Below are 48,668 nucleotides of genomic sequence, written 5' to 3' on the forward strand. Positions count from 1 at the left end.
GCTGCCTTGGTGTTGGGGATCGCTTCCAGTCGATCTGTTTCTGCGTGATAAATCACCAACTCATCTTTGGCGACATCAACACCCACGATCGGCTTTGCGACAGAAACCGGCATTGCCATTGAAAATCCTCCGGGCTAAGGTTTGAACACTTGAAGGGTTCACCCAGAGGCGCAGGCTTGTTCCTATCGTCGGTCTAGGCCAGATGCATTCTTTATCGGCGCTTGGGTGAAAGGAGGAGGGGTGAAATCTCCCACGGTCTGTACTGCGGCTAACAGTCAGAATCGAGCTTTGTCCCTCCTCCTCCCTTCAAGTCCTACCATACAAGCGAGCTTGCTCGCGATAGCGATACACCAGTCAACCTCAGAACCGCTGACTCCCCGCCTTGTGTTGAGCTTTGCACAGAACCCGCAGACTCAGTTGACCATCTCTCTATGCACTGCTTCCGCCCGTTGACCAGTTACGCGCGCTTTCCAAGAGTAGCGGCTCACAGTACCGAGTGTGCAGCCAACGTCGTCGATCTCTCCCCCCAATTAACTTCTGCAAACGTTCAAAGCTGAAACGTATCAGCTCCAAGAAAAAACTAAAATATGCACAAATGCATTTTTTCCTTGACCCGCACGGGTGCGTCTCTATAAGGTGATTTAACTGTATGCGCATCCAGTATTTCTCAAGCGTCATTTATTTGAATCCATTCATGGACGAGGTATTACCTTATGAAAACCACCACTGAAAAATTCGGTGCAACCCCCCATCAACCCAGCCTGTGGACCCGCGCTGATGCGTTGAAAGTCCGGGCGGACGATCCCACCACCACTCAGCCGCTGGTCCGCGCGGATTTCCCGGTATTGAGCAACGACGTGTTCATCTGGGACACCATGCCCCTGCGCGACTTGGACGGTAACGTGACGTCCGTCGATGGCTGGTCGGTGATCTTCACCCTGACGGCCGATCGTCATCCAAACGACCCGCAGTACCTCGACGAGGACGGTAACTACGACATCCTCCGCGATTGGAACGATCGTCACGGTCGGGCAAAGATGTACTACTGGTTTTCTCGTACCGGCAAGAACTGGGAGCTCGGTGGCCGCGTGATGGCCGAAGGGGTTTCGCCGACCGCTCGCGAATGGGCCGGTACGCCAATTCTGTTGAACGACCGAGGTGAAGTGGACCTGTATTACACCGCCGTCACCCCAGGCGCGACCATCGTCAAGGTGCGCGGTCGGGTCGTGACCACTGAACACGGTGTCAGCATGGTCGGCTTCGAGAAGGTCAAGCCGCTGTTCGAGGCCGACGGCAAGATGTACCAGACCGAAGCCCAAAACGCCTTCTGGGGTTTCCGCGACCCATGGCCATTCCGCGACCCGAACGACGGCAAGCTGTACATGCTGTTCGAGGGCAACGTGGCCGGTGAGCGCGGCTCGCACAAAGTGGGCGAGGCCGAAATCGGCGACGTGCCACCGGGTTATGAAGATGTCGGCAACTCGCGCTTCCAGACCGCCTGTGTCGGCATCGCCGTCGCCCGCGACGCCGACGGTGACGACTGGGAAATGTTGCCACCCCTGCTGACGGCCGTGGGCGTCAACGACCAGACCGAACGCCCGCACTTCGTGTTCCAGGATGGCAAGTACTACCTGTTCACGATCAGCCACACCTTCACCTATGGCGACGGCGTGACCGGGCCGGACGGCGTGTACGGTTTCGTCGCGGACTCGCTGTTCGGCCCCTACGTGCCGCTCAACGGTTCCGGCCTGGTACTGGGCAACCCATCCTCCCAGCCATTCCAGACCTACTCGCACTACGTGATGCCAAACGGCCTGGTGACCTCCTTTATCGACAGCGTACCGACCGACGCAACCGGCACGCAGATTCGTGTGGGTGGCACTGAGGCACCCACGGTGGGCATGAAAATAAAAGGGCAGCAGACGTTTGTGGTGGCCGAGTACGACTACGGTTACATCCCGCCGATGCTCGACGTCACACTCAAGTAATAGCAACGTAGGGGTTTTAGGCAGCGGGTTTGCAGTCGATGACAAAACTGTTGTGGATATGATCGAGATATCCCGCCTGATTCATTGCGACGTTGCTCGCAAGCTCCATTGAACAACGAGTCGTAACTCTCCTCACGACTGGCCGCAAGGACGCAGCCAGTCGCGCTCCCGCCAATCCCATTTTTGAAACGCCTGACGTGTCGCCATTTTTCGATTTTGGCGACACGTTCCATCGTCATGTCGCCAGCAGCGACATATGCACACATGTTCCTCTGTGGGAGCGAGCCTGCTCGCGATAGCCGTGTGTCAGCAACTTTCCAGCCAGCTGTTTATCGTGACTCCACGAGACTAGCCAAGACCGACATCGCCTTGCGCCATTGCCTACAACTACGCCAGAATCCGCCGGCTTGTGCGTCTTGGGTCACGTCGGTAGTTTGGGTCCTGTCACTGCTCATCAGTGATCGGGTTTAGTCGCCCGTCTCAACCTAAGGCGTATCAAGTCCCCGTCGGACAGGCTTTGCTGTTCCTGTATTGATGGTGGCTGTGCGCAGGGCGCCCCCGGGCGCGCCGGGATTCTTAGGTTCACCGGTCGACTAACCTGCGCACAGCTGCCGCCCCTTCGTTTAGTCGCGAGGTGGTTGCAGCATCACTTACAGGAACCTAAGTCGATGGCAAAAATTACACCGAACCCTCCGCCCGCAGATGAGCATGTATCTCGCGCTCAGTCTGCTCGTAACAATAAGCTTGATGACGCTGCCAACCGGGCGTTGGATTTCTATCTGAAGCCTACGCCGAAGAACGAAACGTCTGACAAACCCAACACCATCTTCCGTATTGCACCTGATGTTGATTCGGAATGTTTGCTTGCCAATCTCAGTGAAAACCTGGCTTCGGCTAATGCCATGATCAGTGATTTGGCGTTTGGTCTTGAGGGATCACGACGGCATTTTGCGTTGGGGATTTTGCAGGTGATTGAGGTGAGTGAGCTGTTGGCGAATCGGGCTTTGGATATTGTTGAGGTGAGGTAACAAGGGGCCGCGCTTACCCCGGGCATGAAAAAAAGGTCTTGCAGGGCAAGGCCTTTTTTATGTTCGAGAGCTCGCGGCAATGAATCATCAGGTTCGGAGGCGCCGAGGGTTCGTCGCTCCATTTTGGCCATGAATTTCATTTAATCGCTGATGTCGATCATGATCATGGCAGCGCCCTAGGCCGGTAACTGTGCGGACTGGTTTATTAAATTGCTATTGTCGGTAGCGCTTGCCGCAGTGCGCCTTGCTTTCATTTTGAATAACGAGCTCGTGTGCGTTAGTCAGCGCTCCGTGTCAGTTTTTCATTCACAGGGTGCTATCACCATTGGTACATTCATGCCCCGATCCCATGGACAGGAAGAGTACTAACATGCCAACGATGTGGATGATTCGAGGTGATGGCGGTCGTCTCTATGACGACTTCAGGGATCGCAATCTGGCAGCCATTGGGTGGGCTCAGTTAGCGCTCGCCGCAAAGCCTGGCGTTTCCCGAAAGGCCTTGATCCAGGCTTATAAGGATCTCCAACCAGGTATCAAGGACGCGAGCGCCGTATCGGGTGCATCTCAAGTGTTCCGTTTCGTTAACGAAATCAAAGAAGGCGATACGGTCGTCACTTACTCCCCTGCGAACCGGACCTACTTGGTAGGTCGTTTCACTGGCGCATGTCAGCTTCGTCTCGATCTGGCAGACGATGGGATGTCGTTGACCAGGCCTGTTGAGTGGTACCCGCAAGAGGTCGATCGCGACAAGCTAAACAGCGTCAGTAGAAACAGCCTGGGATCCACGTTAACCGTATTTAATGTCGCGGAGGTCGCTCAGAAGGAATTACTTGCCCTTGCTACCGGTAAAGACGTATCGGCGCCGCCAAAGGACTTCATCGACGATCCCGAAGCGCTTGAAGATCCGCTGAAAGGTGTTCAGGAAATTGCTTTCGAGCGCATCAAGGACCAAATCAATAGTCTGGACTGGTCTGAAATGCAGGAGCTAGTCGCCGGTATCTTGCGAGCGATGGGCTACAAAACGCTCGTCTCTCCAGCCGGGGCTGATCGCGGCAAAGACATTATTGCTTCGCCCGACGGCTTTGGATTTGAGCCACCGCGCATCGTTGTCGAGGTTAAGCATCGAAATGTACGGATGGGGAGTAATGAGATCCGCAGCTTCCTTGGTGGAAGACACAAGGATGATCGAGGGCTGTATGTGAGTACTGGTGGGTTCACAAAGGAGGCGCTTTATGAAGGTGAGCGGGCGAGCGTGCATCTGACAATGTGGACGCTGGATGAACTGGCTCGTACGTTGATGGCGCATTATCCAGCTACCGATCCGGAGACTAAACGATTGGTGCCGTTGAGCTACTTTTACGTGCCTGCGTAGAGGTGGGGCGCTCTCCTGTCATGTCGCTAAAAAGCTATTTTGATAACACGTTTCGTCCTTATGTCGTCGCCAGCGACATGAGAACGAAAGGGCCATATGGCGGCTCCATGATGGGGTGTGGCGATAGCCTACTCTATTGTTCTCAATATTTTGCCCGGCAGGTCGTTAGCTTTATCAGTTCACCCTGATCAAGGAACTTGCCGTGTCCGAAAATGTTTACGCACCACCTTCAGCTCCGCTGGAGGCCGTGGTTCAGCCATCCGAATTCTATGTGGTGTCGCCAACAAAGCTTCTGACGCTGGCGATTCTGACGTTTGGCTTGTATTTCTATTACTGGTCATACAAAAACTGGAGCCTGTACAAGCAATCCACCCAGGCAGATATCTGGCCGTGGGCTCGCGGTCTGTTGTGCATATTTTTTATTCACCAATTGTATCGTCGAGCGAATGAGAGAATTCGCGGCAGTGGTCGTACGTATGAGTGGGACTATGAGCAGTGGGCAACCGTATTCGTTGTGCTGACGGTCGGTGCCAATCTGTTGGATGCAGTGGTGAAGCGCGTTGATGGCTTCGAGTTTCTGATCGGATGGTTATTGTTGGCGATTCCACTGCGAGCCTATGTGGTGAGCCGGGGCCAACCGATGATCAACTTCGCAGCCAATGACTCTCAAGCGCTGAGCAATTCGCGTTTCACCGCATGGAATTACCTGTTCATGGTGGCGGGAGTTTTGCTCTGGGCGCTGACATTGCTTGGTGCTTGGACCCTTTATCGTTGAACCGAATGGGGGTGGAGGCGACTCAGACGACGGTGGTTTGTTTGAATAGGTTCGGGTGAGGCGACGCGGTGTTTATTGAGGTGCGTGGGATTTGGGAGGGGCTGACGCCGTCTTGCGCCATTACCTACAACTACGCCAGAATCCGCCGGCTTGTGCGTCCTGGGTCCCCTCGGTAGTTTGAATCCGTCACTGCTCATCAGTGATCGGGTTTCGCAGCCCGGACTCTATAGGCGCACAACGTCACCTTCGAAAGCAGATCGCCCATGTCTGTGATTTCGTCAGAGGTGGCTGTGCGTGGGAGACCCTCGGGTCTGCCGGTCCCTAGAGTCCCGGTCTGCGAACCCGCGTACAGCTGCCACCCCAACTTCGTTTCGCAGCGAAGGGTGGTAGCTCCAATAGACTCTAGGAGCTTTACTATGGCTAAAATTACACCGAACCCGCCAGCTACCGACGAAACCGTGTCCCGTGTGCAGTCCGCTCGTAACAAGAAACTTGATGACGCTGCGAACCGAGCTTTAGATTTTTATCTGAAGCCTACGCCGAAGAAAGAAACGTCTGACAAACCCAACACCATCTTCCGTATCGCACCTGATGTTGATTCAGAATGTCTGCTTGCCAATCTTAGTGAGAACCTGGCTTCGGCGAATGCCATGATCAGCGATTTGGCGTTTGATCTTGAGGGATCGCGACGGCGTGTTGCGATGGGTATTTTGCAGGTGATTGAGGTGAGTGAGCTGTTGGCGAATCGGGCTTTGGATATTGTTGAGGTGAGGTAACAAGGCGCTGCGCTTACCCCGGATATGAAAAAAGGTCTTGCATGGCAAGGCCTTTTTTGTGGCTGAGCATTAGGGAATCAGGCCCATCAAAAACTGACCCACCGCCATAGCCAAGCATTTCGCAGCCCTCCTCTGTGGGAGGTGCGTAACGATACATCTGCGAAAAAGCAGCCAACCGACGCTGGCTGCCCGGTGTGATTGGCCTCGTGATTACCCAGCTTACAGTGACCACTCATTCGACAGAGACTCTGCCTGCTTCAGCACCAACTCCACTGCATCTAATTGTTGGTCTGGCGGGTACTTCCACCGCTGCAAACAGCGACGCACCAAAATGCGCAGCTTCGCCCGTACGCTATCACGAACCTGCCAATCGATAGTCGTACTGGCGCGCAGCTTCTCGGTAAGCTCCATGGCGATTTTCTTGAGTGTCTCATCACCCAGCTCGCGCACCGCGCTTTCGTTGTTAGCCAACGCATCGTAGAAGGCAATTTCATCGTGGCCCAGGCCCAGCGAAGCTTCCCGCTCCAGCGCAGCCTTGAATTCCTTGGCCATCTGGATCAGTTCTTCGATGACCTGCGCCGTCTCGATCGCTCGGTTGTGATACTTGCCTAATGTCTCCAGCAAGCGATCGCCGTACTTCTTCTCCTGCACTACGTTGTTGCGCGCGCGCGCCTTAACTTCGTCACGCAACAGTTTTTCCAGCAGCTCCACGGCAAGGTTGCGGCTTTTCATCTGCCGCACGTCGTCCAAGAACTCATCCGAGAGCAGGCCGATGTTGGGCTTATCCAACCCAGCCAGCGTAAAAATATCGTCCACCCCATCAGAGATGATGGCATTGTCCAGAATCTGTTTGAGCGCGCTGTTCTTCTCGGCATCGCTACGCTTCTTATCGACAGTGGTGAACTTGGTAATGGCCGCCTTGATGGCCGAGAAAAAGGCAATCTCCTTACGCAGTGGTGCGGCTTCATCCAACGTGCCACACAACGAAAAGGCCTTAGTCACCGCCAATATGGTGTCGAGGAAGCGTGTTTTCCCGTCCTTGAGTCCCAGAATATGGTTGGCAACGGGCACCAGTAGTTCGAGCGGATGGGTTTCAAATGCGCTGTAGTCGAAGCCGTGCATCATTCCTCGCACGATATCCATCTTCTCTAACAGCACAGCCAATGCTTCAGCAGAGTTGTGCGTGGGGTCACCCTTACCTTTGGCGTCGGTATAGGTCTTCAGTGCCGCTTTCAGCTCGTTGGCGATGCCGATATAATCCACCACCAGGCCGCCAGGCTTGTTCTTAAACACCCGGTTGACGCGGGCAATAGCCTGCATCAGGTTGTGGCCTTTCATGGGCTTATCGATGTACATGGTGTGGCAACACGGCGCGTCAAAGCCTGTCAGCCACATGTCGCGCACAATCACCAGCTTCAACGGGTCTTTCACGTCTTTAAAGCGAGTTTCCAGCCGTTTCTTCACCTGCTTGCTGTAAAGATGAGGTTGCAGCAAGGACTTGTCGGCAGCAGATCCTGTCATCACTATCTTGATAGCCCCTAGCTCGGGGTCATCGCTATGCCAGTCAGGGCGCAAACTTACGATGGCGTTGTAGAGATGGGCGCATATATCGCGACTCATGCACACTATCATAGCCTTACCATCAGCCACAGAGACGCGAGCTTCAAAGTGCTCGATCAGGTCACGCGCCACCTGCTGTAGGCGAGGCTCTGAACCCACAAGCTTTTCCAGCGCGGCCCACTCGCCTTTGGTTTTTTCTCGGCTAACGATGTCTTCTTCGTCTTCAACAACCTCTTCAACCTGCTCATTGAGCGTGTCGATTTCGGCTTGGTTCACATCCAGCTTGGCCAAACGGCTTTCGTAGAAAATCGGTACTGTTGCGCCATCATCCACGGCATCCTGGATGTCATAGATGCTGACGTAGTCACCAAACACTTCGCGGGTATCACGGTCTTCCAAGGAAATGGGCGTTCCCGTAAAGCCAAGGAAGGTCGCATTCTTCAGTGCGTCATGCAGATGTCTGGCATAGCCGAACACGTACTTACCTGTCTTGGTGTCCAACCGGCCTTTGGTGCCATACTGGCTGCGGTGGGCCTCATCGGATATCACCACGATATTAGTGCGAGCAGAGAGCGACGGATGCGTCTCTTCCTCTTCCAGCAGCGCGAATTTTTGTACCGTGGTGAAGATGATGCCTCCTGCCTCGCGTGAAGCCAGCATCTCGCGCAGTTCATCGCGGTCACCGGCTTGCAGTGGAGTGGTCTTGAGCAGGTCACTAGCGGCGCAGAAGGTGGCGAATAACTGGCCATCCAGGTCATTGCGGTCGGTCACGATGACTAACGTGGGGTTCTTCATCTCGGGTTGCTGCAAAAGCTTGCCCGCATAGCATGCCATGGTGATGCTTTTGCCAGATCCCTGCGTGTGCCACACCACGCCTGCTTTGCGTGAGCCAGGCTGCACCTCTTTGGCATAGGTCGCACGCTCTTCGTGGACCGCGAGCACACCTTTATCCGTATTTTGGGAGGCAATCACCGTGGCGCGCACGGCCTCGCGAACTGCATGGAACTGGTGATAGCCGGCAATCTTTTTGACGATGCTGTCGCCATCCTGCTCGAACAACACGAAGTGCCGCACGTAATCCAGAAACAACTCAGGCTTGAAGAAGCCACGCACCACCGTTTCCAGTTCCATCTGCAGGCGCGGCCGGTCGTCTTCGTTCAGGATGGTGCGCCAGGGCAACATACGTTCGGCGTTAGCCGTGAGCGAACCCACCCGCGCCGTCCAGCCATCACTCACCACCAAGGCGGCGTTGGTGTTGAACAGGTCGCTGATCTCGTCCTTGTATGTCTGCAGCTGGTTAAAGGCGTCCCAGACGTCTGTTTGTTCATTGGCGGGGTTCTTCAGCTCCACCACGGCCAACGGCAAGCCGTTTACGAAGGCGATCAAGTCGGGCCGGCGTGGCTGCCGAGTGCCGGTGATGGTGAATTGGTTCACCACCAGAAAGTCGTTGTTGCTGGGCTGGGCAAAGTCGATGAAGTACACCCAATCCTGCTTCTTCTGCTCGCCGATTTCAAACTCCACCGACACACCGCTGAGCAACAAACGGTGCACGCTACGGTTGCGCACTACCATCTGCGGCTCGCTCACCGTTTGCAGCGCATGTACGGCCTGCTCAAGGGCGGCAGCCGGAATCAGCGGGTTAATCCGTGCCAGTGCGGCCAGCAGGCGCTCTCGCAGAACCACCTGGCGGTAGTCAGTGCGCTCAGGGGCGTTGCTATCCGGGGCAATATCCGGACCGTGGGCAAATCGCCAGCCAACCTGCTGGAACCAGTTCAGGCACAGTTCTTCGAGTTGCTGTTCGTTCAACATGTGAAACCCTTACGCCTTCCTGGGCTAGCTGGCAGATGCCCTGGTTTGTGATGAAATAAGAAAACCAATATAAATCAATGTCTTAATGGTAATTTGATAACCAAAGCAGATTTGCGATGAAATGACGGCTATACCCATACCGGGCAGCGATACTGCGCCAGATATCGATCTGTTCGACAGGGATACTCATATCTTCTCCATCAGTGCCAACAGCAGAGCCTCTATAGACTCGTCGTGCGTTCCTGCCGGATACCAGATCGGGTAGACGTTGCATTCAATCAATGCATCTCGTCGCGCAATTCGCTCTGCACCATCAATTGGTGCAGGCAGAAAAGCGTAGTGCCGTGCGACGTTGTCATGTCCATTAGCTTGAACGAACGTCTTCATTGCGGTGAGAGTTCGGTCGACTGTCAGGCTACAGCCGACGAACAGCAACGTCTTAGAGCAGATAGCCTCTATCGCTCGTTGCAACTCTTCGCCATCGCCGTAATGCTTGCGGTATTCAGTTGCAGTAAGAATCCTGCCGCGAGGGCTGGTTGAGGTTCCATGCAGCTTAAGCAGTATTCTCTTGCCCTCGGCCAGCTTCCTTGGAAGTTCTCGGGAATGCTCACCGGACAGTTCTTCCGAAAATGGCTTGTCAGCGGCCTCATAACAACGCTTAGTCACATCATCAAAATTCGTTGTAATTACGCAGGAATCGAATACATGGGGTAAAAGTTGTACACAGCCCGAAATGTCACGCGAACGCCCGAAAGCGTTTTCTACCACTTCATTGAAGGCCGGGCCGAGAGCATCTGCCAGTCTTTGGGCCGCGTCCTCATACAGACCCGCACGCAGAATTTCGTCGAACTCGAAAGGGTCTATCGCCGTCTCGCGAATGTTTTGCTTGAGAAATGCAGTCCATCCAGGATAGCCACTTGAGACCGACAAGCCTGCGCCAACGAAGGGAACCACAACGCCTCTGGCATAGACCTCCCTAAGTTTGCTAAAGCGATCTTGCAAGTTGAACTCATCCAAAATGGCCTTTGCCGACTCGATTAGCTCTTCTTTTCGCTCCTGAACCCAATCCAGAAATAGATCGTTGTAGGCTTCGGGCTTGAGCAACCCTTCAAGAATTTCATCGGGTGCCCAATGCTTATCTCGGATATGCACCCTCCCTTTGTCGACAAAGAGGTTCTCCTCCTGCGACAAAGCATCGGCGAATATCGGTTTGAGATGTTTCATGCAGGCACCTCAATCTCGCCCGAGAGTAATTTGGGCAACAGGGCGTCACGTGTCGCGCCAAGAGAGGAAATCTCATTTTGCCGGTTTCGCATCTCCTCAAAGAGAGGGGTCACCGATTTTGTAAATTTATCAATGAGATCACGACTCGCCACGGTGATTGGCATTTCACGGATCGTCTTTGAATTAACCGCATCCGCAATGGATGAGGTGCTACCAAGTGTCGAAAAATCAAAACCCTTCAGATATAGATACAAGTACTCCGACGAAACCGCGGTTTCGCTAGGCAACTTAAAGTGAGCGATGGCTTCATTTGTCAACATTGGACCATCTGTTATTGCTACGCGGCCAATGGTTAACTTAAAGCTAAGAAGCACGGTTCGGTCTGGTACAACCCGCACATTGAAGCGCACAACCGCTTCTGAAGTCAGGTACTCTGAGGCTCGCTGCTGAAAAACACCACTGGCGCCCATGTCTCTGATGGATACCCACCGCCACTCCCCTTGACCTTCAGTAAACCACTGGGGCTCTTTTCTTGGCGGGGTCTTTCCAATACCAACCTCAGTCAACGAGTCGGCAGACTGGACGGTCCACCCCTTCGGAATATCCATCACTGCGGACTCATCAATCTCATCCGGGAACAGCAAGGCAGTGGTAGCAAGTTGTTCGTATTGCTCGGGCGGCAGCGCATCGAGTTCGTCGTAGGGTTTTCCGCTGATGGCCCTCATCGCGGCACGCAGCGGGTCTTGGCCTTCGGCCTTGGCAGCGATCTTGGCTTTAACCGGGTCAAAATCGACAAACCACGACTTAAAGATGGCTAGCGCCATGGCTTCGAGAGTTTGGTTGATGCGGCGATTAACGTCGATCTTGTCATCTACCGACTTCAATGTAGCAGCTATAGACTCTTCGGCTTGTCCCAGCCGAGGGATCTCAATTTTCTCAAGAACGGGGATTCGAATGTTGCTGACTGTCGAGCCGGTTCCTTCATTCCAGCGAATCTGATCTTGCACCGATGGCGACTGCAATGCATAAAGCAAGTAATCAGGATTCACCCCTGCCTTCGGACGCAGCAATACCTGACGCTGCCCAAGACAACAAATGAGCCCTTCAGGAATTTTGCAAACATCGCCCATTGGCGCTTCACGAGTGATGACAATGTCTCCCGCACGGGGAGCCATGCGACGTACGCGTTGCTTGAAATGTTCTTCGTCCGTATAACTTGGTGAAGATAGGTCAAGTCGTCCACCCTTGATATTCTGATTTCGTAGAACGACAAAACCGGAATTTGTCCATACCGGGGTGGAGTGAGGGCAGTCAACTATCGCCTCACACATGGATGCCAGCGGTTCAGCCTTCAAACGCATAACCCAACCCCGCCAAGTTTTTCTTGATCTTCCCCTCCAGTTTGGCGCTCTCCTCGAACTGCTCCGCCAACTGCGCCGTTAGCCGCGCCATCTTGTCGGCAAAGGCTTCACCGTCATCCTCCTGCACCTCTGCACCCACATAGCGCCCTGGCGTTAGCACATGCTCGTGCTTGCGGACATCGTCCAGCGAGGCCGAATAGCAGAAGCCAGCCAAGTTCTCGTAGCCCTCGCCGTGCTGCCAGGCATGGAAGGTATGGGCCACTTTCTGAATATCGTCCAGGGTGAAGTCGCGCAGCACGCGGTCTTTCATATAGCCAAGCTGGCGGGCGTCGATAAACAGGAACTGGCCGCGCCGGTCGCGCTTCTTTTTGTCCAGATTGAAGCCGTTGGCTTTGTCTTTGGTGAGGAACCAGATGCAGGCGGGAATTTGCGTGTTGGTGAACAACTGGCCGGGCAGTGCAACCATGCATTCCACATAGTCTTGCTCGATCAGTTGCTTGCGGATTTCGCCTTCGTTGTTGGTGTTGCTGCTCATCGAACCATTGGCCAGCAGCAGAGCCATGCTGCCGGTGGGGGCCAGGTGGTAGAGCATGTGCTGCAGCCAGGCGAAGTTAGCATTGCCTTGCGGGGGCGTGCTGACCAGCCAGCGTGGGTCTTGTTCCAGCTTGGCGCTCCACCACTCCTTCATATTGAAGGGCGGGTTGGCCATCACGTAATCAGCGCGTAGATCGGGATGCAGGTCGTTTTGCAGGGTGTCGCCAGGCTGGCCGCCAAAATTGAAGTCCAGGCCACGAATGGCCATGTTCATGGCCGCCAGTTTCCAGGTGGTGGGGTTGCTTTCCTGGCCATAAACACTGATCTGGCCGGTTTTACCATTGACCACCTTGCCGCCATGCTCGGCGATAAACTCCTCGCTCTGCACAAAGAAACCGCCCGAGCCCATGGCGGGGTCGTACACCCGTCCCTTGAAGGGCTGCAGCATCTCCACGATCAGTGTGACAATGCTTTTGGGGGTGTAGTACTGGCCGCCCTTTTTACCCTCCGCCAGAGCAAACTGCCCAAGGAAGTATTCATAGACGTGGCCGAGGATGTCTTTGCTCTTTAGATTCAGCGGCTGCCCGTTATAGCTGGGTTGGCTGAAGTTAGTGTCGGAGAAGTGCGCGATCAGGTCGGCCAACTTGTGGCTGTCGAGCTGGGTGCGGGAAAACTCCTTGTTGAGCACGTTCTTGAGTTTGACGTTCTCGCGCTCGATGGCGTCCATGGCGTTGTCGATCAGCCAGCCTACGGTGCGCATTTTTTCTGCCGTATCTTTACCTGCCGCGTTCCAGGGCAAAGGCTCGCCGGGCGGCAGTTGCGCTAACTCACGCAGGGTTTGCCAGCGCGCCTCCACCGGCACCCAGAAAACGTTTTTCTCGGTGTAGTAGTCGCGCACCTCCAGCTCGGCGGCGACATTCTCTTCGTACTCTTCGCTGCCAAGGTCGCCGTAATCCGCCGGGTCCATGAAGTAATCGTCGGCAGGGTTGGTGAGTTGCGCGCGCAGCTCGCGCTGGCGTTCCTCGAAGGCGTCGGATACGTATTTGAGAAAAATCAGGCCGAGCACTACGTGCTTGTAAACCGATGCATCCAAGGAAGAACGCAACTTATCAGCGGCCGTCCAGAGCTTCTTTTCGAGCTCAGTGAAAAATTGTTGTTCGATGGGGTTCATCTGGTCATTCCCTAATGGCTAGGCACGCCCTTTCAGCAGAGCATGTCCAGCGAAATTCGCGCTCAGCGCCTCGCTAAGTGCTGAGAGGCTACGGTGCGCGGAAAGATACACGCCGTGGCCCTGTAAACGCTACAGCAAATGGCATGTCACGCCTCTAACAACGGCATCTGACTGTTCACAGCCATTCACTTTCTCGGCGTATATTGGCCAAGGCAGATGCATGCGGTGGTCAGTGCGAATGCAATAGACTGGGTAGCGGCAATGGAATCGGGCGATTAAGCGCGATATCATTACGCAGCATGGCTTTGCAACCAGGTGATGCCACAAATTTGCCACACTCACACCCCGCTAACCGGGGCGAAAACGCGCCAACCATGGCTCCCATAATCCGATTATTTCCTAGCTAGACAGCGCCCGCCTATTGATTGCAAAAGACTTTTATGGTTTTTGAAGCATGCTTAGGCTAACAGGAGGTTCGCTCATGCTTCTTCCTCGTGGTTTATGGGGACGAACAAGCAGCGGGCGTAGAAGGCGTCATGTGGATGTGGATGCTCGGCTTCTAATCAAGGGCGAATTATTAGGTCTGATCATCGACTTGACGGTGACGGTCGAAGACCAAGCTGCGCATTTTTTAGGCGCAAGCGTGTTGGATCCTCTCGGAGAGTTCCTTCAGTAAAAAATGAAACTGCTTACTTTTGAAGGCTTATTATTCGCTGCTGAGAACAGTCTGGGCACCGTTGACGCCATTACATAACTTCCCACCAGACATTAAAAAGCCGGCTTATGGCCGGCTTCTCGTTGACTAACTCAGTTCGTTTTTGACAAACCTCACCAGCCTTCAAAACGTACATCCGGCTCTTGCGGCCGGCTGTGGGACTTGGTCAGAAAGTGATCTGCCTTGTCGGTGCGAGGCGTGGGCTCGCAAATGTGGGGCGGAGGATACGCGGGTTTTTGGCAGAATCCCAGTGGTAAGTGGTGTGGAATCATTGGGTTATCGCTGATCCAGGGGGAAAAGCGGGGGCTGCTTCGCAGCCCAGCGGGGATGAATCCCCTCGCCACAGATGTGCTCACCATTGAGGCTTCTAATCACTGAAGCCCCACCACTAGGGGCTTCGGTGGTTGTCTTTCCGTTCGGGTGGGTTAGTCGTACACCGGCGGTCTCTGTTTGTTGAGGGTGGACCACCAGAACACCCAGCCGATCACCCGTATGTTCTGCGCCTCGATCTGTTCGGCGCTAAAGACTTCGTCCGGGTAGGCCGCGCTGTTGTGGCTGCGCAGGCGCAGGCGGTTGCCGGGGATGCGGTGCAGGTATTTGATGCGCAGCATGCCGTCGTGTTCGAGGGCGTAGATTTGGCCGTCGACGATTTGGGTCAGGCCGCGGTCGATGGCGAGGGTGGAGCCGTCTTCGATGCGTTCGGCCATGCTGTCGCCGACCATGGTGAGGCAGATGGCGTCGCTGGGGTTTATTTCCAGGGTTTCGAGGTGGCTGCGGGGCAGGCGGATGGATTGGTCGGGGATTTCGACGATGTGGGTTTTGGTTTCGCCGGGGGCGATGGGGACTTCCTTATAGAAAGGCAGTTCGATGTCCGTGGGTTCCAGCACGCTGTAGACGCCATCGTTTTCGGCCGCCTCGTAGGTGGTGCCGGGGCCGAGGCCCAATGGGGTCTGCGGGCCTTCGCCGTGGGCGAGCCATTCCGGGCTGACGGTCAGCAGGCTGGCGATGGAGTGGATGCGCCCTGGTGGGATGCCACGGTTGAACCAGTTGTTCACGTGTTGGGATTTCACGCCGTATAACTTCGCGAAGTCGGCGGATCGGATGTTCGCTTCTTTTAGAAGGGCGCGGAAGCGGTCGCCACTGGAAAGTTTTTTCATAAACGGAAAGTTTAGGGACGACTGTGTTTTCGGCAATAAACATGTCGTTCAAATATATAAGACGATCTTTCCGTTTTTGGGATTTGAAAGGCGCGGGCTAAACGTGGGTAAACGATGTTAATACAGCTTCGTATTAGGGGCCATTAAGGCATAAAAAAACCCCGGGGCAAACCGGGGTTCTTTTCAAGTTTGTTTCAGCCTTTGTAGGCGGCAACCGACTTGGTGATCGCTTCGCGGGCGGCGTCTGCGCCGGCCCAGCCTTCGATCTTGACCCACTTGCCTTTTTCGAGGTCTTTGTAGTTCTCGAAGAAGTGTTCGATCTGCTGGATCAGCAGTGGTGGCAGGTCGGTGTATTCCTTCACGTCGACGTACAGTTGCGACAGTTTGTCGTGTGGCACTGCGATGACTTTGGCATCGCCGCCGCCGTCGTCGGTCATGTTCAGGATGCCGACTGGACGGGCGCGGATGACCGAGCCTGGGGCCACTGGGTAAGGGGTCACGACCAGCACGTCGAGGGGGTCGCCGTCGTCGGCCAGGGTGTTGGGGATGAAACCGTAGTTGGCCGGGTAGAACATGGGGGTGGCCATGAAACGGTCAACGAACAGGCAGTCGCTGTCTTTGTCGATTTCGTATTTGATCGGGGCGTGGTTGGCCGGGATTTCGATCGCGACGTAGATGTCGTTCGGCAGGTCTTTGCCAGCCGGAATCTTGCTGTAGCTCATTGGGCGGTGCCCCCGTTAGTTGACCAAATGACTTGGTCGGATTGACCAAAAAGTGGCGGCGATTATAGGCATATTCGGCCGCTGTTGCCACGTTACCAGGGTCTTAGAGACCTTAGTATGACGCCTGATAGACCGGATCTTCGGCTTGAAGTTGCCGCAGCCGGGCCAAAGGATCCTGGCGGTAGAAGGCCTTGAGCTGTTCATAGACCCGTGGATAGGCCTGGTGCAGCAGGTCCGGGGCGCTGAAGAAGTATTCGCTGGTGACGGCGAAGAACTCGGCGGGGTTTTCGGCGGCGTAGGGGTCGATGAGGGTTTCTGCGTCGGGGTTCTGGTCCAGTTGGCGGTCGAGGTCGTCGAAGGCCTGTTGCATGGCTTCGGCCCAGTCGCTGACGCGCATGCCGGGGTGCAGTGGCGGCAGGCCGTTGGCGTCGCCGTTGAGCATGTCGAGTTTGTGCGCCAGTTCGTGGATCACCAGGTTGTAGCCGTCCCAGCCGCCGCTGGCCATCACGCCGTCCCAGGCCAGGATGATCGGGCCTTGGGGCCAGGCTTCGCCGCTGTGTTCGCCGTCCCATTCGTGCTCGATGCCGCTGGCGTCGCGGTAGCGCTGGGGGCTGAGGAAGTCGTCGGGGTAGAGGACGATTTCGTGGAAGCCCTGGTACCAGTTCAGCTCGCCCAGGTGCATCAGCGGCAGTTGGGCCTGGGCGGCGAGCAGCAGGCGTTGTTCCTGGTGCAGTTCGACGCCGGGCAGGGCGGTGAGGTGTTTATCGTGCAGGAACAGTACGCAGGCTTCTCGCAGCCACTGGTCCTCGGCGGCGCTGATACCGTCGAGGAAGCTCAATTGTTGGCGCACCCGTTGCCAGGTGTCCTCGGCCACGGGGTGTTTGGCGAGGGTGCGTCGGCGGCGCCAGTTGCTCAGGGACCACATGGGCGATCAGGCTTTCGAAGCGCGCTGGTTCATTTTGCTGCGCACCAGGCTGATGATCATCGGCAACAGCGACACCAGGATGATGCCCACCACCAGCAGCGACAGGTTCTGCTTGATGAAGGGCACGTTGCCGAAGAAGTAACCGAGGGTCACCAGGCCGCCGACCCAGAGGACGGTGCCGAGGACGCTGAAGCCGAAGAAACGCAGGTAATTCATTTTGCCCACGCCGGCGACGAAGGGGGCGAAGGTGCGGATGATCGGCAGGAAGCGCGCCAGGGTCACGGTTTTGCCGCCGTGTTTGTCGTAGAAGTCGTGGGTTTGCTGCAGGTAGTCGCGGCGGAAGATTTTCGAGTTGGGGTTGCTGAACAGTTTCTCGCCGGCGGTGCGGCCGATGAGGTAGTTGGTGCTGTCGCCGAGGATGGCCGCGAGCATCAGCAGGCCGGCCAGTAGCACGGGGTCCATGGCGCCACCGGCGGCGACGGCGCCGGCGATGAACAGCAGGGAGTCGCCGGGCAGGAACGGCATGACCACCAGGCCGGTTTCACAGAAGATCACCAGGAACAGGATGGCGTAGACCCAGGTGCCGTAGTTGGTCACCAGCAGGTCGAGGTACACATCGAGGTGCAGGATGAGGTCGAGGGGGTTGAAATCCATGCATAACACCTGTGGTGGTGGCCTGGCTCGGCAGGCTTTGGGTCGGGCTTGGAGGATGGCTACAGAGTGTGTAGCTTTTTCTTACAAGCCGGGAAGAGCGGCATTATACGGGCTGGAGGGTGGGGAGCGGGGTGAGTTTGTAGCCAGGGATTTCGACGGTGTTGTGGTTGGGGGGACAGTTGGGGGTGGTGTGCAGATTTTCTGTGGCGAGGGGATTTATCCCCGTTGGACTGCGCAGCAGTCCCCAAAAGCGGGCAACTCGGTGAGTCTGATACACCGAGTGCTCAGGTTTGGGACTGCTGCGCAGTCCAGCGGGGATAAATCCCCTCGCCACAAGGGCTTGGTGTTGTGTCAGGGATTTTGGTGTGGTGAGGGGATAAATCTTCTCATCACAAAGGCATTGCTGTTAGGTCAGATGCCTTCGCTGATCGGCAACACGTAGTTCTTGAATTCGGTGTCTTCCTTGAAGCCGATCGATTCGTAGGTTTTTTGCGCCACTTCGTTGTTGCTGCTGGTGGAGACGCGCATGCGCACGGCGTTGGTTTCCTTGGCCATTTTTTTCGCGGTGCGGATCAGGTTGTCGGCCACCAGTTGGCGGCGGGCGTCTTCGGCGACGTAGATGTCGTTGAGGATCCACACGCGCTTGAGGGACAGGGATGAGTAGCTCGGGTAGAGCTGGCAGAAGCCCAGCAACCGGTTGTCATCGTCATCAGGCAGGGCCAGGTAGATCACCGATTCCTTGCGGCGCAGGCGTTTTTCGAGGAAGGCTCGGGACGAATCCGGGTAGGGCAGTGAGCCGTAGAATTCCCGGTACTTGACGAACAATGGGGTCAGCAGGTCCAGGTGTTCCAGCGTCGCTTGGATAATCCGCATGGTAGGTCTCGTCTGCAAAGGTCGACAGATACTCTGACAACAACGTCGCGCTGCCGTGTTTTTTGATGCTGCCTGAAAGCGGATCAAAAACGCAATCGGATAAACGGATCAGTTTCGGGGCGGCGCCAGTAGGAAATTACCTTTCATATCGGCTCCGTTTTCCGTCTCTAGAGTGTTCACCTGGGTTTCGTCCTTCAGATTGACGCCCGAAAGCTGACGGCGGCAGGCCTCGCGCATCAGGTAGATCAAGCGATGGGCCGCCATGCCGTAGCTCAGGCCTTCGAGGCGGACATTGGAGATGCAGTTGCGATAGGCGTCGGTCAGGCCGACCTTGGGGGCGTAGGTGAAATACAGCCCCAAGCTGTCGGGGGAGCTGAGGCCGGGGCGTTCGCCGATCAGGATCACCGACATTTTCGCGCCGAGCCGCTGCGCCACTTCATCGGCCACGGCGACGCGGCCCTGTTCCACCAGGATCACCGGCGATGTCGACCAGCCTTCAGCGGCGATCTGTTCTTCCAGTCGCGCCAGGAACGGCAAGGTATGGCGATGCACCGCCAGTGCCGACAGGCCGTCAGCCACGACGATGGCCAGGTCCACACCGCCGGGATGGGCCGCTGCGTAGTCCTCTAGGATTTTTGCAGAGGCCTCGTCGAGTCGTCGGCCCAGGTCCGGGCGCTGCAAGTAGCTATGTCGGTCAGCCGCCGCACTGTGGAGCAACAGGCTTTCGCGGCCGCGTTCAGTCAGTTGCGCGCGAATGCCCTCATGGTCGAACGCCAGGTGCACGGCATCGCGGGCCTGGGCGTGGGCGTATTGGAAGTCCAGTTGCGCCTGGGTCGGCAGGCTGGTGCCGGTGCGGCCCAGGGCGATGCGCGCCGGGGTGAGGTTGCGCAGGTTCAGCCAAGGGTTTTGTGGGTCGACAGGTTTTTTATCCATGGGCAGTTCACTCATCCCAGATGTGCGAGGGCGTGACGGAACGCCGGTGGCAGGTTGTCGCCAAACCGCACCCGGCCATCGGTCTGGGTGAAGATGCCCATGTTCGCCAGCCAGGTTTCGAATTCCGGCGCCGGCTTCAGGCCCAGGGTCTGGCGGGCGTAGAGGGCGTCGTGGAACGAGGTGGTCTGGTAGTTGAGCATGATGTCGTCGGAGCCGGGGATGCCCATGATGAAGTTGATCCCGGCCACGCCCAGCAGCGTCAGCAGGGTGTCCATGTCGTCCTGGTCGGCTTCGGCGTGGTTGGTGTAGCAGATGTCGCAACCCATCGGCACGCCCAGCAGCTTGCCGCAGAAGTGGTCTTCGAGGCCGGCGCGGATGATCTGTTTGCCGTTGTACAGGTATTCCGGGCCGATGAAGCCTACAACCGTGTTCACCAAAAACGGGTTGAAATGCCGTGCGACGGCGTAGGCCCGGGTCTCGCAGGTTTGTTGATCGACGCCGTGGTGGGCGTTGGCCGACAGCGCGCTGCCCTGGCCGGTTTCGAAATACATCAGGTTGTTGCCCAGGGTGCCGCGATTCAGGCTGAGCCCGGCGTCGTAGCCTTCCTTCAAGATGCTCAGGCTGATGCCGAAACTGGCGTTGGCCGCTTCGGTGCCGGCGATGGACTGGAACACCAGGTCCAGGGGCACGCCACGGTTCGCCGCTTCAATGGAGGTGGTGACGTGGGTCAGCACGCAGCCTTGGGTGGGGATGTCGTAGCGCTGGATGATGGCGTCGAGCATTTCCAGCATGGCGCAGATCGAGGCGGTGCTGTCGGTGGCCGGGTTGATGCCGATCATGGCGTCGCCGTTGCCGAAGAGCAGGCCGTCGAGGATGCTCGCGGCGATCCCGGCGGGTTCGTCGGTGGGGTGGTTGGGTTGCAGGCGGGTGGACAGGCGCCCGCGCAGGCCGAGGGTGCCGCGGAATTTGGTGACCACGCGGATTTTCTGCGCCACCAATACCAGGTCTTGCACGCGCATGATTTTCGACACGGCGGCGACCATTTCCGGGGTCAGGCCGGGGGCCAGTGCCCGCAGGCTGTCTTCATCGGCGGCGTCGCTGAGCAGCCAGTCGCGAAAACCGCCGACGGTGAGGTGGCTGACGGTGGCGAAGGCTTGTTTGTCGTGGGTGTCGACGATCAACCGGGTGACTTCGTCGACCTCGTAAGGAATCAGCATTTCCTGCAGGAAATGGCTGAGGGGCAGGTCGGCCAAGGCCATTTGCGCGGCTACCCGCTCGCCATCGTTGAGCGCGGCGATCTCGGCGAGGAAATCCCCCGAGCGCGCCGGGCTGGCCTTGGCCATCAGGTCCTTGAGGCTGTCGAAGCGGTAGGTCTGGGCGCCGACGGAATGGGCGAATGCGGCCATGGGCGGTGTCCTCTTGGTTCTAAATTACCTAAACACCGCAGATCCAACCTGTGGGAGCGGGCTTGCTCGCGAATGCGGTGTGTCATCTGATACATGTGCTGAATGACACACCGCATTCGCGAGCAAGCCCGCTCCCACAAGGGCAGAGCTGCGTGCACTCCTATATGGCAGGCACCGGACCCTCAGCCCGGCGCCGGTGCAACTTTCAGATACCTGTGAGCATAGCGTCCGCCGGCGCATCGGAGCGTTGCTTGGCGGTCAGTTGGAAATACAGGTAGCCGACAATCATGAAGCCGAGGAACACCAAGCCAATCACCATGTTGAACCAGGCCATCGCCACCAGGCACACCACCGCCAGGAACAGCGCAATGCCCGGTACGATCGGGTAGCCCGGGGCGCGGAAGGTGCGTTCCAGGTCCGGTTCGGTCTTACGCAATCTGAACAGGCTGAGCATGCTGATGATGTACATCACGATGGCGCCGAACACCGACATGGTGATCATCGCCGCCGTCAGGCTCATGCCTTGCAGGTTCACCAGGCCATCGCTGTAGATCGCCGCGATGCCGATCACGCCGCCGGCCAGGATCGCCCGGTGCGGGGTCTGGAAGCGCGACAGTTTCGCCAGGCCACGGGGCAGGTAGCCGGCCCGAGCCAGGGCGAAGAACTGCCGGGAGTAGCCGAGGATGATCCCGTGGAAACTCGCCACCAGGCCGAACAGGCCGATCCACACCAGCATGTGCATCCAGGTTGAATTGTTGCCGACCACCGCCTTCATGGCCTGGGGCAGCGGGTCGTTGATGTTCGACAGGGTGCGCCAGTCACCCACGCCGCCGGCCATGATCATCACGCCGATGGCGAGGAACACCAGGGTGAGGATGCCGCTGACATAGGCGCGGGGAATGGTGCGTTTCGGGTCCTTGGCTTCTTCGGCGGCCATGGCCGCGCCTTCGATGGCGAGGAAGAACCAGATGGCGAAGGGGATCGCCGCGAAAATGCCGGGGATCGAGGCGAGGCTGAATTCATTGGAGCCGGCCCAGCCGTTGAGCACGAAGTTACTGAAGCTGAAGCCCGGGGCGACCACGCCCATGAACACCAGCAACTCGGCGACCGCCAGCACGGTGACCACCAGCTCGAACGCGGCGGCGATGCTGACGCCGAGGATGTTCAGGGTCATGAACACGATGTACGCGCCAACCGCCGCGAGCTTGGGGTCCAGCTCCGGGAATTGCACGTTGAGGTAGGCGCCAATCGCCATGGCGATGGCCGGGGGCGCAAAGACGAATTCGATCAGGGTGGCGATCCCGGCGATCAACCCGCCTTTCTCGCCAAAGGCCCGTCGGCTGTAGGCAAAAGGCCCGCCGGCGTGAGGAATCGCGGTGGTCAGTTCGGTGAAACTGAAGATGAAGCAGGTGTACATCAGCGCCACCATGAGGGCGGTGACGAGAAAGCCCAGGGTCCCGGCGGTGCCCCAGCCGTAGCTCCAGCCGAAGTACTCGCCGGAAATCACCAGGCCGACGGCGATGCCCCATAAATGCAGGGTGCCGAGTGTGGGTTTGAGTTGGGTGGTAGAAGTCATAAGTCCTCTCTGTCTTTTTTATTGTTTGATCTGTTGGACTTTCGGGTTTGCTGTGGAGCGGGCACGCAAGGCTCGTGCCAGAGCGGTGGGGCATTGATTTTGTGAGTGAGAGCGCCCTCGCGAGCAAGGGGTTGTGTCAGTCGATCGTTCCCACGCTCGGCGTGGGAATGCCTCAACGGACGCTCCGCGTTCGGCTTTTTGGGACGCGGAGCGTCCCGGGCTGCGTTCCCACGTAGAGCGTGGGAACGATCTCCCGGTAGGTTAGAAGAACCCCAACGGATTGATGTCGTAGCTCACCAGCAGGTTCTTGGTCTGCTGATAGTGGTCGAGCATCATCTTGTGGGTTTCACGCCCCACGCCGGACTTCTTGTAGCCACCGAACGCGGCGTGCGCCGGGTACAGGTGGTAGCAGTTGGTCCAGACGCGACCAGCCTTGATCGCCCGGCCCATGCGGTAGGCGCGGTTGATGTCGCGGGTCCAGAGGCCGGCGCCGAGGCCGAACTCGGTGTCGTTGGCGATCGCCAGGGCTTCGGCTTCGTCCTTGAAGGTGGTGATGCTCACCACTGGGCCGAAGATTTCTTCCTGGAACACGCGCATCTTGTTGGTGCCCTTGAGCAGGGTCGGCTGGATGTAATACCCGGTCGCCAGGTTGCCCTCGAGTTTTTCCACCTTGCCACCGGTCAGCAGTTCGGCGCCTTCGCCCTTGGCGATTTCCAGGTACGAAAGAATCTTGTCGAATTGCTGTTCGGACGCCTGGGCGCCGACCATGGTGTCGGTGTCCAGCGGGTCGCCGCGTTTGATCTGCAGGACTTTCTTCATCACCACTTGCATGAATTCGTCGTAGATCGACTCCTGGACCAGGGCGCGGGATGGGCAGGTGCAGACTTCGCCCTGGTTGAAGAACGCCAGTACCAGGCCTTCAGCGGCTTTCTCGATGAAGCTCGGTTCGGCCTGCATAATGTCTTCGAAGAAGATGTTCGGCGACTTGCCGCCCAGCTCCACGGTGGACGGGATGATGTTTTCGGCGGCGCATTTCATGATGTGCGAGCCCACCGGCGTGGAGCCGGTGAAGGCGATTTTGGCGATGCGCTTGCTGGTGGCCAGGGCTTCGCCGGCTTCTTTGCCGAAGCCTTGCACCACGTTCAACACGCCGGGCGGCAGCAGGTCGCCGATCAACTCCATGAGCACGCAGATGCCCAGCGGCGTTTGCTCGGCCGGCTTGAGCACCACGCAGTTACCGGCGGCCAGGGCCGGGGCGAGTTTCCAGGCGGCCATCAGCAGCGGGAAGTTCCACGGGATGATCTGCCCGACCACGCCCAGGGGTTCATGGATGTGGTAGGCCACGGTGTTGCCATCGATCTCGGCGGCGCTGCCTTCCTGGGCCCGCAGGCAACCGGCGAAGTAGCGGAAGTGGTCGGCGGCCAGGGGGATGTCGGCGTTGAGGGTTTCGCGCACGGCCTTGCCGTTGTCCCAGGATTCGGTGATCGCCAGGGTTTCGAGGTTGGCCTCGATGCGGTCGGCGATTTTCAGCAGGATCAGCGAACGGGCCTGGGCCGAGGTGGCACCCCAGGCATCAGCGGCGGCGTGGGCGGCGTCCAAGGCCTTTTCGATGTCTTCGGCCGTGGAACGCGGGAATTCGGCAATGGGCTGGCCATTGACCGGGGAAGTATTGGTGAAGTACTGACCTTTGACCGGCGCGACGAACTCGCCGCCGATGTAGTTACCGTATTTGCTCTTGAACGAAACGATAGCGCCTTCAGTACCGGGGTGAGCGTAACGCATGATGAGTTCTCCTTGGCTTTTGTGCTTATACGGGAGGCCGCGCAAAATCGAGCGCTGGTACCTAAGCCTAGAGCAAAGGTTGGGCCATTGCCTTGCAGGGCCCGTAAATCAAGACTTTAGGAGGAGTTGGTCGGACAAACGGATGGGGTGTGTGGCGATAGCGATACGGCGGGTGTGACAGTTTGTGCCAGATGCGAGACAGTCTGTGACTGGCAGGTCGCGCCAGCATTGCATTGCCGGTTGGGCTGGAGGATGCTGGGGTATTCGCCAGTTGGCCTGCCGAACACCATTGTGGCGAGGGGATTTATCTGTGGTGAGGGGATAAAACCCCTCGCCACAGGTGAAGTGTCAAACACAGGGTTAGGGTTCGACCGTTACTCCAACAAGGCCGCAACCTTCGGGGAGAATAATAAGAAATGCACAGCAACCATTTGAGTCGCCATGCCCAGCAAGTCCTGACGGTCACCCAGGGCAAGGCCCATCTGCAGGGCCCTGGCAGCGATCCGTCGATTGCCCGTTCCTGGCTGCGCTGCCTCGAGGACTATCACCTCGACCCGGCCCAGAACCTGGCGCCGACGGTGCTCGAGCATGGCCGGGTGCTGGAGAGCCGCGAGCGCTTGCAACAGGTGCTGCACATCGCCGGCAATGAAATGACCAGCCTGCACCAGCAACTCTCCGGCGCCGGCCACGCGGTGTTGCTGACCGACGCCCGGGGCGTGATCCTCAACTGCGTCACCGCCCCCAGCGAACGGAAGATTTTCGAACGGGCCGGCCTCTGGCTCGGCGCCGACTGGAGCGAAGCCTGCGAAGGCACCAACGGCATCGGCACCTGCCTGGTGGAGCGCCAGGCCCTGACCATCCACCAGGAAGAACACTTTCGCGGCCGCCACACCGGCCTGACCTGCTCGGCCAGCCCGGTGTTCGATCCCCAGGGCGAGTTGCTGGCGGTGCTCGACGTCTCCTCGGCCCGGCCGGACGTGTCGCGCCAGAGCCAGTTCCACACCATGGCCCTGGTCAATCTCTCGGCGAAGATGATCGAGAGTTGCTATTTCCTCCGTTGCTTCGACAACCAATGGCTGCTGCGCTTTCATTTGCAGGCCGAATCCGTGGGGCTGTTCAGCGAGGGTTTGCTGGCGTTCGACGGCGAAGGGCGGATCTGCGCGGTCAACCAGAGCGCGCTCAATCTGTTGGGGCATATTCGCGGCGGCTTGCTGGGCCAGCGGGTGGAAGACTTTTTCGATTGTTCACTGGACGAGTTGCTGGGGCGGGCCAGTGCCCAGGCCAGCGCCAGTTGGCCGCTGCGCACCCGTGATGGCCGGCATTTGTTCGCCGTGTTGCGTGGCCAGCCGCGCAGTGTGCCGGTGCCGGTCGCGCCGGCACTGCTCAAGGCCATCGAGCCCGCGCGGCTGCCGGGTATCTGCCTGGGGGACGCGGCGTTGCAGGAGCATTTTCGCAAGGCACTGCGGGTGTTCGAGCGCGATGTGCCGTTGCTGATCCATGGCGAAACCGGCTCCGGCAAGGAGGCGTTCGCCAAGGCCGTGCACCACGCCAGCCAGCGCGCCGGCAAGCACTTCGTCGCCCTCAACTGCGCGGCCATCCCCGAAAGCCTGATCGAGAGCGAACTGTTCGGTTATCGCGGCGGCAGCTTCACCGGCGCGCGCAAGGAAGGCATGCGCGGCAAGCTGCAACAGGCCGACGGCGGCACGCTGTTCCTCGATGAAATCGGCGACATGCCCCTGGCCTTGCAGACCCGTTTGCTACGGGTGCTGGAAGATCGCCAGGTGGTGCCCATCGGCGGCGAACCCGAGGCGGTGAACGTGCGCATCATCAGCGCCACCCACCGGCAGTTGCTCGACCGGGTGCGGGACGGCAGTTTTCGCGAGGATTTGTATTACCGCCTCAATGGCCTGGAAATCCCCCTCCCGGCGTTGCGCGAGCGCAGTGACAAGTCGCAGTTGCTGGATTTTTTGTTGGCTGAAGAGAGCGGGGCCGAGACGGTGCTCATCGAGGAACCGGCGCGCCAGGCGTTGCTGGGATTCGACTGGCCGGGCAACGTGCGGCAACTGCGCAATGTGCTGCGCACCCTCGCTGCGCTGTGCGACGGTGGGCGGATTGGGCTGGAGGACTTGCCGGCGATGATCCGCCAGCGCCCGGTTGCCGTGGTCGAAACGGTGGCAGAACGGCCACTGGAAGATGCCGAGCGCCTGGCGTTGCTCGATGCACTGGAGCGCCAGCGTTGGCACATGACCCACACGGCGGAACAACTGGGGATCAGCCGCAATACCCTCTACCGGAAGCTGCGCAAACACGCTATCGCCCGCTGACCCTGTGATGATCGTTCCCACGCTCCGCGTGGGAATGCAGCCAGGGACGCTCTGCGTCCCAGAAAGCCGAACGCGGAGCGTCCGTTGAGGCATTCCCACGCGGAGCGTGGGAACGATCGGTTCAGTAAGCAAAGAGTGCGATTTCCCCCACCCTACGCTAACCTGCGGCCATGTTTTACGAGGTCGACTATGCACATCCATATTCTCGGTATTTGCGGCACTTTCATGGGTTCGATGGCGGTCCTGGCCAAGGAGCTGGGCCATCATGTGACCGGTTCCGACGCCAACGTCTATCCGCCGATGAGCACCCAGCTGGAAGCCCAGGGCATTGAACTGACCCAAGGCTACGACCCGGCACAACTGGACCCGGCGCCGGACCTGGTGGTCATCGGCAACGCCATGTCCCGGGGCAACCCGGCGGTGGAGTACGTGCTCAACAAAGGCCTGCCGTACGTGTCCGGGCCGCAATGGCTGGCCGATCACGTGTTGCAAGGCCGTTGGGTCCTGGCCGTGGCCGGTACCCACGGCAAGACCACCACCAGCAGCATGCTCGCCTGGGTCCTGGAACACGCGGGCATGAGCCCGGGTTTCCTGATCGGTGGCGTGCCGCAGAATTTCTCGGTGTCGGCGCGCCTGGGGGGCACGCCGTTCTTCGTGATCGAGGCGGACGAATACGACAGCGCGTTTTTCGATAAACGCTCGAAATTCGTCCACTACCGTCCACGCACGGCGATCCTCAACAACCTTGAGTTCGATCACGCCGACATCTTCCCCGACCTGGCGGCCATCGAACGGCAGTTCCACCATTTGGTGCGCATCATCCCGAGCGAAGGCCTGGTGATCCATCCGACCACCGAACCGGCCTTGCAGCGCGTCATTGAAATGGGCTGCTGGACCCCGGTGCAAACCACCGGTGCGGGCGGCCAATGGCAGGTGAAGTTGCTCAAGGATGACGGTTCGCAATTTGAAGTCATGTTCGAAGGCCAGTCCCAAGGCGTGGTCGAGTGGGGCATGACCGGCCAGCACAACGTCGCCAACGCCCTGGCGACGTTGGCGGCGGCCCGGCATGTCGGCGTGGTGCCGTCCATGGGCATTGCTGCGTTGAGCGCGTTCAAGAGTGTGAAGCGGCGGATGGAGAAAGTCGCCGAGGTCAACGGCATCACCATTTATGACGACTTCGCCCACCACCCGACAGCCATCGCCACCACCCTCGACGGTTTGCGCAAGCGCATCGGCGAGGCGCCGTTGATCGCGATCATCGAGCCGCGCTCCAACTCCATGAAGCTCGGCGCTCACCGCGATGGCCTGCCGGAAAGCGTGGTCGATGCCGACCAGGTGATCTGGTACGCACCGGCCAACCTGGGTTGGGACCTCGGCGCCACCGCCGCGCTGTGCACGGTGCCGTCGATTGTCAGCGATTCCTTGGAAGGCATCATCGAGCGCGTGAAAAGTCAGGCCCAGCCCGGTACCCACGTGGTGATCATGAGCAACGGCGGCTTCGGCGGCCTGCATGGCAAACTGGCCGAGGCACTGAAATGAACACGCGCTTGGAGAGCAATGGCCCCGAACGCATCACGTTGGCGATGACCGGCGCTTCCGGCGCCCAGTACGGTTTGCGCCTGCTCGATTGCCTGGTGCGCGAAGACCGCGAGGTACACTTCCTGATCTCCAAGGCCGCGCAATTGGTGATGGCCACCGAGACCGACGTGACCCTGCCGGCCAAGACCCAGATGATGCAGGCCTTCCTCACCGAATACACCGGGGCGGCGGCGGGGCAGATTCGCGTGTATGGCAAGGAAGACTGGATGTCACCGGTAGCGTCGGGCTCCGGCGCGCCGGCGGCCATGGTGGTGGTGCCGTGTTCCACCGGGACACTGTCGGCGATTGCCACCGGGGCCTGCAACAACCTGATCGAACGGGCGGCGGACGTCACGCTCAAGGAGCGCCGTCCGTTGATCCTGGTGCCGCGGGAAGCGCCATATTCGAGCATTCACCTGGAGAACATGCTCAAGCTGTCGAACATGGGCGTGACCATCCTGCCGGCCTCGCCGGGTTTCTATCACCAGCCGCAGACCATCGACGACCTGATCGATTTCGTCGTCGCGCGGATTCTCAACCTGCTGAACATCCCCCAGGACATGCTGCCGCGCTGGGGCGAGCATCATTTGAGCAGCGATGAATAAGCTGCTGATCGTGCTGTTGGCGCTGCAACTGACCGGCTGCGCCACCGCCCGCACCCTCGACGCCGCCAAGCCCGGTGCGCCGGTGGTGTACGCGGGCACGCGCCTGGATCTTTACGCCCTCAACGGCGGCTGTTGCGCCAAGGACCGCTTCGGGGCCGAGGCGCCGAGCTACCCTGGCGTCGATCTGCCGGGCAGTGCGCTGCTGGATACCTTGTTGTTGCCGTTGTCGTTGTTCACCGCAATTGGCGTGGGGTTCCGGGCGACTGGGGGGATGTAGGGTTGAGAAGAGGTAGCTGTCTGGAGGAGATTCCTGTGGCGCGGGGATTTATCCCCGCTGGGCCGCGAAGCGGCCCCAAGGCAGCTAACTCAATCAGTCTGATACACCGCGTGCTCCGGTTTTTGGGACTGCTTCGCAGTCCAGCGGGGATAAATCCCCTCGCCACAACCCCCTCACACCACAATAAGCGCTCGGCTTTGGATCGGTGGAGCACCACGGGCTATTTCCCCAGTTTACGCAACTCATCCGACTCCACCACCCGCACCCCATCCTGCTCTTCCAGCGCCAGGCGCCACATGGCCCGGGCCAGTTGGCAGGCTTCGATGCCGTGGTATTTGCCCGGGATCAGCCTCGACAACGGTCCGGCCAGTTGCTCGGCCAGGCGCGGTTCGACGCGGTCGCCCAGCAGCAGGGAAGGGCGGCAGAGGGTCAATTGCGGCCAGTCCTGGGCCCTGAGGGCCGCTTCCATCTCACCCTTGACCCGGTTGTAGAAGATCGATGACTTGGCGTCGGCCCCCAGGGCACTGATCACCACCAGGTGCCGCGCGCCCAGTTCCCGGGCGCGCTGGGCAAATGCCACCACCAGGTCCAGGTCCACCGCGCGAAAGGCCGCTTCGGAGCCGGCTTTCTTGAGGGTGGTGCCGAGGCAGCAAAAGGCGATGTCGACCTGGCCGCTGAGTTGAGGCAACACCTGGGCCGGCTCCCCCACCGGGTTTTCCAGGCGCGGGTGTTCGGCCAGCGGCCGGCGGGTGGGGGCCAGGACCCGGGTGATGGTCGGCTCGTTGAGCAGCCGGTCCAGTAGATGTTCCCCGGTCAGGCCCGTGGCTCCGGCGAGCAAAACATGCTGAGGCGTCAAGTACATAGTGTTTCCCCCTTGATACGGTTCAGCTTAGTTGCTCTTTGTCGCCCCGTCGTTCAATGCAGTACTTTGCAATGCTTTCCGGGCCTGCTGTTTGCGCAGCAGTTGCCAGTGGGAAAGGACCGTCCTGGGCGCCCACATCTGCGGTTCGGAGGCTTCGAAATTGTCTGCCTGTTCCCGTTCGGCCACGGTGGCCTTGGCCCGCTTGAAAGCCTGCTCCAGGTCGTCGGTCTGGTTCAAGGCCTGGGCGAACAGCGCATCGCCGAAGTAGGTGAAGTTGGCTTCCTCGGAGCAGCCGAAGGACACTCGGTCGGCCCGGGAGGCGGTCATGATCAAGGTGCGTTCATCCTTGAGCGCCGGGATGAAGCCGCCGGAATAGCAGGCCGAGATCACCACGATCTTGTCGCGGTTCTTCAGCGGCGCCAGGACCACGGCCAGTTCATCGGCGGGCAGGTCGGCCAGTTCCATGCGCGGCTGGTCGAGCACCAGTTCATGCTCGCTGGTGCCGTGGCTGGTCAGGTAGATGAAAATCAGGTCTTCCGGGCCACTGCGCTCGGCCAGGGTCGCGGCGGCGCGGCGCAGGCTTTCGCGGCTGGCCATGGGGCGGTCGCCGAGGTGATCGCGGTGGTTCACCAGGCGGATCTGCCCGAACGCGCCGAAACGGCTGGTGAGCATGTTGGCGACATAGTCGGATTCGCGCAGGAATACGCTTTGCTTGCCGTCGCCGCCCAGGGTCAGGCTGTACAGTTCCACCGCCGGGGTCGAGGCCGGGATGTTGGCCAGGGCCTCCTCCAGCAGGCGGCCCTGGGCCAGCAGGCCAAGTTCGAGCACATCCGGCAACAGCCTGCCGTCCGCGTCGCGCACCCGTTGGCCGTTGGCCCAGGTGCCGCTTTGCACGGTGCCATCGGTCAGCACCAGGGTGCCGCGTCCGTGGTAGCTGTCGTTTTCGAACTGGCCGATGTAGAAACTGCCGTCGGGCAGGTTCAGGCGGCCCTGGCCGGTAAAGCGCCAATCATTGAATTGACCGAGGTAGTGGCTGCCGTCGGCGCCGATCAGTTCGCCCTTGCCGGTCAGCGCGCCGTCCTTGAACCGGCCGATCCAGACATCGCCGTCGGCATTTTCGTAGCGACCGCGACCGTTGAGCTGGTTGTTCCTGAAACCGCCGATGTAGACATCGCCATCGGCGCTGTTGAAGGTGCCCTTGCCCTGCAGTTGCCCGTCGACAAAATGGCCGGTGAACTGGTTGCCGCTGGCATCGAAGCGCTGGCCTTCACCGTTGGGCTTGCCGTTGACGAAGGGGCCTTGGTACTGGCTGCCGTCGTCGAGTTCCAGGCGCCCGAGACCGGAATAGCGGTCGGCCTTGAACTCGCCCCGGTAGGTCATGCCGTTTTCCTTGAGCGTCCCTTCACCGTCCCGGCGCCCCAGCTTGAAGCCGCCGGTGTAGCTGCTGGTGGGGGTGGTCAGGCTGCCCTGGCCGTGGAACAGGCCCTGGTGGAACTGGCCGCGATAGACCTCGCCATTGCTGCCGTGCCATTCCCCGGTGCCGTGCCACTGGCCCTTGTCGAACTGCCCGGCATACCAACTGCCGTTGGGGTAGTCGATGCGCCCTTGGCCTTGCAGCAGCCCGTCCACCAGGTCGCCGCGATAGCGGCCGCCGTCGGGCAGGCGCGCGTCGGGAGGCAGCGGCGATTCGCCGCCGCCACAGGCGGTGAGCAACAGGGTCAGGGTCAGTGGGACGAATAAGCGCATAACCGGATCCAGATCATCAAGCCACGAGTATGCCGCAGCTAGCCCCCCTGGACATAGGGAAGCGATGCGAAACTGCACGAGCGGTTTCGCGACCGCGCAGGTTTACACGAAGCAGAGTGATAGTGGCTCGGCGATGTAGGCCGGTTTTTCCGAACCTTCGATTTCCAGCGTGGCGGTGGCCTTGAGCAGCCATTGGCCGGGTTTTTTCTCGGTGGCGTCCACCAGGTCGACCTTGAGCCGGACCTTGGAGTCGACCTTCACCGGTTGGATGAAGCGCACGCTGTCCAGGCCATAGTTGACGACCATCTTCACGCCTTCGGGCAGGATCAGGATGTCTTCCATCAGCTTGGGCATCAGCGACAGCGACAGGAAACCGTGGGCGATGGTGCTGCCGAACGGGGTCTGCGCGGCCTTGACCGGGTCGACGTGGATGAACTGAAAGTCGCCAGTGGCTTCGGCGAACAGGTTGATGCGCGCCTGATCGATCGTGAGCCATTCGGAACGTCCAAGTTCCTTGCCGACATAATCTTTGAGCGCTGCAACGGGGACGTAGGGCATTGAGACTCTCCTTGGGTTCATCGGTTTTACTTTTTCTGGGGCGGGGATTGGCGTCCCCGAAAAACCACTGTAGATCAACATGGCGTGCACGTAAGGTCACTGAACATGCTTTTTACGAATGCCGACCCATAGCGCGAGCATGTTTAAATGTGTCATCAGGTGACTCCCCGTAGGAGCTGCCGAAGGCTGCGATCTTTTGATCTTTCGCTCCGGATTCAATTGGAAGGGGAAAGATCGCAGCCTCGTTGCACTCGGCAGCTCCTACGGGTAGCTCCTACAGGAACAGGTTTATGGTGTTTGTGAGGGGAGAGAGCGGATGTTGCTACGGGGTCTGACCTGGCTGGTGTTTTTCCAATTGCTGGGCACTGCGATCAATCATGTGTTCTTGCCGGTGCTGCCTGGGCCGATCATTGGCCTGTTGTTGCTGCTGGGCTATCTGGTGGTGCGCGGTGAAGTCAGCGAACCGTTGAACCTGGCCGCCAGTAGCCTGCTGCGTTACCTGCCCTTGCTGCTGGTGCCGCCAGCGGTGGGGGTGATGGTCTATGCCGGGGCGATTGCCGCCGATTTCTGGGCCATCGTTGGCGCGTTGACCTTGTCCCTGGTGCTGTCCGTGGCGCTGACGGGCGTGCTGATGCAGCGCCTGGCCCGCCGTCACGTCGCCGCCCCGGAGGACAGCCAATGATGCTCGACTGGCAGGGCGCCTGGACCTCGGTGATCCACCATCCGCTGTTCGGCATCGGCATTACCCTGGGTGCCTATCAGTTGGTGTTGGCGGCGTTCGAAAAGACCCGCTGGGTGTTCCTGCAACCGGTGTTGATGTCGATGGTGCTGTTGATCGGCGTGTTGGTCGGCTGCGGCATCGGCTATGCCGAGTACCGCAAGAGCACCGAGATCCTCAGCATTCTGCTGGGCCCGGCCACGGTCGCCCTGGCGGTGCCGCTGTATTTGAACCTGCGACGGATCCGGCAGTTGTTCTGGCCGATTTTTACTACGCTGGTGATAGCCGGGGTGTTTGCCACGGGCTCCGCGGTGGTGTTGGGCTGGGCCTTTGGCGCCGAGCACATGATCCTGATGACCATGGCGCCCAAGTCCGTGACTTCACCGATCGCCATGCTGGTGGCCGAGCAGATCGGCGGCGTGGCGGCCATGGCGGCGGTGTTCGTGTTGATCACCGGTGTGCTCGGGGCGATCCTCGGTCCGAGTATTCTGACCCGGTTGGGTGTCCATAGCCCCGAGGCCCGGGGCATGGCCCTGGGGCTGGCGGCCCATGCGGTGGGCACGTCGGTGGCGTTGCAGGAAAGCGAGGAGTCGGGTGCCTTTGCGGCGCTGGCAATGAGTCTGATGGGCGTGGCCACGGCGGTGCTATTGCCGTTGGTGGTGTCGATGACCGTTTAAGGATCTGGTTATGAGCTTGCCGCTTTTCCCGTTGAACACCGTGCTGTTCCCCGGTTGCATCCTCGACTTGCAGATTTTCGAGGCGCGTTACCTCGACATGATTGGGCGCTGCATGAAAAAAGGCGAAGGCTTCGGGGTGGTGTGCATCCTCGATGGCGAAGAAGTCGGTCACGCGCCTGAAGGCTTCGCGCGGGTCGGTTGTGAAGCGCGCATTACTGATTTCTCCCAGCAGGACAATGGTCTGCTGGGCATTCGCGTGGAGGGTGGGCGGCGCTTTATCGTCCATGGCACCCGCGTCCAGGCGGATCAACTGATGGTCGCTGAAGTCGAGTGGCTGGAGGAAGAACCGGAGCAACCGCTGCAAGAGGAAGACGCCGACCTGGTGGCGCTGCTCAAGGCCCTGGCCGAGCACCCGATGGTCGAGGCCCTGAACATGGGCACCGAAGCGACCGGCCAGCAATCGCTGGCCAATCAACTGGCTTACCTGCTGCCGTTCAATGAGCTGGACAAGATCGACCTGCTGCAACTCGACGACCCGCAACAGCGCCTGGATGCGATCCAGGCGCTGCTCGATGAGCTGCAGGGCGAGCTCTTCGCCTGACTCAACTCATATTTCACTGAATACCACTGATCCCTTGTGGGAGCGGGCTTGCTCGCGAAAGCGGAGTGTCATCCGACACAGGTGTTAAATGACCCACTGCCTTCGCGAGCAAGCCCGCTCCCACATGGATCTCCAGTGTTCATTGGCCCGCCGCTCAATAGGCATACCGCAACATCGCATGGGGCAAATGCCGCAGCGCGAAGAAGCTGAACACCGCCACCAGCGCCGGCAGGATCAGCCACCAGACTTTCGGCGGCATGGCCGGCAGCGGGGTCTGGCGCTGGCTCAACCACAGGGCGGCGGCACAGATGCTGGCGGCCAGCATGGCGCCGGCGACGATGTCGCTCGGCCAATGGGCGCCCAGGTAGACCCGCGACAGGGCGATGGCCAGCGCCGGCAAGCAGCCCAGCAGCAGCCAGGTCAGGCGCAGGCGTGGCGGTTGACCGCGGCCGGCCAGGACGGCCAGGGTCAGGAACAGCGCGAATGCCCCGGAGGCGTGGCCGCTGGGCATGCTGTAGCTGGTCAGCGGGTCGGTGAGGATTTCCGGGCGCACCCGGGCAAAGAAGTGTTTGCTGCCGGTATTGGCCAAGGAGGTGACCAGCATCGTGCCCCCGGCAAAGATTGCCTGGCGCCATTGCCGTGCCAACAGCAGCAGCCCGGTCAGCAGGCTGCAGACAATCAACATGTAGCGGAATTCGCCGATCAACGTGAAGGTCACGGCGATTTCATCCAGCGTCGGGCTGCGATGTTCCTGGACCAGCGCCATCAAGCCCTGGTCGAACGCCGTCAGGTAACGAAAGCCGATGAACAGGCCGATCAGGATCACCAGGCCGATGCCAGCGATCAGCGCCGTGGCATGGCGATGACGACGCAGGGTGCTGTTGACGCTCAGCCCGATCATCATCGCGATGCTGCCGATGACCACGCCGGCCTGTGGCCAGAACCCTTCGGGCAATGGCAGGCGGAACGCCGCCCCGGTGGCCCAGCCCGGCAACAGGTAGGCCACGGTCCAGCCCGCCGCGGCCAGCACGCTGACGGCGGCGAAGCGCGGGAACGGCATGTCGCACATCCCGGCCACCATCGGCAACATGGGGCGCAACGGGCCGATAAAACGCCCCACCAGCAGGCTGGCGATGCCGTAGCGCTGGAAATAGTTTTCCGCGGCGCTCATCCACTCGGGGTGATGGCGCAGCCCGGGCAGGCGGCGGATGTTCTGGTGGAAATGCCGGCCGAGGAAATACGACACCAAGTCCCCCAGCAAGCCGCCGAGCAGGCCCAGCAGCAAGGTCTCGCCCAGGGACAACGCGCCGCTGCCGGCCAGCACGGCGATGGCAAACAACAGCACCGTACCCGGCACGATCAGGCCGGCAATGGCCAGGCATTCCACGCAAGCGACGATGAACACCGCCACCGCCAGCCATTGCGGGTTGACGGTCAGCCAGCCGGTGATGCTATCGAGCCATGGGCCCATAAGGACAACTCCATTGAATAGTGATTGGCATGCAATTTTTACTGTGTGAACGAAAATTCAAGATCACTGAAGATTCAAACTGTGGGAGCGGGCTTGCTCGCTCCCACAGGGGATGCGGTATTTCATCAGGGCAGCAAAAAATAATCACGCCCTTCGACCTGCCCCCGTCGCAGCGGGTTACGGGTACACCACGGTGCGTAGGCGGCATCGACGAAGCGATAGAGCAAGTGTTCATCCCGGCCCAGGGGAATGCCCAGGCGGGTGGTCTGGATCACATTGACCGTCGGCACGCCCGCATCTTCCACCAGCAAGCGTTCGGGGTCGAAGCGCTTGGCGTCCCAGTCCGGCACTTTCAACCCCAAAGCCTTGCACAACAGGGTCTGGCCGGCACAGAGTTTTTGCGGCGTGCGCGGCCGGCCCTGGGCGTCGGGGTTGTTCAATAACATCTGCGCCAGGCTCGCCGGCCCGGAAAGGGTATCGACCCACGGGTAGGCCGATTTGATCAACACGGCATTACCTGGACCCTGGGCGCTGAAGTTCAGCGAATCGCCGCCCCGGGCGTAGTACATATAGATGTGCCCGCCATCCAGAAACAAAGCCTTACGTTTTTCCGTGTAGCCCAGCGAGGCGTGGCTGCCCTTTTCGGCAAAGTAATACGCCTCGGTCTCGATGATCCGCGCGCTGAGCCACAGCTCGCCGACCTTGTGGCGAATGACTTTGCCCAGCAGGTCTTTGGCAAGGACTTGGGCGTCGCGGTCGAAAAAGGCGTGGGGCAGGGCGTTGGGCGATGGCAAATCGGTCATGGCGATAGACGAAGTGAGGCCAAAGGAAGCGCGATGATAGCAATGCAAAGCTTAATCACCGCTGAACACTCGCTCCAACCGGCTGTTTACGCCTGTTTTACTTCTCCGCCGGTCACCACTGCGAGTCCATGCTGTTAGTCGAGGGTTACGACAGCTATAATCTGCCGCTTTCCCCATCGCCAAGACCAAACAGACCATGACTGAGTCCGTTCTTGACTACATGACCCGCCTGGGTCGCGCCGCTCGCGAAGCGTCGCGCGTCATCGGCCGGGCCAGCACCGCGCAGAAAAACCGCGCCTTGCAGGCCGCCGCCAATGCGCTGGACGCTGCGCGCGCCGAGCTGTCCGCCGCCAACGAGCTGGACCTGGCCGCCGGCCGGGCCAATGGCCTCGAACCGGCCATGCTTGAGCGCCTGGCGCTGACCCCGGCCCGCATCGACGGCATGATCGTCGGTCTGCGCCAGGTCGCGGCCCTGCCGGACCCGGTCGGGGCGATCCGCGACATGAGCTACCGCCCGTCGGGCATCCAGGTCGGCAAGATGCGCGTGCCCCTGGGCGTGGTCGGGATCATCTACGAGTCGCGGCCGAACGTGACCATCGACGCCGCGAGCCTGTGCCTGAAGTCGGGTAACGCGACCATCCTGCGCGGCGGTTCCGAGGCCATCCATTCCAACCGTGCCATTGCCGCCTGCATCCAGCGCGGCCTGGCCGAGGCCGATCTGCCGGCGGCCGTGGTGCAAGTGGTGGAAACCACCGACCGCGCCGCAGTCGGCGCCCTGATCACCATGCCCGAGTTCGTCGATGTCATCGTGCCACGTGGCGGCAAAGGCCTGATCGAACGGGTCAGTCGTGACGCCCGCGTGCCGGTGATCAAGCACCTGGACGGCATCTGCCACGTCTACGTCAGTGCCCACGCCGAATTGCCGAAGGCCCAACGCATCGCCTTCAACGCCAAGACCTACCGCTACGGTATCTGCGGCGCGATGGAAGCCCTGCTGGTGGACCAGGCCGTTGCCCAGGACTTCCTGCCGTCGATGGCCGCCCAGTTCCGCGAAAAAGGCGTCGAACTGCGCGGTTGCGAGCGCACCCGGGCGATCATCGAGGCCGTTGCGGCCACGCAAGAAGACTGGGACACCGAGTACCTGGCGCCGATCTTGTCGATCCGTGTGGTCGACGGGCTGGACCAGGCCATCGAACACATCAACCGCCACGGCTCGCACCACACCGATTCCATCGTCAGTGAGCACCAGGGCGAAACCCGGCGTTTCGTGGCCGAAGTGGATTCGGCGTCGGTGATGATCAACACCCCGACCTGCTTCGCCGACGGCTTTGAATACGGATTGGGTGCCGAGATCGGCATTTCTACTGATAAGCTGCACGCCCGCGGCCCGGTGGGCCTCGAAGGCCTGACCTGCGAGAAGTACATTGTGGTCGGTGACGGCCAGTTGCGCGGACAGGAGCCGGTCTGACTTGGGCGACCTCGACCCGTCAGCCGCTGTGACGACGACAACTCCGCCCCGGCGCATCGGTATCCTGGGCGGCACGTTCGACCCGGTGCACATCGGCCATTTGCGCGGTGCGCTGGAAGTCGCCGACGCCCTGGCCCTCGATGAGCTACGCCTGACGCCCAGCGCCAGGCCGCCTCACCGGGACACGCCGCAGGTGTCGGCGCAGGACCGTCTGGCGATGGTCGAGTGCGCGGTGGCCGGTGTGGCACCGCTGGTGGTGGATGCCCGCGAATTGCAGCGGGACAAACCGTCCTACACCATCGATACCCTGGAGCTGATGCGCGCCGAACTGGCCGTTGAGGCCCAGGTTTTTCTGCTTCTGGGATGGGACGCATTTTGCGGCCTGCCCACTTGGCATCGCTGGGAAGAGTTGCTCCAGCATTGCCACATCCTGGTGTTGCAACGCCCGGATGCCGACAGCGAGCCGCCGGATGCCTTGCGCAACCTGCTGGCGGCCCGCTCGGTGAGCGACCCGCTGGCCCTGAAAGGGCCGAGCGGACAGATTGCATTCGTCTGGCAGACGCCGCTCGCGGTATCCGCCACCCAGATCCGTCAACTGCTGGCCAGCGGTAAGTCGGTACGTTTCCTGGTGCCCGACGCGGTCCTGGCCTACATCGATGCGCACGGGCTTTACCGTGCGTCGAACTGAAAAAGGCGCGCTTCAAGGCACGTGAATGCGTGTAGCGAAGCGCCCGAACATACGAGCAAAACGAGTTTTATATGACTGACAAAGACGTAAACAAAGTAAAGCGCAAGGGCACCTTCAAGAGCGCCCCGCTGCCTGTAGAGGCGCATACCGGCGTGGCGCTGGTCGGCGAAGAGCTGGTCAAGGTGGCCGTGGCGGCCCTGGAAGACGTCAAGGCCCAGGACATCCAGGTGATCGACGTGCGTGAAAAGCAAAGCATCACGGACTACATGATCATCGCCACCGGTACCTCCAACCGCCAGATCGGCGCGATGCTGGACAAGGTCCGCGAAGCGGTCAAGGCCCAGGGCGTCAAGCCGCTGGGTGAAGAAGGCAAGGGCGACAGCGACTGGGTGCTGTTGGACATGGACGATGTCATCGTGCACATGATGACCGCCTCGGCGCGTCAGTTCTATGACCTGGAGCGCCTGTGGGCCGGTGCCGAGCAGAGCCGTTCGGCCAGCGCCGCGCACCACAGCCCGGAAAACCCCCATGAGCACTTCACCAAGCTCAACAAAGACCAGCAATAAGGGACCGCTGTGCGACTGCGCCTGATCGCCGTCGGTTCTCGCATGCCCAAGTGGGTGGAAGAAGGCTGGCATGAATATGCCAAGCGTCTTCCCTCCGAGCTGGCCCTGGAACTGGTGGAAATTCCGCTCAACACCCGTGGCAAGAACGCCGACGTGGCGCGTTTCATCCGCCAGGAAGGCGAAGCCATGCTGGCCAAGGTCGGGCCGAACGAGCGCATCGTCACCCTCGAAGTCCATGGCAAGCCCTGGAGCACCGAGCAGTTGGCGGTGGAGCTCGATCGCTGGCGGCTGGACGCGCGCACGGTCAACTTCATGGTCGGCGGCCCGGAAGGGCTGGCGCCGGAAGTCTGTGCCCGGGCCGATCAGCGCTGGTCGTTGTCGCCGTTGACGTTGCCGCACCCGCTGGTGCGGATCCTGATCGGCGAACAGTTGTATCGTGCCTGGACAGTCTTGTCCGGGCACCCTTACCACAAGTAATCCTGCCCCATGCCCCAGCCGATCCGCATCAAGGACCACGAAAAAGACGCCCGTCTGGTACGGGGCCGCGTCGTGTTCGGTGCTATTACGGTGGTGACGCTGATCGGCGTGCTGATTGCGCGCTTGTATTTCCTCCAGGTGATCCAGTACGAGTACCACTCCACCCTGTCGGAAAACAACCGGGTGCACGTGCAACCGATTCCGCCGACCCGCGGGCTGATCTTCGACCGCAACGGCGTGGTGGTGGCGGATAACCGGCCCAGCTTCAGCCTGAGCATGACCCGCGAGCGCTCCGGTGACTGGCAGCAGGTGCTCGACGTGATCGTCGAAGTGCTGCAACTGACGCCCGAGGACCGGGCGATCTTCGAGAAGCGCATGCGCCAGGGCCGACGGCCGTTCGAGCCGGTGCCGATCCTGTTCGAGCTGACCGAAGAGCAGATCGCCCTGATCGCCGTGAACCAGTTCCGCTTGCCCGGCGTCGAGGTGGTGGCGCAGTTGGTGCGGCATTACCCCCAGGGGCCGCATTTCGCCCACTCGGTCGGCTACATGGGGCGGATCAACGAGAAAGAGCTCAAGACCCTCGATCCGGTCAATTACAGCGGCACCCACCATATCGGCAAGACGGGTATCGAGCGCTTCTACGAGCCCGAACTGCATGGCCAGGTGGGTTACGAGGAAGTCGAGACCAACGCTCGCGGTCGCGTATTGCGGGTGCTCAAGCGCACCGATCCGATCCCCGGCAAGGACATCGTCCTGAGTTTGGACATCAAGCTGCAAGAGGCCGCCGAAGCGGCGCTGGGCGGGCGGCGCGGCGCGGTGGTGGCCCTGGACCCGAACACCGGCGAGGTACTGGCGATGGTCAGCCAGCCGAGTTTCGATCCGAACCTGTTCGTCACCGGCATCAGCTTCAAGGCCTACGCCGAGCTGCGCGATTCCATCGACCGGCCGCTGTTCAACCGTGTGTTGCGCGGTCTCTACCCGCCGGGCTCGACCATCAAGCCCGCCGTGGCGATTGCCGGGCTCGACTCCGGCGTGGTGACCGCTTCGAGCCGGGTCTACGACCCGGGTTATTACCAACTGCCGAACTATGACCACAAGTACCGCAACTGGAACCGCACCGGCGACGGATATGTAGACCTGGAAACGGCGATCATGCGTTCCAACGACACCTACTTCTATGACCTGGCCCATAAGCTGGGGATCGATCGGTTGGCGTCCTACATGAACAAGTTCGGTCTCGGTCAGAAAGTCTCCCTGGACATGTTCGAGGAATCCCCCGGCCTGATGCCGTCCCGGGAATGGAAGCGGGCGACCCGGCGCCAGGCCTGGTTCCCCGGCGAAACCCTGATCCTGGGGATCGGCCAGGGTTACATGCAGGCCACGCCACTGCAGTTGGCCCAGGCCACGGCGCTGGTGGCGAGCAAAGGCAAGTGGTATCGCCCACACCTGGCCAAGACCATCGAAGGCCAGAAGCCGGTGGACCCGAACCCGATGCCGGACATCATCCTGCGCAACCCGTCGGACTGGCAGAAGGTCAACAACGGCATGCAGCAGGTGATGCACGGCGCCCGCGGCACCGCCCGCAAGGCGTCCATCGGTGCGCAATACCGGATTGCCGGCAAGAGTGGTACGGCCCAGGTCGTCGCCATCAAGCAGGGCGAGAAGTACGACCGCTCCAAGGTTCAGGAACGTCACCGCGACCATGCCTTGTTCGTCGGTTTCGCGCCGGCCGACAACCCGAAGATCGTTGTGGCGGTCATGGTCGAGAACGGCGAGTCGGGTTCCGGTGTCGCCGCGCCGGTGGTGCGCCAGATCATGGACGCCTGGCTGCTGGATGAGCACGGCCAGCTCAAGCCTGAATACGCGAGCCCCATCACTGCGGAGGCTACGGCCCGTGAAGAATAATTTCGACCGGATCCTCTCCAGCGAAGACGTGATGCGCCGTCGCGCCACGTTGTTGCAGCGCATGCACATCGATGGCCCGTTGCTGATCCTGCTCCTGACCCTGGCCGCCGGCAGCCTGTTCGTGCTGTATTCGGCCAGCGGCAAGAGCTGGGACCTGCTGGCCAAGCAGGCCACCTCGTTCGGCATCGGCCTGGTATCGATGATCGTGATCGCCCAGCTCGAACCGCGGTTCATGGCGCGCTGGGTGCCACTGGCCTATGTGGTGGGGGTCTGCTTGTTGGTGGTGGTGGACATCATGGGCCACAACGCCATGGGCGCCACCCGCTGGATCAACATACCCGGGGTGATCCGCTTCCAGCCTTCGGAATTCCTCAAGATCATCATGCCGGCGACCATCGCCTGGTACCTGGCCAAGCGTTCCCTGCCGCCACAGCTCAAGCATGTGTGTATCAGCCTGTTGCTGATCGGCATCCCGTTCATCCTGATCGTCCGTCAGCCGGACCTCGGCACCTCGCTGCTGATCCTGGCCGGCGGCGCCTTCGTGCTGTTCATGGGCGGGCTGCGCTGGCGCTGGATCCTCAGCGTGATCGCCGCCGCCGTGCCGGTGTCGGTGGCCATGTGGTACTTCGTGATGCATGACTACCAGAAGCAGCGGGTGCTGACTTTCCTCGACCCGGAGAGCGATCCGCTGGGCACTGGCTGGAACATCATCCAGTCCAAGGCCGCCATCGGCTCCGGCGGGGTGTTCGGCAAGGGCTGGCTGATGGGCACCCAGTCGCACCTGGACTTTTTGCCGGAAAGCCACACCGACTTCATCATCGCCGTACTGGGCGAGGAGTTCGGCCTGGTGGGTATCTGCGTGCTGCTGCTGATCTATCTGCTGCTGATCGGCCGGGGGCTGGTGATCACCGCTCAGGCCCAGACGCTGTTTGGGAAATTGCTCGCGGGCAGCCTGACCATGACGTTTTTTGTTTATGTTTTCGTCAACATCGGTATGGTCAGTGGCCTGTTGCCGGTCGTGGGGGTGCCGTTGCCTTTCATTAGCTACGGAGGAACTTCGCTGGTGACCCTACTGTCAGCGTTTGGGGTTTTGATGTCGATTCATACGCATCGCAAATGGATCGCGCAGGTTTGAATAAGGTGAAGAGTTCAATGCAAGCAATGCGTGGCTGGTCGACGCGATATGCGCCGTGGATCGGCCTGGTCGGCTTCCTCGGCAGTGCGTCGCAGGCCTTGGCCGGTGAATACGAAGGCTCGCCACAGGTGGCCGAATTCGTCGGTGAGATGACCCGCGACTACGGTTTTGCCGGTGAGCAGCTGATGGGAGTGTTTCGCGAGGCCGAACGCAAGCAGTCGATCCTCGATGCGATCTCACGGCCCGCCGAGCGGGTCAAGCAGTGGAGCGAGTACCGGCCGATGTTCATCACCGAGGCGCGTATCGCCCGGGGCGTGGACTTCTGGCGCCAGCACGAAACGGCCCTGGCCCGTGCCGAGCAGGAATACGGCGTGCCGGCCCAGGTCATCGTGTCGATCATTGGCGTCGAGACCTTCTTTGGCCGCAACACCGGGAATTTCCGGGTGATCGACGCGTTGTCGACCCTGGGCTTCGATTACCCGCCGCGTGCCGAGTTCTTCCGCAAGGAGCTGCGCGAGTTCCTTCTGCTGGCCCGTGAAGAGCAGGTCGATCCGTTGACCCTCAAGGGCTCCTACGCCGGGGCCATGGGCCTGCCGCAATTCATGCCCAGCAGTTTCCGCGCCTACGCGGTGGACTTCGACGGCGACGGCCACATCAATATCTGGACCAACCCGACCGATGCCATCGGCAGTGTCGCCAGCTATTTCAAGCGCCATGGCTGGGAGGCCGGCCAACCGGTGGTCAGCCGTGCCGACGTGCGCGGCGAGCAAGTGGACGAGGGCCTGACCGAGGGCATCGAGCCGACGAAAACCGTCGGGGAGTTGCGGGCGTTGGGCTGGTCGAGTCATGATGCGCTGCGTGACGACATGCCGGTCACCGCGATGCGGCTGGAAGGCGAACAAGGCCCCGAATACTGGATGGGCCTGAAGAATTTCTACGCGATTACGCGTTATAACCGCAGCGTGATGTACGCCATGGCCGTATATCAACTGTCTGAAGAGCTGGTCAAAGCACGGGGCGTCAAATAATGCGGGCATTGCCTACCTATCAACCCCTGAAGCTCGTGGCGTTGGCCGCGCTGTCGCTGTTGGTCGTCAGTTGTTCGACCAGCCGCGCGCCGGCCCAGAAAAACACCACCGCCGTACGCGCGACGCCGGGCCTGGACATCAACCGGGCCCACAAGGACGGCGCGCCGTGGTGGGACGTGGATGTCTCGCGCATTCCCGACGCCACACCGACCCTGCACACCGGTCCCTACAAGGCCAACCCGTACACGGTATTGGGCAAGACCTATTTCCCGCTGTCCGACTCCAAGCGCTACGTGGCCTCGGGCACGGCGTCCTGGTACGGCACCAAGTTCCATGGCCAGAACACCGCCAATGGCGAGGTCTATGACCTGTATGGCATGAGCGCGGCCCACAAGACCCTGCCGCTGCCCAGCTACGTGCGGGTGACCAACCTGGACAACAACAAGAGCGTGATCCTGCGGGTCAATGACCGTGGGCCGTTCTATTCCGACCGCATCATCGACCTGTCGTATGCGGCGGCGAAAAAACTCGGTTACGCTGAAATCGGCACCGCCCGGGTCAAGGTCGAAGGTATCGACCCGCAGGAATGGTGGGCCCAACGTGGCCGTCCGGCGCCTTTGATGCTCAACGAGCCGAAAGTGGCGCAAAATGCCGCGCCAACCGTGACGGCGTCCACCGGCACGGTCGAGCAGTGGACACCACCGCCGCAGCAACACGCCGCGGCCGTGCTACCCGTGCAGATCGATGCAAAAAAAAACGCTTCTGCAACAGCGTCTGGCCAGTTTCTGCAAGTGGGCGCGTTCGCCAACCCGGACGCTGCCGAGCTGCTGAGGTCCAAGCTCAGCTCGATGGTGAGCGCCCCGGTGTTCATCAGCTCGATCGTGCGCAACCAGCAGACACTGCATCGGGTGCGCCTGGGGCCGATCGGTTCTCCGGGTGAAGTCCAGCAGGTGCAGAATAGTGTGCGGCTGGCCAATCTCGGTTCGCCGAGCCTGGTCACCGCTGAGTAATTGAATGAGGCCCGCTGGCGGTTGGAGCGGGTCAGGTTGTTGGCTCCATGAATAATAAAAGCCCGGCAAGGGCAGTGAGTGAGCAACTTAAATACGCGGCAGCCCGTTAGAAAGCTGCCAGTTTCAGTTTTGCCTTCGGGCAGTCCCATTAGCGATTTCGAGAGACGGATGAACATCACCACCTTTGCCAAACGCCTTTGCCTGCTAGTCCCGCTGCTTCTCTCACCGGCCGCGTTCGCGGTCGAGATGATGCCGGCTCCCCCTCAATTGGCCGCCAAATCCTTTGTGCTCATGGATGCCAGCAGCGGCGAGGTGCTGGTAGAGAGCAACGGTGACCAGCGCCTGCCACCGGCCAGCCTGACCAAGCTGATGACTGCCTACATCGCCACGCTGGAAATCCGTCGCGGCCAGATCGGTGAAAACGATCCGGTGACCGTCAGCGAAAACGCCTGGCGTACCGGCGGTTCGCGGATGTTCATCAAGGTCGGTTCGCAAGTGACCGTCAGCGACCTGCTGCACGGCATCATCATCCAGTCCGGCAACGACGCCAGCGTCGCCCTGGCCGAGCACATCGCCGGCAGCGAAGATGCGTTCGCCGACATGATGAACAAAACCGTGGCCGACCTGGGCATGACCAACAGCCACTTCATGAACCCCACCGGCCTGCCGAACCCTGAGCACTATTCGTCGGCTCACGACATGGCGCTGCTGGCCCGGGCAATCATTCATGAAGACCCGGCCCACTACGCCATCTACTCCCAGAAGGAGTTCTTCTGGAACGGCATCAAGCAGCCTAACCGCAACCTGTTGCTGTGGCGCGACAAGACCGTCGATGGCCTGAAGACCGGTCACACCGAGGAAGCCGGCTACTGCATGGTGTCTTCTGCGGTGCGTGACGGCATGCGCCTGATCGCCGTTGTCTTTGGCACCAACAGCGAGGTGGCCCGTGCCGCCGAGACCCAGAAACTGTTGACCTACGGCTTCCGCTTCTTCGAAACCCAGACCTTCTACCAGAAGGGCACCGAACTGGCCCAGGCCCAGGTCTGGAAAGGTTCGAGCAACCAGGTCAAGGCCGGCCTGGCCCAGGACCTGACCATGACCCTGCCTAAAGGCCAGCTCAAGAAGCTCGCTGCCAGCATGACCATGAACCCGCAACTGACCGCTCCCATCGCCAAGGGCGACGTGATCGGTAAAGTCGAAGTCAAACTGGACGACAAAGTGGTGCACAGCGCTGACCTGATCGCTCTGGACGCGGTCGAGGAAGGTGGTATCTTCCGCCGCATCTGGGATAGCATCCGTCTATTCTTCTACGGCTTGTTCAACTGATCGAAGTGTTGACCTGCATGGCCTCGTTCCCATCCGGAGCGGGGCCATGTGCGTTACCACGGCTTACGAGGCCGTTACGCCATGACAGACTCTGAAGTAAAGGCGCCAAAAATCGAATTTCCCTGCGCGGATTACCCGATCAAGGTAATCGGCGACACCGGCGTGGGGTTCAAGGACAAGATCATCGCGATCCTTGAAAAACATGCCACCGTCGACCACAAGACCCTGGCCGAGCGCCAGAGTACCAACGGCAAGTACACGACGATCCAGTTGCATATCATTGCCACCGGTCAGGAACAGCTCTACGACATCAACAGCGAGCTGCGAGCGACCGGTTTCGTGCACATGGTGTTGTGATGCCGGGCACGCTGGGCTTTCGCGAGCTGGGCACGATGGCCTACGAGCCGGTCTGGCATGCCATGCAACGCTTCACGAACGAACGCGGTACCACCGCCGACGATGAAGTCTGGCTGGTGGAACACCCGCCGGTGTTCACCCAGGGCCAGGCCGGCAAGGCCGAGCACCTGTTGCTGCCGGGGGATATCCCGGTGGTGAAGGTCGACCGGGGCGGGCAGGTGACCTACCATGGCCCTGGCCAGTTGGTCGCCTACCTGTTGCTGGATGTGCGCAAGCTGGGGTTTGGTGTGCGCGAGTTGGTCACCCGCATGGAAACGTGCCTGATCGAGCTGCTGGCCAGCTACGGTGTGACGGCGGCGGCCAAGCCGGATGCGCCGGGTGTCTACGTCGATGGGGCGAAAATCGCTTCCCTCGGCTTGCGGATCCGCCATGGCTGTTCGTTTCATGGCCTGGCGCTGAACGTGGACATGGACCTGGCGCCATTCCGACGGATTAATCCCTGTGGCTACGCGGGACTGGCGATGACCCAGTTGAGCGAGCACGCAGGATCGATTGAATTTGCCGAGGTAAGTGCCCGGCTGCGCGCGCAGCTCGTCAAACACCTCGACTATGCTGAGCAGACGACCCTCACGGGCGGAATCGACTGATATGACTACTGATGCAGTGCAAACCATGATCCCGACGCTGGACGTCACCGAGCGTCCGGCCCCGCGTGCCAAGGTAGAGGCCGGCGTCAAGCTGCGCGGCGCCGAGAAGGTTGCACGCATCCCGGTCAAGATCATCCCCACCACCGAACTGCCGAAGAAACCCGACTGGATCCGCGTGCGCATCCCGGTTTCCCCGGAAGTCGACCGCATCAAGGCCCTGCTGCGCAAGCACAAGCTGCACAGCGTCTGCGAAGAAGCCTCCTGCCCGAACCTGGGCGAGTGCTTCTCCGGCGGCACCGCCACGTTCATGATCATGGGCGACATCTGCACCCGTCGTTGTCCGTTCTGTGACGTCGGCCACGGCCGTCCGAAGCCCTTGGACACCAACGAGCCGGAAAGCCTGGCCATCGCCATTGCCGACCTGAAGCTCAAGTATGTGGTCATCACCTCGGTGGACCGTGACGACCTGCGTGACGGCGGTGCCCAGCACTTTGCCGACTGCATCCGCGAGATCCGCAAGCTGTCGCCGAACGTACAGTTGGAAACCCTGGTGCCCGATTACCGTGGCCGCATGGACATCGCCCTGGAAATCACCGCCGCCGAGCCGCCGGATGTGTTCAACCACAACCTGGAAACCGTGCCGCGCCTGTACAAGGCTGCGCGTCCGGGGTCGGATTACCAGTGGTCGCTGACCTTGCTGCAGCGCTTCAAGCAGATGATGCCGCACATTCCGACCAAGTCCGGCTTGATGCTGGGCCTGGGTGAGACGGATGAGGAAGTTATCGAGGTCATGAAGCGCATGCGTGAGCATGACATCGATATGCTGACCTTGGGGCAGTACTTGCAGCCGTCCCGTAGTCACTTGCCGGTGCAGCGTTTTGTGCATCCGGATACCTTTGCCTGGTTTGCCGAGGAAGGGTACAAGATGGGGTTCAAGAACGTGGCTTCTGGGCCGTTGGTGCGGTCTTCGTATCATGCGGATGAGCAGGCTAAGTTGGTCAAGGCTGAGCTGTTGGGTTCCTGATTTAGCGGTTTTTTGGTGGTGGGGTGGTGTGTATATCCGTTTCTTCGGTAACGGCTGCTTATGGTTCCGCTCTTACAGCGGGTCACTTTTGAAGAGCGCAAAAGTAACCAAAACGCTCTTGCCCCACCACTCGGCACCTCGCTTAGGCTCGGTGTGCCCTCACTCCGGCATTGCTCCGTGGGCCGCCGCGAAGGGCCATCCATGGCCCAGCGCGGCTACCTCGGCATCCATGCCGAGGTGCCCACTGCGCAATACCTGCGTTCGGCCATCGTGGTTAACGGGGCGCCCCCGATCAAAAGCCAACGCGAGGCGGCCTTATAGCCGGCCTGGCTTAGAGTGAACGCGTTCCTCCTGTGGGAGCGGGCTTGCTCGCGAAAGCGGTGTATCAGTTTGTGATGATGTTGGCTGTGCTTAAGTCATCGCGAGCGAGCTCGCTCCCACAGTTTTTTTGTGTTGTGTGCAGATGCTGTGATTAG

General features: G+C 60.2%; 43 protein-coding genes and 1 pseudogene. 25 read left to right on the forward strand and 19 right to left on the reverse strand.

The window, feature by feature from the left end; all coding sequences use genetic code 11:
* A pseudogene (locus BM317_RS31295) lies at nucleotides 1-119 on the reverse strand (IS110 family transposase); the annotation flags it as partial.
* Between the two features lie 594 nt (nucleotides 120-713).
* On the opposite strand from BM317_RS31295, the gene BM317_RS26105 reads away from it, so the two are divergent.
* From BM317_RS26105 to BM317_RS26125, 5 genes are all read left to right on the forward strand, one after another.
* On the forward strand, nucleotides 714-1,988 hold the full coding sequence (locus BM317_RS26105; RefSeq protein WP_092476815.1) for a glycoside hydrolase family 68 protein: 1,275 nt from the start codon (nucleotides 714-716) through the stop codon (nucleotides 1,986-1,988).
* Nucleotides 1,989-2,656: 668 nt separating this feature from the next.
* On the forward strand, nucleotides 2,657-3,016 hold the full coding sequence (locus BM317_RS26110; RefSeq protein WP_092476817.1) for a DUF6124 family protein: 360 nt from the start codon (nucleotides 2,657-2,659) through the stop codon (nucleotides 3,014-3,016).
* A 370-nt stretch (nucleotides 3,017-3,386) separates the two neighbouring features.
* Nucleotides 3,387-4,388, forward strand: coding sequence for a restriction endonuclease (locus BM317_RS26115; RefSeq protein WP_092476819.1), 1,002 nt, complete (start codon nucleotides 3,387-3,389; stop codon nucleotides 4,386-4,388).
* A gap of 202 nt (nucleotides 4,389-4,590) precedes the next feature.
* Nucleotides 4,591-5,163, forward strand: a complete 573-nt coding sequence (locus BM317_RS26120) for a hypothetical protein (protein ID WP_092476821.1) — start codon at nucleotides 4,591-4,593, stop codon at nucleotides 5,161-5,163.
* A gap of 416 nt (nucleotides 5,164-5,579) precedes the next feature.
* A complete protein-coding gene (locus BM317_RS26125) occupies nucleotides 5,580-5,939 on the forward strand; it encodes a DUF6124 family protein (protein ID WP_092476823.1) in 360 nt (119 codons plus the stop codon).
* A 219-nt stretch (nucleotides 5,940-6,158) separates the two neighbouring features.
* Here BM317_RS26125 and BM317_RS26130 read toward each other — a convergent pair whose 3' ends face one another.
* The 4 genes from BM317_RS26130 to BM317_RS26145 all read right to left on the reverse strand — a co-directional run bounded on the left by BM317_RS26130 (nucleotide 6,159) and on the right by BM317_RS26145 (nucleotide 13,598).
* Nucleotides 6,159-9,305 carry a type I restriction endonuclease subunit R gene (locus BM317_RS26130; protein ID WP_218190560.1) on the reverse strand — a complete coding sequence of 1,049 codons (3,147 nt, stop codon included), beginning with the start codon at nucleotides 9,303-9,305 and terminating at the stop codon, nucleotides 6,159-6,161.
* A gap of 189 nt (nucleotides 9,306-9,494) precedes the next feature.
* Nucleotides 9,495-10,532, reverse strand: a complete 1,038-nt coding sequence (locus BM317_RS26135) for an SIR2 family protein (RefSeq protein WP_092476827.1) — start codon at nucleotides 10,530-10,532, stop codon at nucleotides 9,495-9,497.
* Nucleotides 10,529-11,893, reverse strand: coding sequence for a restriction endonuclease subunit S (locus BM317_RS26140; protein ID WP_218190559.1), 1,365 nt, complete (start codon nucleotides 11,891-11,893; stop codon nucleotides 10,529-10,531). The genes BM317_RS26135 and BM317_RS26140 overlap by 4 nt, the downstream gene beginning before the upstream one ends.
* Nucleotides 11,877-13,598: a class I SAM-dependent DNA methyltransferase gene (locus BM317_RS26145; RefSeq protein ID WP_092476829.1), complete on the reverse strand. Its 1,722-nt coding sequence runs from the start codon at nucleotides 13,596-13,598 to the stop codon at nucleotides 11,877-11,879. Before BM317_RS26145 ends, BM317_RS26140 begins: the two co-directional genes overlap by 17 nt.
* Nucleotides 13,599-14,079: 481 nt before the next feature.
* On the opposite strand from BM317_RS26145, the gene BM317_RS30460 reads away from it, so the two are divergent.
* A complete protein-coding gene (locus tag BM317_RS30460) occupies nucleotides 14,080-14,274 on the forward strand; it encodes a hypothetical protein (protein WP_139236073.1) in 195 nt (64 codons plus the stop codon).
* A 464-nt stretch (nucleotides 14,275-14,738) separates the two neighbouring features.
* Here BM317_RS30460 and BM317_RS26150 read toward each other — a convergent pair whose 3' ends face one another.
* The 9 genes from BM317_RS26150 to BM317_RS26200 all read right to left on the reverse strand — a co-directional run bounded on the left by BM317_RS26150 (nucleotide 14,739) and on the right by BM317_RS26200 (nucleotide 24,341).
* Nucleotides 14,739-15,470, reverse strand: a complete 732-nt coding sequence (locus tag BM317_RS26150; protein ID WP_092176057.1) for a LexA family transcriptional regulator — start codon at nucleotides 15,468-15,470, stop codon at nucleotides 14,739-14,741.
* Nucleotides 15,471-15,664: 194 nt separating this feature from the next.
* The gene (ppa, locus tag BM317_RS26155; protein WP_092176062.1) at nucleotides 15,665-16,192 is read right to left on the reverse strand and encodes an inorganic diphosphatase; all 528 of its coding nucleotides are present in this window, start codon (nucleotides 16,190-16,192) and stop codon (nucleotides 15,665-15,667) included.
* A 112-nt stretch (nucleotides 16,193-16,304) separates the two neighbouring features.
* Complete coding sequence (locus tag BM317_RS26160) at nucleotides 16,305-17,117, reverse strand: M90 family metallopeptidase (RefSeq protein ID WP_092176066.1); 813 nt, start codon at nucleotides 17,115-17,117, stop codon at nucleotides 16,305-16,307.
* 6 nt (nucleotides 17,118-17,123) lie between these two features.
* Nucleotides 17,124-17,771: a DedA family protein gene (locus tag BM317_RS26165; protein ID WP_060740459.1), complete on the reverse strand. Its 648-nt coding sequence runs from the start codon at nucleotides 17,769-17,771 to the stop codon at nucleotides 17,124-17,126.
* Nucleotides 17,772-18,182: 411 nt separating this feature from the next.
* A complete protein-coding gene (locus BM317_RS26175; RefSeq protein ID WP_060740460.1) occupies nucleotides 18,183-18,644 on the reverse strand; it encodes a GNAT family N-acetyltransferase in 462 nt (153 codons plus the stop codon).
* A gap of 108 nt (nucleotides 18,645-18,752) precedes the next feature.
* Complete coding sequence (gene eutC / locus BM317_RS26180) at nucleotides 18,753-19,577, reverse strand: ethanolamine ammonia-lyase subunit EutC (RefSeq protein WP_092476831.1); 825 nt, start codon at nucleotides 19,575-19,577, stop codon at nucleotides 18,753-18,755.
* An 11-nt stretch (nucleotides 19,578-19,588) separates the two neighbouring features.
* On the reverse strand, nucleotides 19,589-20,983 hold the full coding sequence (locus tag BM317_RS26185; protein ID WP_092476833.1) for an ethanolamine ammonia-lyase subunit EutB: 1,395 nt from the start codon (nucleotides 20,981-20,983) through the stop codon (nucleotides 19,589-19,591).
* 205 nt (nucleotides 20,984-21,188) lie between these two features.
* The gene (gene eat, locus BM317_RS26195) at nucleotides 21,189-22,559 is read right to left on the reverse strand and encodes an ethanolamine permease (protein WP_092476837.1); all 1,371 of its coding nucleotides are present in this window, start codon (nucleotides 22,557-22,559) and stop codon (nucleotides 21,189-21,191) included.
* 261 nt (nucleotides 22,560-22,820) lie between these two features.
* Nucleotides 22,821-24,341 (reverse strand): acetaldehyde dehydrogenase ExaC, encoded by a 1,521-nt coding sequence (locus tag BM317_RS26200; protein ID WP_060740464.1) that lies wholly within the window; start codon nucleotides 24,339-24,341, stop codon nucleotides 22,821-22,823.
* Between the two features lie 416 nt (nucleotides 24,342-24,757).
* On the opposite strand from BM317_RS26200, the gene BM317_RS26205 reads away from it, so the two are divergent.
* The 4 genes from BM317_RS26205 to BM317_RS26220 all read left to right on the forward strand — a co-directional run bounded on the left by BM317_RS26205 (nucleotide 24,758) and on the right by BM317_RS26220 (nucleotide 29,125).
* A complete protein-coding gene (locus BM317_RS26205; RefSeq protein WP_092476839.1) occupies nucleotides 24,758-26,665 on the forward strand; it encodes a sigma-54-dependent Fis family transcriptional regulator in 1,908 nt (635 codons plus the stop codon).
* A 189-nt stretch (nucleotides 26,666-26,854) separates the two neighbouring features.
* Nucleotides 26,855-28,204 carry a UDP-N-acetylmuramate:L-alanyl-gamma-D-glutamyl-meso-diaminopimelate ligase gene (mpl, locus tag BM317_RS26210; protein ID WP_060740466.1) on the forward strand — a complete coding sequence of 450 codons (1,350 nt, stop codon included), beginning with the start codon at nucleotides 26,855-26,857 and terminating at the stop codon, nucleotides 28,202-28,204.
* Nucleotides 28,201-28,848, forward strand: a complete 648-nt coding sequence (gene ubiX, locus BM317_RS26215; RefSeq protein WP_060740467.1) for a flavin prenyltransferase UbiX — start codon at nucleotides 28,201-28,203, stop codon at nucleotides 28,846-28,848. Before mpl ends, ubiX begins: the two co-directional genes overlap by 4 nt.
* The gene (locus BM317_RS26220) at nucleotides 28,841-29,125 is read left to right on the forward strand and encodes a YceK/YidQ family lipoprotein (protein WP_072411944.1); all 285 of its coding nucleotides are present in this window, start codon (nucleotides 28,841-28,843) and stop codon (nucleotides 29,123-29,125) included. Before ubiX ends, BM317_RS26220 begins: the two co-directional genes overlap by 8 nt.
* Before the next feature lie 220 nt (nucleotides 29,126-29,345).
* Here the strand turns inward: BM317_RS26220 and BM317_RS26225 are convergent, their stop codons facing one another.
* The 3 genes from BM317_RS26225 to BM317_RS26235 form a co-directional block, all read right to left on the reverse strand.
* Entirely contained in the window at nucleotides 29,346-29,987 is a 642-nt protein-coding gene (locus BM317_RS26225; RefSeq protein ID WP_092176101.1) for an oxidoreductase, read from the reverse strand.
* 27 nt (nucleotides 29,988-30,014) lie between these two features.
* Nucleotides 30,015-31,733, reverse strand: a complete 1,719-nt coding sequence (locus BM317_RS26230) for a C13 family peptidase (RefSeq protein ID WP_092176105.1) — start codon at nucleotides 31,731-31,733, stop codon at nucleotides 30,015-30,017.
* A 102-nt stretch (nucleotides 31,734-31,835) separates the two neighbouring features.
* The gene (locus BM317_RS26235) at nucleotides 31,836-32,291 is read right to left on the reverse strand and encodes a MaoC family dehydratase (RefSeq protein ID WP_060740471.1); all 456 of its coding nucleotides are present in this window, start codon (nucleotides 32,289-32,291) and stop codon (nucleotides 31,836-31,838) included.
* A gap of 316 nt (nucleotides 32,292-32,607) precedes the next feature.
* Between BM317_RS26235 and BM317_RS26240 the strand changes: the two genes are divergently transcribed.
* Genes BM317_RS26240 through BM317_RS26250 form a run of 3 tightly spaced genes read left to right on the forward strand, consistent with a single transcriptional unit; the run spans nucleotide 32,608 to nucleotide 34,287 of the window.
* Complete coding sequence (locus BM317_RS26240) at nucleotides 32,608-32,973, forward strand: CidA/LrgA family protein (RefSeq protein ID WP_092176109.1); 366 nt, start codon at nucleotides 32,608-32,610, stop codon at nucleotides 32,971-32,973.
* Nucleotides 32,970-33,686 (forward strand): LrgB family protein, encoded by a 717-nt coding sequence (locus tag BM317_RS26245; protein ID WP_060740473.1) that lies wholly within the window; start codon nucleotides 32,970-32,972, stop codon nucleotides 33,684-33,686. The genes BM317_RS26240 and BM317_RS26245 overlap by 4 nt, the downstream gene beginning before the upstream one ends.
* 10 nt (nucleotides 33,687-33,696) lie before the next feature.
* Entirely contained in the window at nucleotides 33,697-34,287 is a 591-nt protein-coding gene (locus BM317_RS26250) for an LON peptidase substrate-binding domain-containing protein (RefSeq protein WP_092176113.1), read from the forward strand.
* Between the two features lie 154 nt (nucleotides 34,288-34,441).
* Here the strand turns inward: BM317_RS26250 and BM317_RS26255 are convergent, their stop codons facing one another.
* On the reverse strand, nucleotides 34,442-35,758 hold the full coding sequence (locus tag BM317_RS26255) for a bifunctional DedA family/phosphatase PAP2 family protein (RefSeq protein ID WP_092176879.1): 1,317 nt from the start codon (nucleotides 35,756-35,758) through the stop codon (nucleotides 34,442-34,444).
* A 125-nt stretch (nucleotides 35,759-35,883) separates the two neighbouring features.
* Complete coding sequence (locus tag BM317_RS26260) at nucleotides 35,884-36,561, reverse strand: DNA-3-methyladenine glycosylase (RefSeq protein ID WP_092176876.1); 678 nt, start codon at nucleotides 36,559-36,561, stop codon at nucleotides 35,884-35,886.
* Between the two features lie 196 nt (nucleotides 36,562-36,757).
* Between BM317_RS26260 and BM317_RS26265 the strand changes: the two genes are divergently transcribed.
* The 12 genes from BM317_RS26265 to lipA all read left to right on the forward strand — a co-directional run bounded on the left by BM317_RS26265 (nucleotide 36,758) and on the right by lipA (nucleotide 48,192).
* Nucleotides 36,758-38,029, forward strand: a complete 1,272-nt coding sequence (locus tag BM317_RS26265; protein WP_092476840.1) for a glutamate-5-semialdehyde dehydrogenase — start codon at nucleotides 36,758-36,760, stop codon at nucleotides 38,027-38,029.
* 1 nt (nucleotide 38,030) lies between these two features.
* Nucleotides 38,031-38,717, forward strand: coding sequence for a nicotinate-nucleotide adenylyltransferase (nadD, locus tag BM317_RS26270; protein WP_060740478.1), 687 nt, complete (start codon nucleotides 38,031-38,033; stop codon nucleotides 38,715-38,717).
* A gap of 71 nt (nucleotides 38,718-38,788) precedes the next feature.
* Entirely contained in the window at nucleotides 38,789-39,283 is a 495-nt protein-coding gene (gene rsfS, locus BM317_RS26275; RefSeq protein WP_058543147.1) for a ribosome silencing factor, read from the forward strand.
* Nucleotides 39,284-39,292: 9 nt separating this feature from the next.
* Nucleotides 39,293-39,760: a 23S rRNA (pseudouridine(1915)-N(3))-methyltransferase RlmH gene (rlmH, locus tag BM317_RS26280; RefSeq protein ID WP_047229490.1), complete on the forward strand. Its 468-nt coding sequence runs from the start codon at nucleotides 39,293-39,295 to the stop codon at nucleotides 39,758-39,760.
* 9 nt (nucleotides 39,761-39,769) lie between these two features.
* Complete coding sequence (gene mrdA / locus BM317_RS26285) at nucleotides 39,770-41,665, forward strand: penicillin-binding protein 2 (protein ID WP_072411926.1); 1,896 nt, start codon at nucleotides 39,770-39,772, stop codon at nucleotides 41,663-41,665.
* Nucleotides 41,666-41,696: 31 nt separating this feature from the next.
* Complete coding sequence (gene rodA / locus BM317_RS26290) at nucleotides 41,697-42,800, forward strand: rod shape-determining protein RodA (protein WP_163006686.1); 1,104 nt, start codon at nucleotides 41,697-41,699, stop codon at nucleotides 42,798-42,800.
* 17 nt (nucleotides 42,801-42,817) lie between these two features.
* On the forward strand, nucleotides 42,818-43,828 hold the full coding sequence (mltB, locus tag BM317_RS26295) for a lytic murein transglycosylase B (protein WP_092176868.1): 1,011 nt from the start codon (nucleotides 42,818-42,820) through the stop codon (nucleotides 43,826-43,828).
* A complete protein-coding gene (locus BM317_RS26300) occupies nucleotides 43,828-44,838 on the forward strand; it encodes a septal ring lytic transglycosylase RlpA family protein (protein ID WP_072411922.1) in 1,011 nt (336 codons plus the stop codon). Before mltB ends, BM317_RS26300 begins: the two co-directional genes overlap by 1 nt.
* Nucleotides 44,839-45,006: 168 nt before the next feature.
* Nucleotides 45,007-46,164, forward strand: a complete 1,158-nt coding sequence (locus BM317_RS26305) for a D-alanyl-D-alanine carboxypeptidase family protein (protein WP_092176865.1) — start codon at nucleotides 45,007-45,009, stop codon at nucleotides 46,162-46,164.
* 81 nt (nucleotides 46,165-46,245) lie between these two features.
* Nucleotides 46,246-46,521, forward strand: coding sequence for a DUF493 domain-containing protein (locus tag BM317_RS26310; RefSeq protein ID WP_053125656.1), 276 nt, complete (start codon nucleotides 46,246-46,248; stop codon nucleotides 46,519-46,521).
* On the forward strand, nucleotides 46,521-47,168 hold the full coding sequence (gene lipB / locus BM317_RS26315) for a lipoyl(octanoyl) transferase LipB (protein WP_003205887.1): 648 nt from the start codon (nucleotides 46,521-46,523) through the stop codon (nucleotides 47,166-47,168). The genes BM317_RS26310 and lipB overlap by 1 nt, the downstream gene beginning before the upstream one ends.
* A gap of 25 nt (nucleotides 47,169-47,193) precedes the next feature.
* A complete protein-coding gene (gene lipA / locus BM317_RS26320) occupies nucleotides 47,194-48,192 on the forward strand; it encodes a lipoyl synthase (RefSeq protein WP_161798370.1) in 999 nt (332 codons plus the stop codon).
* Nucleotides 48,193-48,668 lie beyond the last annotated feature (476 nt).

Origin of the sequence: Pseudomonas sp. NFACC24-1, assembly GCF_900115235.1 — a bacterium.
Taxonomy (GTDB): domain Bacteria; phylum Pseudomonadota; class Gammaproteobacteria; order Pseudomonadales; family Pseudomonadaceae; genus Aquipseudomonas; species Aquipseudomonas fluorescens_AA.

Excerpts from the sequence above, each read along its gene's own strand:
- BM317_RS26105 (WP_092476815.1), top strand. The coding sequence starts at position 714 with ATGAAAACCACCACTGAAAAATTCGGTGCAACCCCCCATCAACCCAGC.
- BM317_RS26110 (WP_092476817.1), top strand. The coding sequence starts at position 2,657 with ATGGCAAAAATTACACCGAACCCTCCGCCCGCAGATGAGCATGTATCT.
- BM317_RS26115 (WP_092476819.1), top strand. The coding sequence starts at position 3,387 with ATGCCAACGATGTGGATGATTCGAGGTGATGGCGGTCGTCTCTATGAC.
- BM317_RS26125 (WP_092476823.1), top strand. The coding sequence starts at position 5,580 with ATGGCTAAAATTACACCGAACCCGCCAGCTACCGACGAAACCGTGTCC.
- BM317_RS26135 (WP_092476827.1), bottom strand. The coding sequence starts at position 10,532 with ATGAAACATCTCAAACCGATATTCGCCGATGCTTTGTCGCAGGAGGAG.
- BM317_RS26140 (WP_218190559.1), bottom strand. The coding sequence starts at position 11,893 with ATGCGTTTGAAGGCTGAACCGCTGGCATCCATGTGTGAGGCGATAGTT.
- BM317_RS26145 (WP_092476829.1), bottom strand. The coding sequence starts at position 13,598 with ATGAACCCCATCGAACAACAATTTTTCACTGAGCTCGAAAAGAAGCTC.
- BM317_RS30460 (WP_139236073.1), top strand. The coding sequence starts at position 14,080 with ATGCTTCTTCCTCGTGGTTTATGGGGACGAACAAGCAGCGGGCGTAGA.
- BM317_RS26150 (WP_092176057.1), bottom strand. The coding sequence starts at position 15,470 with ATGAAAAAACTTTCCAGTGGCGACCGCTTCCGCGCCCTTCTAAAAGAA.
- ppa (WP_092176062.1), bottom strand. The coding sequence starts at position 16,192 with ATGAGCTACAGCAAGATTCCGGCTGGCAAAGACCTGCCGAACGACATC.
- BM317_RS26160 (WP_092176066.1), bottom strand. The coding sequence starts at position 17,117 with ATGTGGTCCCTGAGCAACTGGCGCCGCCGACGCACCCTCGCCAAACAC.
- BM317_RS26165 (WP_060740459.1), bottom strand. The coding sequence starts at position 17,771 with ATGGATTTCAACCCCCTCGACCTCATCCTGCACCTCGATGTGTACCTC.
- BM317_RS26175 (WP_060740460.1), bottom strand. The coding sequence starts at position 18,644 with ATGCGGATTATCCAAGCGACGCTGGAACACCTGGACCTGCTGACCCCA.
- eutC (WP_092476831.1), bottom strand. The coding sequence starts at position 19,577 with ATGGATAAAAAACCTGTCGACCCACAAAACCCTTGGCTGAACCTGCGC.
- BM317_RS26185 (WP_092476833.1), bottom strand. The coding sequence starts at position 20,983 with ATGGCCGCATTCGCCCATTCCGTCGGCGCCCAGACCTACCGCTTCGAC.
- eat (WP_092476837.1), bottom strand. The coding sequence starts at position 22,559 with ATGACTTCTACCACCCAACTCAAACCCACACTCGGCACCCTGCATTTA.
- BM317_RS26200 (WP_060740464.1), bottom strand. The coding sequence starts at position 24,341 with ATGCGTTACGCTCACCCCGGTACTGAAGGCGCTATCGTTTCGTTCAAG.
- BM317_RS26205 (WP_092476839.1), top strand. The coding sequence starts at position 24,758 with ATGCACAGCAACCATTTGAGTCGCCATGCCCAGCAAGTCCTGACGGTC.
- mpl (WP_060740466.1), top strand. The coding sequence starts at position 26,855 with ATGCACATCCATATTCTCGGTATTTGCGGCACTTTCATGGGTTCGATG.
- ubiX (WP_060740467.1), top strand. The coding sequence starts at position 28,201 with ATGAACACGCGCTTGGAGAGCAATGGCCCCGAACGCATCACGTTGGCG.
- BM317_RS26220 (WP_072411944.1), top strand. The coding sequence starts at position 28,841 with ATGAATAAGCTGCTGATCGTGCTGTTGGCGCTGCAACTGACCGGCTGC.
- BM317_RS26225 (WP_092176101.1), bottom strand. The coding sequence starts at position 29,987 with ATGTACTTGACGCCTCAGCATGTTTTGCTCGCCGGAGCCACGGGCCTG.
- BM317_RS26230 (WP_092176105.1), bottom strand. The coding sequence starts at position 31,733 with ATGCGCTTATTCGTCCCACTGACCCTGACCCTGTTGCTCACCGCCTGT.
- BM317_RS26235 (WP_060740471.1), bottom strand. The coding sequence starts at position 32,291 with ATGCCCTACGTCCCCGTTGCAGCGCTCAAAGATTATGTCGGCAAGGAA.
- BM317_RS26240 (WP_092176109.1), top strand. The coding sequence starts at position 32,608 with ATGTTGCTACGGGGTCTGACCTGGCTGGTGTTTTTCCAATTGCTGGGC.
- BM317_RS26245 (WP_060740473.1), top strand. The coding sequence starts at position 32,970 with ATGATGCTCGACTGGCAGGGCGCCTGGACCTCGGTGATCCACCATCCG.
- BM317_RS26250 (WP_092176113.1), top strand. The coding sequence starts at position 33,697 with ATGAGCTTGCCGCTTTTCCCGTTGAACACCGTGCTGTTCCCCGGTTGC.
- BM317_RS26255 (WP_092176879.1), bottom strand. The coding sequence starts at position 35,758 with ATGGGCCCATGGCTCGATAGCATCACCGGCTGGCTGACCGTCAACCCG.
- BM317_RS26260 (WP_092176876.1), bottom strand. The coding sequence starts at position 36,561 with ATGACCGATTTGCCATCGCCCAACGCCCTGCCCCACGCCTTTTTCGAC.
- BM317_RS26265 (WP_092476840.1), top strand. The coding sequence starts at position 36,758 with ATGACTGAGTCCGTTCTTGACTACATGACCCGCCTGGGTCGCGCCGCT.
- rsfS (WP_058543147.1), top strand. The coding sequence starts at position 38,789 with ATGACTGACAAAGACGTAAACAAAGTAAAGCGCAAGGGCACCTTCAAG.
- mrdA (WP_072411926.1), top strand. The coding sequence starts at position 39,770 with ATGCCCCAGCCGATCCGCATCAAGGACCACGAAAAAGACGCCCGTCTG.
- rodA (WP_163006686.1), top strand. The coding sequence starts at position 41,697 with ATGCGCCGTCGCGCCACGTTGTTGCAGCGCATGCACATCGATGGCCCG.
- mltB (WP_092176868.1), top strand. The coding sequence starts at position 42,818 with ATGCAAGCAATGCGTGGCTGGTCGACGCGATATGCGCCGTGGATCGGC.
- BM317_RS26300 (WP_072411922.1), top strand. The coding sequence starts at position 43,828 with ATGCGGGCATTGCCTACCTATCAACCCCTGAAGCTCGTGGCGTTGGCC.
- BM317_RS26305 (WP_092176865.1), top strand. The coding sequence starts at position 45,007 with ATGAACATCACCACCTTTGCCAAACGCCTTTGCCTGCTAGTCCCGCTG.
- BM317_RS26310 (WP_053125656.1), top strand. The coding sequence starts at position 46,246 with ATGACAGACTCTGAAGTAAAGGCGCCAAAAATCGAATTTCCCTGCGCG.
- lipB (WP_003205887.1), top strand. The coding sequence starts at position 46,521 with ATGCCGGGCACGCTGGGCTTTCGCGAGCTGGGCACGATGGCCTACGAG.
- lipA (WP_161798370.1), top strand. The coding sequence starts at position 47,194 with ATGATCCCGACGCTGGACGTCACCGAGCGTCCGGCCCCGCGTGCCAAG.